General features: G+C 69.0%; 54 protein-coding genes and 1 riboswitch. Of the genes, 41 read left to right on the forward strand and 13 right to left on the reverse strand.

Annotated elements, in window-relative coordinates; translation table 11 throughout:
- Positions 1-94 precede the first annotated feature (94 nt).
- On the reverse strand, positions 95-400 hold the full coding sequence (locus tag FNM00_RS08940) for a nucleotidyltransferase domain-containing protein (protein WP_143913103.1): 306 nt from the start codon (positions 398-400) through the stop codon (positions 95-97).
- Positions 401-511: 111 nt separating this feature from the next.
- Here FNM00_RS08940 and FNM00_RS08945 point away from each other — a divergent pair, with 111 nt between their 5' ends.
- Positions 512-1228, forward strand: a complete 717-nt coding sequence (locus FNM00_RS08945; protein ID WP_143913104.1) for a MerR family transcriptional regulator — start codon at positions 512-514, stop codon at positions 1226-1228.
- Positions 1229-1439: 211 nt separating this feature from the next.
- On the opposite strand, the gene qcrB is transcribed toward FNM00_RS08945, so the two are convergent.
- The 4 genes from qcrB to ctaE form a co-directional block, all read right to left on the reverse strand.
- Positions 1440-3143 (reverse strand): cytochrome bc1 complex cytochrome b subunit, encoded by a 1704-nt coding sequence (gene qcrB, locus FNM00_RS08950; RefSeq protein WP_143913105.1) that lies wholly within the window; start codon positions 3141-3143, stop codon positions 1440-1442.
- Positions 3140-4213: a cytochrome bc1 complex Rieske iron-sulfur subunit gene (gene qcrA / locus FNM00_RS08955; protein ID WP_143913106.1), complete on the reverse strand. Its 1074-nt coding sequence runs from the start codon at positions 4211-4213 to the stop codon at positions 3140-3142. Before qcrA ends, qcrB begins: the two co-directional genes overlap by 4 nt.
- Positions 4210-5052 carry a cytochrome bc1 complex diheme cytochrome c subunit gene (gene qcrC / locus FNM00_RS08960; RefSeq protein WP_246065143.1) on the reverse strand — a complete coding sequence of 281 codons (843 nt, stop codon included), beginning with the start codon at positions 5050-5052 and terminating at the stop codon, positions 4210-4212. The genes qcrA and qcrC overlap by 4 nt, the downstream gene beginning before the upstream one ends.
- Before the next feature lie 77 nt (positions 5053-5129).
- Positions 5130-5768, reverse strand: coding sequence for an aa3-type cytochrome oxidase subunit III (ctaE, locus tag FNM00_RS08965; protein ID WP_143913108.1), 639 nt, complete (start codon positions 5766-5768; stop codon positions 5130-5132).
- 24 nt (positions 5769-5792) lie between these two features.
- Between ctaE and FNM00_RS08970 the strand changes: the two genes are divergently transcribed.
- Both FNM00_RS08970 and trpD read left to right on the forward strand, forming a co-directional pair.
- Positions 5793-6200: a DNA-binding transcriptional response regulator gene (locus FNM00_RS08970; protein ID WP_374190851.1), complete on the forward strand. Its 408-nt coding sequence runs from the start codon at positions 5793-5795 to the stop codon at positions 6198-6200.
- The gene (trpD, locus tag FNM00_RS08975; RefSeq protein ID WP_143913110.1) at positions 6197-7237 is read left to right on the forward strand and encodes an anthranilate phosphoribosyltransferase; all 1041 of its coding nucleotides are present in this window, start codon (positions 6197-6199) and stop codon (positions 7235-7237) included. Before FNM00_RS08970 ends, trpD begins: the two co-directional genes overlap by 4 nt.
- Positions 7238-7350: 113 nt before the next feature.
- On the opposite strand, the gene FNM00_RS08980 is transcribed toward trpD, so the two are convergent.
- The gene (locus tag FNM00_RS08980; protein WP_087624002.1) at positions 7351-7629 is read right to left on the reverse strand and encodes an Lrp/AsnC family transcriptional regulator; all 279 of its coding nucleotides are present in this window, start codon (positions 7627-7629) and stop codon (positions 7351-7353) included.
- On the reverse strand, positions 7626-9302 hold the full coding sequence (locus FNM00_RS08985) for a DEDD exonuclease domain-containing protein (protein ID WP_342778541.1): 1677 nt from the start codon (positions 9300-9302) through the stop codon (positions 7626-7628). Before FNM00_RS08985 ends, FNM00_RS08980 begins: the two co-directional genes overlap by 4 nt.
- Positions 9303-9412: 110 nt before the next feature.
- Here FNM00_RS08985 and FNM00_RS08990 point away from each other — a divergent pair, with 110 nt between their 5' ends.
- The 3 genes from FNM00_RS08990 to FNM00_RS09000 all read left to right on the forward strand — a co-directional run bounded on the left by FNM00_RS08990 (position 9413) and on the right by FNM00_RS09000 (position 12119).
- Positions 9413-9673, forward strand: coding sequence for a hypothetical protein (locus tag FNM00_RS08990; RefSeq protein WP_246065128.1), 261 nt, complete (start codon positions 9413-9415; stop codon positions 9671-9673).
- A gap of 65 nt (positions 9674-9738) precedes the next feature.
- A riboswitch (cyclic di-AMP (ydaO/yuaA leader) is annotated at positions 9739-9882 on the forward strand.
- A gap of 11 nt (positions 9883-9893) precedes the next feature.
- Positions 9894-10874: a C40 family peptidase gene (locus tag FNM00_RS08995; RefSeq protein WP_143913112.1), complete on the forward strand. Its 981-nt coding sequence runs from the start codon at positions 9894-9896 to the stop codon at positions 10872-10874.
- A gap of 12 nt (positions 10875-10886) precedes the next feature.
- On the forward strand, positions 10887-12119 hold the full coding sequence (locus tag FNM00_RS09000; RefSeq protein WP_143913113.1) for a gluzincin family metallopeptidase: 1233 nt from the start codon (positions 10887-10889) through the stop codon (positions 12117-12119).
- A 112-nt stretch (positions 12120-12231) separates the two neighbouring features.
- Here the strand turns inward: FNM00_RS09000 and FNM00_RS09005 are convergent, their stop codons facing one another.
- The gene (locus tag FNM00_RS09005; RefSeq protein ID WP_143913114.1) at positions 12232-13968 is read right to left on the reverse strand and encodes an AMP-dependent synthetase/ligase; all 1737 of its coding nucleotides are present in this window, start codon (positions 13966-13968) and stop codon (positions 12232-12234) included.
- A gap of 104 nt (positions 13969-14072) precedes the next feature.
- On the opposite strand from FNM00_RS09005, the gene FNM00_RS09010 reads away from it, so the two are divergent.
- Both FNM00_RS09010 and FNM00_RS09015 read left to right on the forward strand, forming a co-directional pair.
- The gene (locus FNM00_RS09010; protein ID WP_143913115.1) at positions 14073-14525 is read left to right on the forward strand and encodes an SRPBCC family protein; all 453 of its coding nucleotides are present in this window, start codon (positions 14073-14075) and stop codon (positions 14523-14525) included.
- Positions 14518-15573: an ROK family glucokinase gene (locus FNM00_RS09015; protein ID WP_143913116.1), complete on the forward strand. Its 1056-nt coding sequence runs from the start codon at positions 14518-14520 to the stop codon at positions 15571-15573. Before FNM00_RS09010 ends, FNM00_RS09015 begins: the two co-directional genes overlap by 8 nt.
- Here the strand turns inward: FNM00_RS09015 and FNM00_RS09020 are convergent.
- Positions 15461-15910, reverse strand: coding sequence for a hypothetical protein (locus tag FNM00_RS09020; RefSeq protein ID WP_143913117.1), 450 nt, complete (start codon positions 15908-15910; stop codon positions 15461-15463). The genes FNM00_RS09015 and FNM00_RS09020 overlap by 113 nt on opposite strands.
- Positions 15911-15965: 55 nt before the next feature.
- Between FNM00_RS09020 and FNM00_RS09025 the strand changes: the two genes are divergently transcribed.
- Both FNM00_RS09025 and FNM00_RS09030 read left to right on the forward strand, forming a co-directional pair.
- Positions 15966-16715, forward strand: coding sequence for a lysophospholipid acyltransferase family protein (locus tag FNM00_RS09025; RefSeq protein WP_143913118.1), 750 nt, complete (start codon positions 15966-15968; stop codon positions 16713-16715).
- A gap of 23 nt (positions 16716-16738) precedes the next feature.
- Complete coding sequence (locus tag FNM00_RS09030; RefSeq protein WP_143913119.1) at positions 16739-18097, forward strand: class II 3-deoxy-7-phosphoheptulonate synthase; 1359 nt, start codon at positions 16739-16741, stop codon at positions 18095-18097.
- Between the two features lie 141 nt (positions 18098-18238).
- On the opposite strand, the gene pknB is transcribed toward FNM00_RS09030, so the two are convergent.
- Positions 18239-20209, reverse strand: a complete 1971-nt coding sequence (pknB, locus tag FNM00_RS09035) for a Stk1 family PASTA domain-containing Ser/Thr kinase (protein WP_143913120.1) — start codon at positions 20207-20209, stop codon at positions 18239-18241.
- Positions 20210-20314: 105 nt separating this feature from the next.
- Entirely contained in the window at positions 20315-21358 is a 1044-nt protein-coding gene (locus FNM00_RS09040) for a polyprenyl synthetase family protein (RefSeq protein WP_185973065.1), read from the reverse strand.
- Between the two features lie 23 nt (positions 21359-21381).
- Between FNM00_RS09040 and metF the strand changes: the two genes are divergently transcribed.
- The 23 genes from metF (at position 21382) to FNM00_RS19415 (ending at position 43865) form a co-directional block, all read left to right on the forward strand.
- Positions 21382-22275, forward strand: a complete 894-nt coding sequence (gene metF / locus FNM00_RS09045) for a methylenetetrahydrofolate reductase [NAD(P)H] (RefSeq protein ID WP_143913122.1) — start codon at positions 21382-21384, stop codon at positions 22273-22275.
- Positions 22276-22521: 246 nt separating this feature from the next.
- The gene (locus FNM00_RS09050; RefSeq protein ID WP_143913123.1) at positions 22522-23787 is read left to right on the forward strand and encodes an FAD-dependent oxidoreductase; all 1266 of its coding nucleotides are present in this window, start codon (positions 22522-22524) and stop codon (positions 23785-23787) included.
- Positions 23788-23974: 187 nt separating this feature from the next.
- Positions 23975-24706 carry a class I SAM-dependent methyltransferase gene (locus FNM00_RS09055; RefSeq protein ID WP_143913124.1) on the forward strand — a complete coding sequence of 244 codons (732 nt, stop codon included), beginning with the start codon at positions 23975-23977 and terminating at the stop codon, positions 24704-24706.
- Between the two features lie 21 nt (positions 24707-24727).
- On the forward strand, positions 24728-25117 hold the full coding sequence (locus tag FNM00_RS09060) for a DUF3040 domain-containing protein (protein ID WP_185973067.1): 390 nt from the start codon (positions 24728-24730) through the stop codon (positions 25115-25117).
- Positions 25118-25364: 247 nt separating this feature from the next.
- On the forward strand, positions 25365-25814 hold the full coding sequence (mraZ, locus tag FNM00_RS09065) for a division/cell wall cluster transcriptional repressor MraZ (protein WP_143913126.1): 450 nt from the start codon (positions 25365-25367) through the stop codon (positions 25812-25814).
- 53 nt (positions 25815-25867) lie between these two features.
- Entirely contained in the window at positions 25868-26032 is a 165-nt protein-coding gene (locus tag FNM00_RS18820; protein ID WP_185973068.1) for a hypothetical protein, read from the forward strand.
- Complete coding sequence (gene rsmH / locus FNM00_RS09070) at positions 26029-26988, forward strand: 16S rRNA (cytosine(1402)-N(4))-methyltransferase RsmH (RefSeq protein ID WP_143913261.1); 960 nt, start codon at positions 26029-26031, stop codon at positions 26986-26988. The genes FNM00_RS18820 and rsmH overlap by 4 nt, the downstream gene beginning before the upstream one ends.
- 72 nt (positions 26989-27060) lie before the next feature.
- A complete protein-coding gene (gene ftsL, locus FNM00_RS09075; RefSeq protein ID WP_143913127.1) occupies positions 27061-27477 on the forward strand; it encodes a cell division protein FtsL in 417 nt (138 codons plus the stop codon).
- A complete protein-coding gene (locus tag FNM00_RS09080; protein WP_143913128.1) occupies positions 27477-29219 on the forward strand; it encodes a peptidoglycan D,D-transpeptidase FtsI family protein in 1743 nt (580 codons plus the stop codon). Before ftsL ends, FNM00_RS09080 begins: the two co-directional genes overlap by 1 nt.
- 88 nt (positions 29220-29307) lie before the next feature.
- A complete protein-coding gene (locus FNM00_RS09085; protein ID WP_143913262.1) occupies positions 29308-30789 on the forward strand; it encodes a UDP-N-acetylmuramoyl-L-alanyl-D-glutamate--2,6-diaminopimelate ligase in 1482 nt (493 codons plus the stop codon).
- Positions 30768-32159: a UDP-N-acetylmuramoyl-tripeptide--D-alanyl-D-alanine ligase gene (locus FNM00_RS09090; RefSeq protein ID WP_246065130.1), complete on the forward strand. Its 1392-nt coding sequence runs from the start codon at positions 30768-30770 to the stop codon at positions 32157-32159. The genes FNM00_RS09085 and FNM00_RS09090 overlap by 22 nt, the downstream gene beginning before the upstream one ends.
- Before the next feature lie 31 nt (positions 32160-32190).
- The gene (gene mraY / locus FNM00_RS09095; RefSeq protein ID WP_143913129.1) at positions 32191-33255 is read left to right on the forward strand and encodes a phospho-N-acetylmuramoyl-pentapeptide-transferase; all 1065 of its coding nucleotides are present in this window, start codon (positions 32191-32193) and stop codon (positions 33253-33255) included.
- A complete protein-coding gene (gene murD, locus FNM00_RS09100) occupies positions 33252-34703 on the forward strand; it encodes a UDP-N-acetylmuramoyl-L-alanine--D-glutamate ligase (protein ID WP_246065131.1) in 1452 nt (483 codons plus the stop codon). The genes mraY and murD overlap by 4 nt, the downstream gene beginning before the upstream one ends.
- A 55-nt stretch (positions 34704-34758) precedes the next feature.
- Entirely contained in the window at positions 34759-35970 is a 1212-nt protein-coding gene (gene ftsW / locus FNM00_RS09105) for a putative lipid II flippase FtsW (RefSeq protein WP_143913130.1), read from the forward strand.
- A 2-nt stretch (positions 35971-35972) separates the two neighbouring features.
- The gene (murG, locus tag FNM00_RS09110; protein WP_143913131.1) at positions 35973-37052 is read left to right on the forward strand and encodes an undecaprenyldiphospho-muramoylpentapeptide beta-N-acetylglucosaminyltransferase; all 1080 of its coding nucleotides are present in this window, start codon (positions 35973-35975) and stop codon (positions 37050-37052) included.
- Positions 37049-38449 carry a UDP-N-acetylmuramate--L-alanine ligase gene (gene murC / locus FNM00_RS09115; RefSeq protein ID WP_143913132.1) on the forward strand — a complete coding sequence of 467 codons (1401 nt, stop codon included), beginning with the start codon at positions 37049-37051 and terminating at the stop codon, positions 38447-38449. The genes murG and murC overlap by 4 nt, the downstream gene beginning before the upstream one ends.
- Positions 38446-39162 carry a cell division protein FtsQ/DivIB gene (locus FNM00_RS09120; RefSeq protein WP_143913133.1) on the forward strand — a complete coding sequence of 239 codons (717 nt, stop codon included), beginning with the start codon at positions 38446-38448 and terminating at the stop codon, positions 39160-39162. The genes murC and FNM00_RS09120 overlap by 4 nt, the downstream gene beginning before the upstream one ends.
- A gap of 321 nt (positions 39163-39483) precedes the next feature.
- On the forward strand, positions 39484-40680 hold the full coding sequence (ftsZ, locus tag FNM00_RS09125; protein ID WP_143913134.1) for a cell division protein FtsZ: 1197 nt from the start codon (positions 39484-39486) through the stop codon (positions 40678-40680).
- Between the two features lie 2 nt (positions 40681-40682).
- Positions 40683-41351, forward strand: a complete 669-nt coding sequence (locus FNM00_RS09130) for a purine nucleoside phosphorylase YfiH/LACC1 family protein (RefSeq protein ID WP_246065132.1) — start codon at positions 40683-40685, stop codon at positions 41349-41351.
- Entirely contained in the window at positions 41348-42076 is a 729-nt protein-coding gene (locus FNM00_RS09135) for a YggS family pyridoxal phosphate-dependent enzyme (protein ID WP_143913136.1), read from the forward strand. The genes FNM00_RS09130 and FNM00_RS09135 overlap by 4 nt, the downstream gene beginning before the upstream one ends.
- A 55-nt stretch (positions 42077-42131) precedes the next feature.
- Entirely contained in the window at positions 42132-42635 is a 504-nt protein-coding gene (locus tag FNM00_RS09140) for a cell division protein SepF (RefSeq protein WP_246065133.1), read from the forward strand.
- Between the two features lie 3 nt (positions 42636-42638).
- Positions 42639-42932 carry a YggT family protein gene (locus FNM00_RS09145; RefSeq protein WP_143913138.1) on the forward strand — a complete coding sequence of 98 codons (294 nt, stop codon included), beginning with the start codon at positions 42639-42641 and terminating at the stop codon, positions 42930-42932.
- Positions 42933-43067: 135 nt separating this feature from the next.
- Positions 43068-43865 (forward strand): DivIVA domain-containing protein, encoded by a 798-nt coding sequence (locus FNM00_RS19415; protein ID WP_143913139.1) that lies wholly within the window; start codon positions 43068-43070, stop codon positions 43863-43865.
- Between the two features lie 134 nt (positions 43866-43999).
- Here the strand turns inward: FNM00_RS19415 and ileS are convergent, their stop codons facing one another.
- A complete protein-coding gene (gene ileS, locus FNM00_RS09155) occupies positions 44000-47170 on the reverse strand; it encodes an isoleucine--tRNA ligase (RefSeq protein ID WP_143913140.1) in 3171 nt (1056 codons plus the stop codon).
- Between the two features lie 61 nt (positions 47171-47231).
- Between ileS and FNM00_RS09160 the strand changes: the two genes are divergently transcribed.
- The 8 genes from FNM00_RS09160 (at position 47232) to FNM00_RS09195 (ending at position 56503) form a co-directional block, all read left to right on the forward strand.
- A complete protein-coding gene (locus FNM00_RS09160; RefSeq protein WP_143913141.1) occupies positions 47232-47633 on the forward strand; it encodes a TraR/DksA family transcriptional regulator in 402 nt (133 codons plus the stop codon).
- A 50-nt stretch (positions 47634-47683) separates the two neighbouring features.
- Positions 47684-48157, forward strand: coding sequence for a signal peptidase II (locus FNM00_RS09165; RefSeq protein ID WP_246065134.1), 474 nt, complete (start codon positions 47684-47686; stop codon positions 48155-48157).
- On the forward strand, positions 48154-49086 hold the full coding sequence (locus FNM00_RS09170; RefSeq protein ID WP_143913143.1) for an RluA family pseudouridine synthase: 933 nt from the start codon (positions 48154-48156) through the stop codon (positions 49084-49086). The genes FNM00_RS09165 and FNM00_RS09170 overlap by 4 nt, the downstream gene beginning before the upstream one ends.
- 109 nt (positions 49087-49195) lie before the next feature.
- Positions 49196-50419 (forward strand): pyridoxal phosphate-dependent aminotransferase, encoded by a 1224-nt coding sequence (locus tag FNM00_RS09175; protein WP_143913144.1) that lies wholly within the window; start codon positions 49196-49198, stop codon positions 50417-50419.
- Positions 50420-50515: 96 nt separating this feature from the next.
- A complete protein-coding gene (locus FNM00_RS09180) occupies positions 50516-51499 on the forward strand; it encodes an ATP-binding cassette domain-containing protein (protein WP_143913145.1) in 984 nt (327 codons plus the stop codon).
- On the forward strand, positions 51496-52299 hold the full coding sequence (locus FNM00_RS09185) for an ABC transporter permease (protein ID WP_143913146.1): 804 nt from the start codon (positions 51496-51498) through the stop codon (positions 52297-52299). Before FNM00_RS09180 ends, FNM00_RS09185 begins: the two co-directional genes overlap by 4 nt.
- 128 nt (positions 52300-52427) lie before the next feature.
- On the forward strand, positions 52428-55967 hold the full coding sequence (gene dnaE / locus FNM00_RS09190; RefSeq protein WP_143913147.1) for a DNA polymerase III subunit alpha: 3540 nt from the start codon (positions 52428-52430) through the stop codon (positions 55965-55967).
- On the forward strand, positions 55964-56503 hold the full coding sequence (locus tag FNM00_RS09195) for a hypothetical protein (RefSeq protein WP_143913148.1): 540 nt from the start codon (positions 55964-55966) through the stop codon (positions 56501-56503). Before dnaE ends, FNM00_RS09195 begins: the two co-directional genes overlap by 4 nt.
- On the opposite strand, the gene ybaK is transcribed toward FNM00_RS09195, so the two are convergent.
- Positions 56447-56935: a Cys-tRNA(Pro) deacylase gene (ybaK, locus tag FNM00_RS09200; RefSeq protein ID WP_143913149.1), complete on the reverse strand. Its 489-nt coding sequence runs from the start codon at positions 56933-56935 to the stop codon at positions 56447-56449. The two genes, FNM00_RS09195 and ybaK, sit on opposite strands and share 57 nt — an antisense overlap.
- Positions 56936-57097: the final 162 nt, after the last annotated feature.

Below are 57097 nucleotides of genomic sequence, written 5' to 3' on the forward strand. Positions count from 1 at the left end.
CTTCGGCACTCCCTCGCCGGCAAGCCGACGGATCAACGCCCAGTCCTCCATAGTGATCACTCTCCGATCGTCGTGAGTGTTCACTTTTCAAGCGTCACAACTGTCCAGTTTTCGAGCGTCGTCGACACGCGGCGGCCGTGGTGAGCGGCGTGAGGCTGCCGGCGGCCGCCCAGACATGCAGTCGCCCCTGTAGATGGGCCAGCAGCAGGGGGACATCAGTGCGCGGGATACCGATATCGAGGTCACCGTGGGGGCGGGGCACACCGGTGAACGCCTCGATCGCCCAGCCGCCGGCGATCCACCACGGCCCGGGGTAGTCCTCCAGGAGCGCCGCCGCGTCCTGGGGCCTGCGGCCCTCCCACGGACCATAGAGGCGGACGTTCTCGTCATCAGGCGGCATGGATCGCATGATAGTTCGCTGACCGATCCCATCGAGACTTGAACCCGACGTAACGTGAGGCTCTAGCGTCGGTGCGGTCGCGCCGACCGGCGCGGTACAGGAGGACGAGCAATGAGCAGCGACACGGACCTGCGCGTCGGCGAGGTGGCCACGCGCTCGGGACTGACGGTGCGCACGCTGCACCACTATGACCGTCTCGGGTTGGTCCGGCCGAGCGCCCGCACGGCCGGCGGACACCGGCTGTACGATGCGGCCGATCTCGAACGGCTCTATGTGGTCGTCGGGCTGCGAGAGATGGGTCTCTCCCTCGATCGCATCGGGGAGGTCGTCAGCGGGGCTCTGACGGTGGCTGAGACGCTCGAGCACCAACGGGCTGCCCTCGACGCGCAGATCGTGGCGTTGACCCGTGCGCGGGACCGAGTAGTGCATGCGCAGCGCGCGGGCGGCGAGCTCGATCTCCTGGCACTCATCAAGGAGGTTGTCATGTCCAACACATTCGAGCAGTACTTCGACGCCGACCAGATCGCCCAGCTGCAGCGGAGGCGTGCCGAGATCGGCGAGCAGCGGATCGCGGAGGTCGAGAACGCCTGGCCCGAGCTGATGGCCCGGGTGGATGCCGCGATCGCCCAAGGGACCGACCCGGTGAGCGAGGAGGGCCGTGCCCTGGCGGGGGAGTGGAGCGCTCTGCTGGAGCAGTTCCACGGTGGCGACGAGGGGCTGAAGAACTCCCTGTTCCGCATGTACGAGGAGAACCAGCCGACGATCGAGGCCGAGTGGTCCGGTCCTTCCCAGGCCCAGCTGGACTTCATCACCGCGGCCCAGCGCTGACTGCCACCTGCGGCGGTAGGTCATCAACCTTTCGCCCGCGAGCGACGTTGCCTAGAGGTAGGTCCTCAACGTCATCGTGGGGCCATGGGGTTGATGGTCTACCGCCCCTGCGCTGGTGAGGTCGATGGCCTACCGCCACCCGGGCGGGAACAACGAAGGAGGGCTGCTCCCCACACGGGGGAGCAGCCCTCCTTCGTCGTACGACTGTCGGTCAGTGGACCCGCGGGACGCCCGTCTCCGAGACGCCCTGGAAGTCCTCGCCCAGGTCGACCGGATGCTGATCGGCATCGCGCAGATGCTCCTCGGCGTGCTGCATCTCCTCGACCGTCGGCTTGTCGAACGCACCGGCGTAGTACCAGCGGCGCAGCCGTGCGCGCAGCTTGGCCTTGCGACCGTTCGGCGCGTCCACACCGTTGGCATCGACGAGCTCCGGGGCCTCGAGGGCCGCGGGCGCGGGCTTCGCGCTGGTGAGCGCATACTGCTTGTCCACCGACAGGGGAGCGTGGCGCTCGGAGTACCCGCCGTCGGGCGAGCGATCGATGACGCCCGTCTCGAAGCCGTGGGTCAGCACTTCGTGATCCTTGCGCTGCAGGCTGATGCAGATCCGTCGTGTGACGATGAACGCGATGATCGGACCGAGGAAGAACATCACCCGCAGGAAGTAGGTGATCGAGTTCAGGTCCAGGCCGAAACGCAGCGCGATGACATCGTTGCCGCCGCCGATCCAGAGCAGACCGAAGGCCGTCATGCCGGCGACGCCCAGCGCGGTACGCGTCGGAGCGTTGCGCGGACGGTCGAGCAGGTGATGCTCACGGTCGTCCCCGGTGATCCACCGCTCGACGAAGGGCCAGGCACCGAGCAGCGTGAACAGGATGCCCAGGGCGCCGAGGCCAGGGATCAGCACGCTCAGTGGCCAGGTGCTGCCGAAGATGTCGAACTCCAGCGGCGGGAAGATACGCAACGCACCCTCCGCGAAGCCCATGTACCAGTCCGGCTGAGAGCCCGCGGTGACCTCGGCCGGGTTGTACGGGCCGTAGATCCAGATGCCGTTGACCGTGAAGGTCGCCGACAGGAACGCGATCACACCGAAGACGATGAAGAAGAAGCCACCGGCCTTGGCCGCGTACACGGGGAGCATCGGGTAGCCGACCACGTTCTCGTTGGTGCGTCCGGCGCCCGGGAACTGCGTGTGCTTGTGGTAGACGAGCAGCAGCATGTGCGCCGCGATCAATCCCAACAACAACGCCGGGATCAACAGGATGTGCGCCATATAGAGACGGGGGATGATCTGATCGCCCGGGAACTCGCCGCCGAAGAGGAAGAAGGAGACGTGCGTGCCCACCAGCGGGATCGACTTGATCATGCCGTCGGCGATGCGAAGGCCGGTACCCGACAGCAGGTCGTCGGGCAGCGAGTAGCCGCTGAAGCCGGCCAGGATGCCGAGGGTCAGCAGGCCCAGGCCGATGAGCCAGTTGATCTCACGAGGCTTGCGGTACGCGCCGGTGAAGAACACGCGCAGCATGTGCACCATCATCGCGGCGATGAACAGGTGCGCCGCCCAGTGATGCATCTGGCGCAGCAGCAGGCCGCCGCGGACATCGAAGCTGATGTCCAAGGCCGAGGCATAGGCCACCGACATCTCGACGCCGTTGAGCGGACGGTACGAGCCCGTGTAGACGGTCTCGGCCATGCTGGGGTCGAACCAGAGGGTCAGGAAGACACCCGTGATGAGCAGCACGACGAAGGACCAGAGAGCGATCTCGCCGAGCATGAAGGACCAGTGCTCGGGGAAGACCTTGCGCAGGTTCTTCTTGCCGAGGGCGGCCAGGCCGAGGCGCTCGTCGAGCCAGCCGACCGGACCGGCGAGCTTCTTGCCCGTCTTGGTGTCCTCGACGGGGGTGTAGGTGGAGCTCATGAGGCGTTCTCCTCATCAAGACGCTTCTGATCCCGGTCGAGGAAGGAGTACGAGGGACCGACGATCTCGGGGAAGTCGCTCACCGCGATCAGGTAGCCTTCGTCGTCCACCGCCAGCGGGAGCTGGGGGAGCGGCCGGTATGCCGGGCCGAAGACGACCTTGCCGTTGTCGGCGAGGTCGAAGGTCGACTGGTGGCAGGGGCACAGCAGGTGGTGGGTCTGCTGTTCCCACAGGCTGATCGGGCAGCCGACGTGGGTGCAGATCTTGGAATAGCAGAGGATGCCGTCGATGCCCCAGTTCTCGCGACCCTCGGCCGGCGTGATGTCCTCCGGGCGCATCCGCACCAGGATGACGGCGGCCTTGGCCTTGGCATTGAGGACATCGTGACCGTGCATGACCGCGTGACCGTCGTCATCGGTCTCGTAGAAGATCGCCGGCTGGCCGTTGACCAGCTGCCCGACCTCGATATCGGAAGGCCGCAGGGGCTGTCCCGAGACATCGTTGACGACCCGCATGCCGGGCTCCCACACGGTGTGCGCGAGCGTGTCGCCGGGCAGCGGACCCATGTCGCGCAGCATGACGATCGCCGGGAGGCCCATGGCGCCGAGAGCGCCGAGCAGGCTGTTGCGGATCAGCGGACGGCGACCGATGCCGGACTCCTCGATGCCGTCGTTGACGGCCGTCATGGTCGCGGTGCGATCCTCGACCGAGGAGGCCGCCGGGTGACGCATCTCGATCATCTCGTGATCGCCCATGAGCTTCTTGGCCCACTGGATGATGCCGATGCCGATGAGCAGCAGGGCGCCGGCGAGGGTGATGCCGAGCGTGAAGTTGAGGGCCGACCAGTTGGTGCCCGGGATGACGATCAGCTGGTCCTGGCCGATCGTGAAGTACGCGACGCAGAAGCCGATCAGCAGCAGCGTGGCGATGCCGAACATGCCGGCGATCTGACGCTCCGTGCGCTTCTCCTGCGCCGGATCGACGTCCTGGGGGCGGTACTGGTGCGCCGGCAGGCCCGGATCGGCGATCGGGTCGCCGGCGGGGGTGCGCTCTTCGATATCGCTGCTCATGCCCTCTTCTTCTTCGTTCTCGTGCCGTGCCAGCCGATCCAGGTGGCGAATCCGACCAGACCGCCGATGCCGAGCACCCAGACGAACACGCCGTCGCTGACCGGACCGAAGTTGCCGCCGCTGAATCCGCCGTAGTCGGGCTCGGTGCTCATGGCGCGGACATAGCCGATGACCGCGAGCTTCTCCTCAGGCGTGATGACGTCATCGGAGAAGACGGGCATCTGCTGGGGACCGGTCTGCATGGCCTCGTAGATGTGCTTGGCCTCGACGCCGTGCAGGCTGGGCGCGTAGCGCCCGTTGGGCAGCGCGCCACCGGCACCGACGGAGTTGTGGCAGGCGGTGCAGTTGGTGCGGAAGAACTCGCCGCCCTGGGCGATCTCCTCATCGGAGAGGCTCTCGTAGTCCAAGTAGCGCTCGTCGGGAATCTGCGGCCCGGGGGCCAGTGAGGCGACGTACGCGGCGACCTGCGAGATCTCCTCCTCGGAGTACTCGACCTTCTTGCGGGGGGCCTGCGGCGCGGTCTGTGCCATCGGCATGCGGCCGGTGCCCATCTGGAAGTCGACCGAGGCGGCGCCGACGCCGATCAGCGAGGGGCCGTAGTTGCCCGGGTTGTCACCGGTGCCCTCCGTCGCGACGCCCTGCGCGTTGACGCCGTGGCAGCTCGCGCAACCGACCAGGAAGAGCTGACGCCCCGCCTCGATGTCGTCGATCGACGTCGTCTCGGCCGTCGCCGCCTTGGGGGCCACCGCGGCGTACAGGCCACCCGTGATGAGCAGGCCCACCGCGAGAACTAACAGGCCGGCCAGGGGGTGGCGGCGTCTGGTCGACAATGTGCGCACCGAGAACCTCATTCCTCAACGATTTTCGTCAGCGTATCGGTGATAACGCGGGGATGTGACGGTTAGGTGAGCCTTGCTCACTGGATCAGGTAGATGGCCGCGAACAGCGCGACCCAGACGACATCGACGAAGTGCCAGTAGTACGACACGACGACCGCCGAGACGGCTTGTTCGTGAGTGAACTTGCGGGCCACATAGGTGCGCCCGATCACCAGGAGGAAGGCCAGTAGACCGCCGACGACGTGGATACCGTGGAAGCCGGTCGCCAGGTAGAAGAGGCTGCCGTAGGCCGAGCTCTGGATGGTCACGCCGTGCTCGACGAGCTCGGCGTACTCGAACGCCTGACCGCCGATGAAGATGGCACCCATGATGTAGCTGAGGATGAACCACTCGCGCATGCCCCACTTGCCGATCTGCAGCAGTGAGCCCTCGCGACCGGCGCGGCCACGCACCGCGGCGAAGACGCCGAACTGGCACGTGAACGAGGACAACACCAGGATCGTGGTGTTGGCGGTCGCGAACTGCAGGTTGAGGAGTGCGGTCTCCTGCGCCCAGAGCTCCGGAGCGGCGCTGCGCACGGTGAAGTACGCAGCGAACAGCGCCGCGAAGAACATCAGCTCGCTGGAGAGCCAGACGATCGTTCCGACCGTCACATACGACGGCCGTCCTTCGACGCCGTGGAGCCGGGACGCGGGGATCGCAGAAGTAGTCGCCACACCCTCATTATGTACGATTCGATTGTGACCGGTCACGACACCCTGCGGGTCCTTCTGTACAGCGATGATCGCGACGTTCGGATGGCGGTCAAAACCGCCATCGGGGAGCGTCCGCACCCCGATCTCCCGAGCGTCGAATTCGTCGAGGTCGCCACCGAGCCGGTGGTGCACCAGCGGCTCGACGAAGGGGGCATCGACCTCGTCATCCTCGATGGCGAGTCGGTCCCTGCGGGCGGCATGGGCATCGCCCGCCAGATCAAGGACGAGATCTTCCACGCCCCCCCGGTCATCGTCCTGACCGCCCGCGAACAGGACGCCTGGCTGGCGACCTGGTCGCGAGCGGAGGCGGCCGTGCCTCAGCCGATCGATCCACTGCGCATGGCCGATGTGTTCTGCGAGGTCGCGCGCGGCCTCGCCGCCGCTCCGCGATGAGCCACACCTGGCCGCAGGTGCTGGCATCGCTCGTCGCCGGCACCGACCTGGACGCCGATACCGCGCGGTGGGCGATGGGGCAGATCCTCTCCGGCGAGGCGTCCGCCGCGCAGATCGCCGGCTTCGCGGTCGCGCTGCGCCAGAAGCGGGAGACGCTGCCGGAGGTCGAGGGTCTCGTGGCGGCGATGTACGCCGAGGCCACCACTCTGCGGATCGACGACCGGGTCGTCGACATCGTCGGTACCGGCGGCGACATGGCCAAGACGGTCAACATCTCCTCGATGTCGGCGGTCACCATCGCCGGGGCGGGCGTCGGCGTCGTCAAGCACGGCAACCGCGCCGCGTCGAGCCAGTCGGGGACGGCGGACGTGTTCGAGCGCCTCGGGGTGCGCCTCGATCTGCCTGCCGAGCGGATCGCCGATGTCTATGCCGAGGCGGGCATCACCTTCTGCTTCGCCCCCGTGTTCCACCCCGCACTGCGATTCGCCGGACCTGTGCGCCGGGAGCTGGGCATCCCCACGATCTTCAACTTCCTCGGGCCGTTGACCAACCCCGCCCACGCCTCGGCGGCGGCGATCGGCTGCGCGGACGCCCGGATGGCGCCGCTGATGGCCGGTGTGATGGCGGGTCGCGGCGCCGATGCCTTCGTCTTCCGAGGCGACGATGGGCTCGACGAGATCACCGTGTCCGCCACCACGCAGGTGTGGCTCCCCGGTCACGACGGGCGGATCGTCGTCGAGATCTTCGATCCGCGCGAGCTGGGCTTCGAGCTCGCAGCCCCCGAGGCGCTGCGCGGCGGCGACCCGGAGTTCAACGCCGATGTCTTCGCTCGTGTCATCGACGGGGAGTCTGGTCCGGTGCGCGACGCCGTGCTGCTCAACGCCGGTGCCGGGATCGCCGCGCATGTGGCAGCGCCGGGCACCTTCACCGAGCGACTCGCCGACGGCGTGCGGCGGGCCGCCGAGTCGATCGACTCCGGTGCCGCGCGCGCGACGCTGGACCGCTGGAGCCAGATCACGCAGCGCCTCGCCGGCTGACCCACTTCGGCCCCTGTTCTTCCCCAGATTTGGCCAGTTGTGGCCCGTTTTCCAGGCAGGAAACGGGCCACAACTGGCCAAATCTGGGGTCGGGGTCCGCCCGAGGTCGAGGGTCAGTCCAGGCCGATGGAGAAGGCGTCCTCGAGGTCGTGGCGGCTGAAGGCACGATAGGCGATCTGCGTCTGGGTGCTGAGCACGCCGGGCACCTTGTTGATGCGGTCGGGGACGACGCGGGCGATCTCGTCGTGAGAGCGCACGCGCACCATGGCGATGAGATCCAGCTCGCCGGTCACGGAGTAGACCTCGCTGACCCCGGAGATCTCGGCGATCTGCTGGGCGATCTCGGAGATCTGCGAGACCTCGGCCTCGATGAAGACAATCGCGGTGATCACACAGTGAGCATAGATCGATGGACCTCATAGCGGTCGAGGTGGCGTGCGGTGCTCCACCGTGGAGACGCCCACGTCCCTTCGATGAGCCGCACCCCGGGTTGCTCGAGCCAGCGGAGCACCGCCTCCGTCTCCTCGACGAGGGCTGCCGGCGCCGGCCCGGCCGGGGTGGCCACCGACTCGGCGGTGGCCACGAGGGCCTCGATCCAGGGCCAGGTCGCCGCACGCCGGGGGAGGATTCCCGCAGCCGCCAACCGGCCGTGGCGGACGATGTGGACTTCCCAGCCGTCGGAGTGGGGAGATGCCGCGATCAGCTGCGGAGTCCTGGCGAGCCCGGCGATCCGCTGAGCGCGCCGGCTGCCGCGCAGGAAGGCGGTGAGCCGATCGCGCCAGACGCCGGCTTGCTCGTATCGCTCCCGCTCGGCCTGCTCGCGCATCTTGGCATCGATCCGCTCCACGACGGCGCCGTGTCGGTCTCCACGCAGGGCATCTCGCAGACGCTCCACCTCGACGGCGTACGCCGCGGCGTCGGCCGAGCCGTCACAGGGGGAGAGGCAGCGACCGAGGTCGGCGAGAGCACACGGTGATCGGCGCGGCTCCTTGCCGAATCGCGTGGTGCACTGGCGCACCCGGAAGGTCTCGTGCAAAGCGGCCACAGCCGCCTCCGCGGCGGCTCGACGGAAGGGCCCGATGTAATCGGCGTCATCGCTCACGCGGTTCACGATCGAGAGCCGCGGCCACGGCTCGCGCGTGAGCTTGATCCACGACTGACGCTCGGGGAACTTGGAACGCCGGTTGTAGGGCGGGCGATGCGCGTCGATCAGCCGCAGCTCGCGGACGGCAGCCTCCAGGGCGGTGCTGCACGACACGGTGTCGACGCGCTCGGCGATCGCGAGCATCTCGCCCATGCGCGAGCGGGTCTCGGACCGCGTGAAATAGGAGCGCACCCGTTTGCGGAGGGACCGGGAGGTGCCGACGTAGAGGACCCGGTCGTCGCGATCGCGGAAGAGATAGACGCCCGGACCGTCGGGCAGCCCGTCGGCGAGATGGCGTCGCCGCCGCTGCGCCGGCGCGACGGCGGCCGTGAGATCGCGAACCTCCTCGAGCGTGTCCACGCCGAGGGAGCCGAGCCTTTCGAACAGCGTGTGCAGGACGTCGACCGTGGCCCGGGCATCGGTGAGCGCGCGGTGATCGGGGACGACATCGGAGAAGCGTGCCGCGAGCGTGGCGAGTTTCACATTGGGGACCTCATCGCGTAGGAGCGCACGGCGGGCGATCACCGCGGTGTCTAGGACCTCGAAGCGTGGCCAGGGCAGTTCCAGCTGGGCCGCGGCGTGCTTGAGGAAGCCGGTGTCGAAGGGGGCGTTGTGGGCGACGAGCACGCAACTCTGAGCGAACTCCAGGAAGCTCGGCAGGACCTCGGCGATGCGGGGAGCGTCGATGACCATCTGATCGGTGATACCCGTGAGCACGGTGATGAAGGCGGGGATCGACTCGTCGGGGTTGACGAGCGTCTGGAACTCCCCAAGCACCTCCCCGCCGCGCACCTTGACCGCGCCGACCTCGGTGATCTTGGAGCCCTTGGCGGGGGAGCCGCCGGTGGTCTCCAGGTCGACGACGCAGAACGTGGTGTCGTGCAGGGGGCGGCCGAGGTCCTCGAAGCTGGGTTGGAACACGTCGATCACCCTAGGGACGGCCACTGTCATTTCCGTCCGAGCCGCGCACCGAGCACATCCCACGACACGCCGGACCGAAAGTGTCAGTGGGTCTCCCTAACGTCGAGCACATGAAGGACATGAGCTTTGCCACACCGCTTCCCGGGCCAGACGGAGACCCTCTCGTCGTCGACTGCGACAGCTGTGTCGTGCGTAGCCCCGGGGCCTGCGGCGACTGTGTCGTCAGTGTGCTGCTGGGGCCGCCGCAGGATGTCGTCGCCCTCGATGATGCCGAGCGTTCCGCCCTCGGCGCCCTTGCCGATTCCGGACTCGTCCCCCCACTTCGGCTGATGACCCTCGACGATCCGCCGACGCACCGAGACGCGAGTTGAATCAACCCCGCTCGTTGCCTAGAGTGATGCCTTGTGTCATCGATGAACTCCATCGACCGATGGGGGCGATGACACCGCCGAATCGCCTTCGGGCGGACCGGGGAACCAATCAGTGTGGGGTGAATCCTCGCCGGACCATGTCCGTCGGGGTAGGGCAGCCTTGAGCCCGAATCCGTCAGCTCACCCGGTAGGCGTCGAGGTATCGAGCAGGAGTTGATCCGTGCCACGCACGCATCGCACGACGCGCCTTCGCGCGCTCGCCGTCGGAACGACGTCATTGGGCCTCGCGGCCGTCATGAGTCTGACGTCGGCACAGGCTGACCCGCAGGTCACCGCCGACGACGTCGAGCAGGCCTTCCACGCCGCCGAGGCGGCCAATGAGGAGGTCAACCAACTCACCGAGGATCAAGAGACGCTGCAGCGCCGTATCGACGCGCTCACGCAGGAGATCGAGCAGGTCCAGGCGCAGTACGACTCGCAGCGCACCGAGCTCGAGTCCGCCATCGTGCAGCAGCACCTGGATGCCCCGCTCGGCCCGACGGTGAACCTCATCGCGAGCAAGGACGCCCAGGTCTTCCTGGACGGTCTGAGCGCCGTCGACGCGCTCAACACCTCGCGCTCGGAGGCCCTCGACGCGTTCTCCGACACCAACCGCGACCTTCAGAATCGCCAGAAGCAGCTCGAGCAGCATCGCGCCAAGCTCGAGGCCGCGGTGGCCGAGGCCGAGGAGAAGCAGGCCGAAGTTCAGAGCGCCTACGAGCAGGCCCAGGCCGATCTCGATCGTCTCGATGCCGCGCAGCAGGAGGAGATCAACGCTCCCGGCGAGACCGAGGCGCCCGATGTCGAGATCCCCCCGGGCAGCGGCAATGCACAGGCGGCGATCGAGTTCGCCCTCGCCCAGCTCGGCGACCCCTATGTCTACGGCGGCACCGGACCCGACAGCTGGGACTGCTCGGGCCTGACCCAGGCCGCCTGGGCGGCTGCGGGCGTCTCGCTGCCGCGCGTCGTGGGCCCGCAGATCGATGCCGGCACGCGGATCCCGCTCAGCGAGGTCCAGCCGGGCGACCTCGTGGCGTACTCGAGCATGTCGCACATCGGCATGTACATCGGCAACGGCCAGGTCATCCACGCTCCGCGTCCGGGTAAGACCGTCGAGATCGTCGGCCTCGGCGGGTTCGACGTCGCCGCCCGCGTCGGCTGATCGACCGACACCATGCCTGAGGGGCCCACGGCGGGCCCTTCGCGGGTGGTGCGAGCCAATCTGCTCGCCCTCGCCGCGCTGATCGTGATGGGCGCCGGGGTGCTGCTATGGCAGCAGCCCTGGCGCCCATCGTCGTCGGTGGACGACGTGTCCTATCCCGATGACCCCGCGCGCGTCATCGATCAGCAACTGCGGGCGATGAGCGACGCGACCGGAGAGGAGCTCGTCACCGCGGCCGGTGGCACCGAGACCGCCCGGACCGCTGCGGCTGCGCTCGATCTCCTCGGCGGCCAGAAGGTTCGCTTCGGCTATGTCGACGGGGGACAGGCCCCCACCCGCGACGACGGCTCGACGACCGTCACCGTCCGCGTCACCTGGCAGACGGACGGCTCTGTGCTTCCCGCAGCGGAACGTGCCAGCGAGGTCCAGCTGGTGATGCGTCCGGACGGGGATCGATTCGCCTGGGCCGGCACGGATCACCGCGGGGGCGAGCCCCTTCCGCTGTGGCTGGCCGGCGAGATCGCTGTCGACGCCGACGCCGACGCCGTGGTCGTCGCCCTCGGGGATGCGAGTGACGACCTGGCCGAGCTCGCGCCCATCGCCACCGCGGCTGCCCAGCGAGCGCGTGAGGAGCTGGGCGAGACGGCCGCCGACCGATTGGTCCTGGTCGTGCCGCCGACCGACGCCGCGCTCGGACGGCTCGCCGGCCGTGCTCCCGATGAGGCTGCCGCCATCGCCGCGGTCACCACTCGTCTGGACGCGACATCGGATGCGGGGGCGGTCGTCGCACTGAATCCGGCGGTCTTCGCCGAGATGGACGAGCGGGGTCGTCGCATCGTCCTGGTCCATGAAGCGGTGCACCAGCTGACCCGGGTCGTCGGGTCGCGGGTCGAGATGTGGGTGGCCGAGGGCTACGCCGATGAGATCGCTTTGCGCGGGGACGCCGCGGGGCTGGAGACGAGCGCGGGGCGCATCCTGGCGGAGGTGCGTCGCGAGGGTCCGCCGGCGGCGCTACCCGGGCCTCAGGACTTCGGCGATGCCGAACGCGTCACCGCGGTGTACGAGTCGGCCTGGCTCGCGATCCGGATGCTCGTCGAGGAGTACGGCGACGAGCGGGTGCGGGAGTTCTATGATGCCGTCGTCGCCGGAGCTGAGGTGGACGTGGCCCTGCGCGAGATGCTCGGCACCGATCTGGCGTCCGTGACGGCGCGATGGCAGGACTACCTGGTCGCGCTCGCGTCCTGAGGGACCGGCTGGTAGCGGTACGCCATTACCCCAACCGGTCCCGCATACGGTTGATGCTCTACCTCTGCCGGCAGGGTGAGGTTGATGGCCTACCGCCACCGGGTGAGGGCGCTCAGCGGACGTAGAGGGACTCGACCAGGTCGTGGAAGTCGCGCAGCACGACGGGTCGCTTCACCTTGAACGAGGGGGTCAGATAGCCGTTGTCCTCGGTCCAGTCCTCGTCGAGGATCACGAACTTGCGGATCGACTCCGCCCGGGACACCTGGGTGTTGGCCTCGTCGATGGCGCCCTGGACCGCCTCGCGCAGCTCCTCGTCGTCGAGCGAACCCTCCCAGTGCTCCTGGTCGATCGTCACGAGTGCGCCGATGAACGGCTTGCCATCGCCCACCACGAGGCACTGGCTCACATACGGGTGGGCCCGCACGCGGTCTTCCAGCACGCTGGGCGAGACGTTCTTGCCGCCCGCCGTGACGATGATCTCCTTCTTGCGCCCGGTGATCCGAATGAAGCCGTCGTCATCGATCTCACCCAGGTCGCCGGTGTGGAACCAGCCGTCCTCCGTGAGCACCTGCGCGGTCGCCTCCGGGTTGTTCCAGTAGCCGCCGAAGACCTGCGGACCACGAAAGAGCAGCTCGCCGTCCTCGGCGACCCGTACCTCGGTGTCGGGGAAGGGCAGACCGACCGTGCCCATGCGCTGCCGCTCGACCCGATTGGCCGCGAGGGCCGCGGTGGTCTCGGTGAGGCCGTAGCCCTCCAGCACGATGACGCCGATGCCGCGGTAGAAGTGGCCGAGGCGATCGCCCAGGGGAGCGCCTCCCGAGATCGCATACCGTGCCTTGCCGCCGAGCGCGTCGCGCAGCTTGCCGTACACGAGCCGGTCGAAGAGCGAGTGCCGAAGGCGCAGTCCGAGGCCCGCTCGACCACCGTCCTCGGTGGCGCGGCTGTAGGCGATCGCCGCCTGAGCGGCGCGGTCGAAGATCTTGCCCTTGCCCTCCGCGTAGGCCTTGGCGCTGGCGGAGTTGAAGACCTTCTCGAACACGCGTGGCACGCCGAGCACGAAGGTGGGCTGGAACTCGCCGAGATGCTCCACGAGATCGGGGATGTCGGCGGTGTGCCCGAGCACGGCGCCCGAGCGGATCGCGCCGATCTGGATGATCCGCGCGAAGACATGGGCGAGGGGGAGGAAGAGGAGCGTCGAGGCTTCGGGCTCGGCGAACATCTCCGGCAGCACGTCGATGGCGCCACCCAGCTCGGCGCGGAAGTTCCCGTGGGTCAGCTCACAGCCCTTGGGCCGTCCGGTGGTCCCTGAGGTGTAGATGAGCGTGGCGATCGACTCCGAGGACAGCGTCGCGAGACGCTCGTCGATGGTGGCGTCGTCGACATCCTCGCCCGCGGCGGGCAGCGCGGTCAGGACGTCCTCGATGGCCCGGATCCTGCCGACTGCCGGGGCCTCGGACCGCGCGTCTTCGACGCGGTCACGATGCTCCTCGGTCTCGACGAAGACGTGGGTGGCCCCCGAGTCGGAGAGGATCCAGGCGATCTGCGAGGCCGAGGAGGTCTCGTAGACCGGCACGCTGACGGCACCCGCCCACCAGATCGCGTAGTCGAGCACCGTCCACTCGTAGCGGGTCTTGGCGACGATCGCGACCCGGTCGCCGGCCTGCACGCCCTCAGCCACCAGGCCCTTCGCGGCGGCCACCACCTGGGCATGGAACTCGCGTGTGGTGACCTCGCCCCAGGCACCGTCGACCCGCCGGCGCAGTGCGACCTCGTCGGGCGCCTCGACGACGCGGTCGAGCAGGTCGTGCGAGAGGTTGCCGAGATCACTGGCAGGCGCTGCGGTACTCACAGTCCGCCACCCTACCTCCGGTGCCCGCTGCGCACCGCCGCCCCTCGCTAGGCTGTACGGGGAGCGATGTTCCCGGCCGTTCACCACTGACCCAGGAGATTTCGATGGCGCGCACCGAGAGCAGCATCGTCGTGACCGCGCCGGCGGCCGATGTCATGGCGGTGATCGCCGACTTCGAGCGCTATCCGCAATGGGCCACCGGCATGCAGGAGGCTGAGATCCTCGCCGAGGGGTCGGACGGTCGCGCCCTCGACGTACGATTCGTGCTCGCCGCGGCGCCGATCAGCGACGAGTTCACCTTGCGTTACGACTGGGACGGCGACCGTGGAGTCTCCTGGAGCCTCCACGGCGATGCCTCGATGCTCACCGCGATGGACGGCGCCTATCTGCTGCGTCCGGTCGACACCGGCACCGAGGTGACCTATCAACTGCGCGTCGACGTCAAGGTGCCGCTGCTGGGCATGCTGAAGCGCAAGGCGGAGAAGGTCATCATCGACACGGCGCTCAAGGGATTGAAGAAGCGTGTCGAGGCGATCGCCGGGGCGAGCGATGGCTGACCGGCTCGCGATCGGCATCGACATCGGCGGGACCAAGATCGCCGCGGGAGTCGTTGACGAGGACGGGCGCCTGCTGGCGCAGAGCCGGCGCGAGACGCCCACCACCGATCCCGTCGCGATGGTCGACGCGATCGCCGAGATCACCGCGGAGTTCCGCGAGGACTGGCCCGTGCGGGCCCTCGGCGTCGGGGCAGCCGGCTATGTCGACGCCTCGCAGTCCACGGTCGTGTTCTCTCCGCACCTGGCGTGGCGCCACGAGCCGCTGCGCGATGCCATCGCCCGGCGGACGCGGCTACCGGTGCTCGTCGACAACGATGCGAACGCGAGCGGCTGGGCCGAGTGGCGGTTCGGCGCGGCGCAGAACGAGGCCGATCTGGTGATGGTGACCCTCGGGACCGGCATCGGCGGGGCGATCGTCATCGACGGGCAGCCCTATCGAGGCCACTTCGGCATCGCCGGGGAGTTCGGTCACATGCAGGTCGTCCCCGACGGCCGGCCCTGCGAGTGCGGCAACAGCGGCTGCTGGGAGCAGTACGCCAGCGGCCGTGTGCTCCAGCGGCGAGCACAGGCGGCGGTCGAGGAGGGGACGTCGTTCGGAGCCGCGCTGCTCGCCGCGGCGGACGGGAACCGCGCGCGGGTCGACGGCACGCTGGTCGGCCGCTTCGCCGCACAGGGCGAGGAGGAGGCGGTCGCCTGGCTGACGGAGGTCGGCGACTGGCTCGGCGTCGGTCTGGCCAATGTCGCGGCCGCCCTCGATCCGGGGGTGTTCGTCGTGGGCGGAGGGGTGAGCGCGAACGGCGATCTGCTGCTGGGGCCGGCGCGGGCGGCCTTCGGGCGGAGCCTGACCGGTCGCGGCTATCGCGCTGAGGCGCGCATCGTCGGAGCGCACCTGGGCCCCGAGGCCGGCCTGATCGGCGCCGCCGACATGGCCAGGATCACAGCTCGGCGCCGTCGTCTGGCCAGTCCCGGTGCGAGGGTCCGCGTTCGGGGAGCCGCCAGAACAGCCAGGCCACCGAGACGATCGAGGCGACCGTCAGCAGAGCAATGAGCCAGCTGGCGACCCAGAAGTCGAACAGGAACGACGCGATCAGCACGACGGGTGCCGCGAGCACGCCGACCCAGGCCAGCCCGGTGCCCGGAGCCGGGCGGACGCGTGCCGGAGGGACCTGGCGGTAGAACGGCACCTCGTCGTCGCCATCGTCATCGCGCAGCTCCGGCGGTAGATCATCGTCGAGGTCGGCCGGACCGGCGGGCACGACATCCTCCGACTCACGTTCGCGGGCATGACGTTCGGCGGCCTCGTCGAGGTCGGGCAGATCGCTGAGATCCAGATCCAGCCCCTCGACGATCCGATCGAATGCGTCGCGCTCGTCGCGCTCGTCCATGGCGACATCCTCGCACCAGTGGGGCCGCGCGGGCCAGGGGAGGTATGGTTCCGTCGTGCTCTACTGGTTCTTGAAGTACCTGGCGTTGGGCCCGCTGCTGCGCGTCATCTTCCGTCCGTTCGCCGAGGGGCTCGAGAACGTGCCGTCCGAGGGCCCGGTCATCCTGGCCGTCAATCACCTCTCTTACAGCGACTGGCTGTTCATGCCGCTGGTGATGCCGCGTCGAGTGACCTTCGTGGCGAAGGCCGAGTACTTCGAGGCGCCGGGCGTCAAGGGCTGGCTGCAGAAGAAGTTCTTCGGCGGCACCGGCCAGGTTCCCATCGATCGCACGAGTGGATCCTCCGCCGCCGGGGCGCTCAAGACGCAGCTGCGGCTGTTGTCCGAGGGAGAGGTGTGCGGCATCTTCCCCGAGGGCACGCGCTCCCACGACGGCAGGCTCTATCGCGGGCGCACGGGCGTCGCCCGGGTCGTGCTGGAGGCCAAGGTGCCGGTCATCCCGGTAGCGGTCATCAATACCGACGTGATCGCCCCTCCCGGCAAGGTCTTCGGACGCTTCGCCAAGCCCGGTGTCCGCTTCGGTGAGCCCCTCGATTTCAGCCGCTACGAAGGGCTCGAGGGCGATCGCTTCATCCTGCGCGCGGTGACCGACGAGATCATGTACGAGATCATGAACCTCTCCGGACAGGAGTACGTCGACCTCTACGCGCAGGATGCCAAGAAGCGTGACAAGGAGCGCGCCGATGCCGAGCGCAAGGCCGAGGAGAAGGCGGCGGCCGACGAGGTCTGGGACGAGATCGCCGAGTAGGCGAAACCACGATCCGGCCGCCGATGGCGACCGCGTATCCTAGTGCGGTGAGCATTCCCAGCCTTGACGACCTGCGCGCGATCGGCGCCGCACAGCAGCCGACCTACGCCGATTCGATCGACCGTGACCGCACGGTCGACACGCTGCGGAAGATGCCGCCGCTGGTCTTCGCGGGCGAGTGCGATGCCCTGCGCGACAAGATGGCCGCCGTCGCCCGCGGCGAGGCCTTCCTGCTGCAGGGCGGGGATTGCGCCGAGACCTTCGAGGGCGTGACGGCCGAGAACACCCGTAACAAGCTGCGGGTGCTGCTGTCGATGGCCGTCGTCCTCACCTACGCCGCGAGCGTGCCGGTGGTGAAGGTCGGACGCCTGGCCGGACAGTTCGCCAAGCCGCGCTCGAGCGATGCCGAGACGCGCGACGGTGTCACGCTGCCCGCGTACCGCGGTGATGCCGTGAACGGCTTCGAGTTCACCCCCGAGGCCCGCCGCCACGACCCCCAGCGTCTGCTGGACGTCTACCACGCATCGAGCTCCACGCTGAACCTCATCCGCGCCTTCACCACCGGCGGCTACGCCGACCTGCGCCAGATGCACGAGTGGAACACCGACTTCGTGCGCAGCAGCCCCGTCGGCGAGCGCTACGAGCGCGTCGGCGCGGAGATCGACCGCGCCCTGGCCTTCATGTCCGCGATCGGGTCCGACCCAGCCGAGCTGCACACGGTCGACTTCTACTCCTCGCACGAGGCGCTGGTGCTGGAGTACGAGCACGCCCTCACGCGTATCGATTCGCGCACGGAGCGCCCGTACGATGTCTCGGGCCATTTCGTGTGGATCGGGGAGCGCACCCGCCAGCTCGACGGCGCGCACGTGGAGCTCCTCAGCCACATCGCCAATCCGATCGGCGTCAAGCTCGGCCCCACGTCGACCGCCGATGACGCGATCGCGCTGTACGAGAAGCTCAATCCCGAGCGCACCCCCGGCAAGGTCACTTTCATCACCCGCTTCGGCGCGGAGAAGATCCGTGACCTGCTGCCGCAGCTCATCGAGAAGGTCGGCGCGGCCGGTGTCGAGGTCGCGTGGGTGACCGATCCGATGCACGGCAACACCTTCGCCACCGACAACGGCTACAAGACCCGCGACTTCGACGCGGTCATCGACGAGGTCCGTGGGTTCTTCGAGGTGCACCGTTCGCTCGGCACCTGGCCCGGAGGCCTGCACGTCGAACTGACCGGCGACGACGTCACCGAGTGCGTCGGCGGCGGCTCGCGGCTCTCGGCCGCCGACCTGGAGACCCGCTACGAGACATTGTGCGATCCGCGCCTCAACCGGGCGCAGTCGCTCGAGCTGGCCTTCCTCGTCGCGGAGATGCTCGGCCACAACTGACCCCTCCTGCCGCTGGGCGGTGACCTACGCACCCCTCACGGGCGGGGAGCGGTGATCTACGCACCTCTCGCCAGCCGCGAGACGTGCGTACGTCACCGCCCTTCCACGGGAGGGGTGCGTAGGTCACCGCTGGGCGGGCGGCTAGCTGAAGAAGACGGTGACGGTGTCACCGCGCTCGCGCTCGGATCCTGCGCTGGGGCTCTGGAAGCGCACCTTCGGATCGTCGCCGGCGAGCGGATTGCGCGTCGCGTTGATCTCCAGGCCGAGATCCTCCAAGGCCTTGCGGGCCTCGTCCTCGGTCATGCCCGACAGGTCCGGCACCTCGATGATCTCCGGGCCCTGCGAGACCACGATGGTCACCGTGTCGCCGCGGAAGGCGCTGCCGCCCTGCGGGTTCTGCGAGATCACGACGCCCTCGTCGACCTCGTCGCTGAACTGCTCCTCGACATTGACGAGGAATCCGGCCTCCTGCAGACCGGCCTGTGCCTCGTCGGCCGTCTTGCCGGTGAAGTCGGTGATGGCGATCGGTTCGCGACCCTTGCTGATGACGAGGTCGAGCGAGGTGTCGCGCTTGACCTGCTCGCCGACCTCGTGATTGGCGATGCGGATGACGCTGCCCTCGGGAATCTCCTCGTGGAACTCCTCGGAGGTCTCGCCGATCTGCAGATTGAGCGAGCCGACGACCGTGCGGGCCTCGTCGAGGGTCTTGCCGGCGAGGTCGGGGATCTCATAGCGTTCCTGGCCCTTGGAGATCGTGATCGAGATGAGCGTCCCGGGCAGCACCCGCTCTCCGGGCTCGGGATCGGTCGAGATCACGTGGTCGGCCGGGATCTCCTCGTCGAAGGCGTCCGGGGCGAACTCCACCTCGAAGCCTGCCGACTCCGCTGCCGAGACGGCTTCCTCGCGGCTCATGCTGGTGAGATCGGGGGCGTCGGTGTAGCGGCCGTCCGCGAGATACCAGCCGGCGAACGCGACCACGGCGAGGGCGACCAGAGCGGCCAGCAGCAGGACCGCACCGCGCCGCGGCCGCCGGCGTGACGCGGGTGCCTCCTCGGCCGGTTCCTCCTCGACCACGCCCGCCGCGGCCGGGGCCCAGGCCATGGTGTGCTCGGGGAGGGCGGCACGCGTGGCCACCGTCGCGTGCTCGTCGGCATCGAGGGGAAAGCCGGTGAGATCGACCTGCTGCGTGGGCTCGTCGGCGGCATCGGGACGACGGGAGGGGCGCAGGTCGGCGGCCAGCTCCGGGTCATCGGGCAGACCGGCGGCGAGGGCGTGCCGGACCTGGCGCACCTGGTGCAGGAGAGCGCGGGCATCGGGCGATCGCCGTTCAGGATCGCGGGCGGTGGCCCGCGCGACCAGCGCGTCGACATAGTCGGGGAGCTCGGGTACGAGGGTCGAAGGCGGAGCGACATCCTCGTTGACGTGCAGATAAGCGACCTGGATCGGGGTGTCGGCCGCGTGCGGCTTGTCGCCCGTGAGCATCTCGAAGAGCATCGCCCCGCAGGCGTAGACATCGGCGCGCGGATCGGCGCCGCGGTGCAGGACGACCTCGGGCGCCAGATAGGAGACCGTGCCAATCAGGGCGCCGCCGCCGGAGTGCGTGGTGGAGGTGTTGACCGCGCGGGCGAGGCCGAAGTCGGCGACCTTCACATCGCCGGCCGGCGTGATGAGGACGTTCTCGGGCTTGACGTCGCGGTGGATCAGTCGGGCGGCATGGGCCTCGGACAGGGCCTGCAGGATCGGATCGAGGAAGGCGAGCGCCTGCTGCGGAGACATCGGTGCGGTGTCGCGAACGACATCGCGCAGCGTGCGTCCCGGCACGTACTCCATGACCAGATAGGTGATGTCGCCGTCGGTGCCCTGATCGAACACTGCCACGACGTGGCGATGGTTCAGCTTGGCCGCGGCCTTGGCCTCGGCGACGAAGCGCTGCCGGAAGTCGTCCGCGTCCCCGAGATCGGCGTGCATGATCTTGACTGCCACGACGCGATCGAGCCGTAGATCCGTGGCCCGGAAGACGCTGGCCATGCCTCCGCGAGCGATGCGCTCATGGATCACGTAACGCCCGTCGAGCGTATGCCCGACGAGCGCCTGATCTCCGGCGACGCTCACGTCAGTCCTCCTGAACCTGGGAAAGGGGCTCGTCCAGAGCCCCTTCGAGTGTAGAGAACCGCACGGAGAGGACGGCTGATCTGCCCCGTGATGGCGTGCCCGGGGTCAGCGTACGCGGCGTGTCGTGGCCCGGGCGAGCGGGCCGAGTATTGCGACGGCGTGGTCGCCGAGGGCCGCCAGCGCCGCATCGGACCGTGCCTCCAGCCGGCCGATCTCCGCCTCGACATCGGCGCGCGCTCCGCTCTCGTCGATGAGCGCGGTCAGCTCCTCGACCGTGTCGTCGCGCCCCAGTAGCGAGAAGAGCCGGCGGGCGTCGCTCCGCTCGGCCGCACGAGCGATGAGCACGGTGCGCTTGCCCTCGCGGAGATCGTCGCCGGTCGGCTTGCCCGTGGTCGCCGGGTCGCCGAACACGCCGAGGACGTCGTCACGCAGCTGGAACGCCTCGCCGAGGGGGAGGGCGACGGCCGACAATCCCTCGATGAGCTCGGGCGACGCGCCGGCCAGCGCGGCGCCGATGTGCAGGGGGCGTTCCACGGTGTACTTCGCAGACTTGAACCGGACGACCCGCAGCGCGTCGTCCGCGTCGAGCCGATCACGGGTCTGCGCCACGATGTCGAGGTATTGTCCCGCGATGACCTCGGATTTCGCCAGATTCCAGTACGCGAGAGCGCCGGTGAGGTGCCAGTCCGCGTCCTGCGGCACCGAGCGGATCACGTCATCGGCCCAGCTGAGCAGGAGATCGCCGAGCAGGACCGCGACCTGTTCGCCGAAGCGTTCGGGATCGCCCACGCGGCCTTCGTTTCGATGGGTCTGCTCGAAGGCGCGATGGACGCTGGGGCGTCCGCGGCGGGTGTCCGAGCCGTCCATCAGGTCGTCGTGCACCAGGGCGCTGCCCTGGAGCCACTCGAAGGCCGAGGCCGCGCGGGCGATCCGGGCGTCATCGGGGGCGCCGCCACCGATGAGCCAGCCGGCGTAGCAGAACAGCGGGCGCAGGAGCTTGCCACCGCCGACGAAGTCCGCCGCGGCGTCCACGAGCCCGGCGACCTCGTCGTCGACCTCGGCGAGACGACGGCGCTGCAGGTCCGCGAAGCGCACGAGCTCGCGGCCCACGCTCTCTCGGAATGTGGGATCGTCGAGGGGGCTCGTCACGCCGACGACGATACCGTGGTGCCGTGCCCGCATCCGACCGCTCTCTCGTCGACGCCCTCCGCAGCGACCGCCCGACCACGTCCTTCGAGTTCTTTCCCCCGAAGGACGATGAAGGCGAGGCGCAGCTGTGGCAGACGATCGCCGAGCTCGAACCCCTCGATCCGACCTTCGTCTCCGTGACCTACGGCGCGGGTGGTACGCATCAGGACCGCACGATCCGGGTCACGGAGCGGATCGCCCGGGAGTCCTCGATGAAGCCGGTGGGTCACCTGACCCTCGTGGGGCAGAGCACCGCCGAGATCGAGAACGTGCTCAAGCAGTACCTCGCCGCCGGTGTCGACCACGTCCTGGTGCTGCGCGGCGATCCGCAGGGCGGGCCCCGTGCGCCGTGGGAGCGGCATCCCGAGGGCATGGACCACGCGCTGGAGCTGGTCGAGCTCGCCGCGCGCCTCGGCGGCCTCACCGTCGGCGTCGCGGCCTTTCCCGAGGGACATCCCGATGCCGCGGACCGCGATGCGTGCGCCGACGTGCTGGTCTCGAAGGCCGAGGCCGGCGCGGAGTTCGCGATCACCCAGCTGTTCTTCCGCGCGAGCGACTATGTCGACCTCGTGCGACGACTCGACGCTCGCGGATGCGATCTCCCCGTCATCCCCGGGATCATGCCGATCCTCAACTTCGCGCAGGTCTCGCGCATGGCCGAGCTGTCCGGTGCCGCGCTGCCGCCTGAGGTACTCGAGCAGATCGAGCCGCTCGCCGATGACCGCGCGGCCGTGCGGGCGAAGGGGATCGAGCTCGCGACCCAGCTGTGTCGCGACGTGCTCGCCGCGGGTGCGCCCGGTCTGCACTTCATGACGCTGAACCGCTCGAAGGCCACCCGTGAGATCTTCCAGTCGCTGCGCGACGAAAGCCTCATCTGACCTCTCGCCTCCAGGGCGGTGAGCAGTCAACCATCGCGGGGCTGGTTGTTCGGGGCTTGTGGTTGATGGCGCACCGTTGTCTGCTTCGGCTGGATGGCGGCGGGTGGTCAACGACGATCGACGAGGCGGTGGTTGCTGGTGCACCGCCCGGCGCGAGGGCCGATCGCGGTGACTGGTCAACCATGCGGCGACCACCATGCGCAGCTGGCTGCCAGCGGCGCATGGTGACGCCGTAGGCTGCGGCCCATGGCGCGCGTCGTGGTCGTCGGTGGAGGCTTCGCCGGTCTGAGTGCGGCCGCGAGACTCGCCAAGCTCCGTCACGAGGTCACGCTGGTCGAACGGACCGACGAGCTCGGGGGACGGCTGCGCGGCTTCTGGTGGGACGACCATGCCTGGCAGCTGTATCCGGAGACCGTGACGCTCCCGGGGGTCTTCCGCGATCTCTTCCGCAAGTCCGGGCGTCAGCTGGACCGGGTGCTCGATCTGGTGCCCGCGCCCCCGCGGCGGCATGTCTTCGTGCGCGGACGCCGGCGCGAGGTGCTCGATCTGCCCTTCGGCATGCGCGGCGACCAGAGCGCCGCCGTCGAACAGGTCCTCGGCACCGACCAGTGGTCGCCCTGGGTGGACTCGCTCGCCCCGCGGTGGGATGCCCTGCGAAGGCGGGTCCTCGACGAGGTCTACGACGGCATCCTCGAACCGGGATACCGGCGGCAGATCCGGCCGAGGCGGTCCTTGCGGCGGGTCGCCCGGCGTGAGCTGCGCGATCGTCGACTGCGATCGATGGTGCTCGATGCCGCCCGGCTCGAGGGCGACGATCCGATGCACACCCCGGGCGTCACGGCCGTCTGGCACTACGTCGAACGGAACTTCGGCCGGTGGAGCTTCGACGGAGGCATGCCCGCCCTCGCCGATGCGCTGACCCGGCGGATGGGGGAGCGGAAGGCCGATGTGCGGCCGGCGACGACGGCGACGGACGTGTGTCGCAGCCCAGACGGCCGGATCACGGGCGTCGAGACCGATGCCGGGCCGGTGGAGGCCGATGTCGTGGTCTGGTGTGCGCCGGATCTTCCGGCCTCCATGCCCGAACCGGCCCTGGTGCGGCGCATCCCGGCGCCGCGGACGCTGCTGCGGCTCTCCGACGACCCCGGTGTCCCGGACGATGTCGTGCTCCACGCTGAGCGCCCGTTGCGGGTGTGGAGGTCGGGGCCGTCGCACTGGGTCATCGAGAACCGGGCGGGCGGTGACGCGCTCGACGCGCTCGCCGAAGGAGGGCTCCGCTGGCACGATCTGGTCGAGTCCCGCCGCGACCTGGCCCCGCGGGAGCTGGTCTTGCTCGGGCACGACGGGTGGGCCTGGCGTGGATGGCATGCCGCGGTGGAGCGTCCTGGAGCGAATGCCCGCGACGGTCTCTTCTTCGGCGGGGCGCACGCGCACCCCGGGGCGTCGCTGGAGCTGATCGGCCTGGCGACGGCCGCGATCGCGAGCCACCTCGGCGAGGTCCCGCGCGGTTGACATCTCTCTCGTGGTGAGCCATCCCGCACTTGTGCCGCGTGCGGTGAGCTGTCCCGCACTTTCCACGTCGAACTGCGTGATGACTCACCGCTCGTGGCGGGGTGCGGGGCAGGTGCGTGATGACTCACCGCCCACGGCACCGCGGGCGACGGGGCGCGGGGGCCGGGGGAACCTCTAGGGTGGTCCTATGGGACCGGTGCGTGCGGAGGTCATGTGGCAGGCAGTGCGCGATGCGCTCGAGGCAGCAGCCCCCGACGAGGCCCGGCCGCTGCGGGTCCTCGATATCGGGGGAGGCACGGGCGGCGACGCCGTCCGGGTGGCCGCCGAAGGACATGAGGTCGTCGTGGTCGATCCGAGTCCGGACGCCCTGGCCGCTCTGGCCCGCCGCGCCGACGACGCGGGCGTCGCCATCTCCCAGGCGCTCGGGGACACCGGGGATCTCGCCGATCACCTCGAGCCGGCCTCGATCGATCTCGTGCTGTGCCACGGCGTGGTCGAGCACGTCGACGACCCCGTCACCGCTCTCCGCGAGGTGGCTCGCACCCTCGCTCCGTCCGGACGCTTGAGCATCGTGGTGCCCGGCCGGGTGAGCGCGGCGATCGCGCGTGCCGTCGCGGGTGACTTCGCGGCGGCCCAGGCGCTGGTGGAGCGTCCGGTCGCTCACTGGACTCCTGATGAGCACGGGCCGAGGCGCTACTTCAGCGAGGAGCTCGACGCCCTGCTCGCCGCGGCGGGGTTCCGTCCGGCGGAGACCCGCGGGCTGCGGGTTTTCGCCGATCTCGTTCCGAGTGCGGTCGTCGACGTGGAGCCTGGTGCGCGCGAATCGCTGTTCGCGCTCGAGAGCGCCGCGCGGGAGCGTCACGAATTCGCAGCCTGCTCGGGTGGTCTCCAGCAGATCGCCTGCCTAGAATTGTCCTAACCACCGAGCAAGGAGTCCATCGTGCCGCTTTCAGACGAAGAGGCCCGCCTGCTGGCCCAGCTGGAGCAGTCGCTGGCTGAGGAAGATCCCGACTTCGCCTCGACCCTGCGGGGATCGAAGCTGGCCGCCCGCCACCGCAAGATCGTCGCGCTCGCGGCCGTGGCCTTCGTCATCGGCATGGGTCTGCTGCTGGGCGGCGCCGTGACCGCGTCCACCTGGCTCGGCGCAGCCGGCTTCGTGGTGATGGTGGGTGCGTCGTACGCCTTCATCCGCACATGGCGCCAGGGCATGATCGGCGGCGACGAGGCTCCCGCCGGATCCGGTGGTCCTCGCGGCGGCAAGCCGCAGTCCGGTTCCTTCGTCGATCGGATGGAGGAGCGCTGGAACCGTCGACAGGACGACGGACGATGATGTCGCTCCACTGACGCACCACTCTCCACCACCAGCCGCCCCACCGTGAGGTGAGGGCGGCTTTTTCATTGGCCCCACAGGCATTTTGCCGGTGGGGCCTTTGTCATGTCATGGGGGCGACACGGTGCGTATCGTCCCACGCTGAGGAGAAAGGTGGTGCATAGTGGGTTAGAGTGGTGCAAAATGGAGGAGCTAGTGAAGGAGCAGCCGCCCATGTGGCTCGAGACGCGAGGTGAGGAGGGCCGTGGTGAATCCCGACGTCACCAACTTCTTCGGCACCTACACCCCGCGGCTGGACGACAAGGGGAGGCTCTTCCTGCCGGCGAAGTTCCGGCCACGGCTGGAGCAGGGCGTGATCCTCACGCGCGGCCAGGAGCACTGCATCTACGGCTGGACGACCGAGTCGTTCAACGAGTTCACCGATCGGGTGCGCAACACGCCCTTCACCAATCGGCAGGCACGCAACTTCCTGCGCATGCTCTTCTCCGGCGCCTCCTCGGAGACTCCGGACAAGCAGGGGCGGATCTCGGTTCCTCCGGTGCTGCGCGAATGGGCGAGCCTCGAGCGCGAGTGCACGGTCGTCGGCGCGATGGATCGCATCGAGATCTGGGACTCGCGGCGCTGGGAGGAGTTCTCCTCCGAGCAGGAGGACGAGTTCGCGGACATGTCCGACGAGGTGATGCCGGGCATCTTCTGACCGGTCTCGCGGGTGGCGATGCCCGCCTGGGTGGATCTGACATCCCTTCCCCGGTGTCAGAACCATGCGGGCGGGGATCGGCGCTCGCGAGCACCGATCCGAAGCCTGATCCGCGTATCCGCGTGCAGGTCGCCGAGCGCCTCGCCGTCATGGCGGTGTCGCTCGGTGCGAGCACCGTGGTGGTGTTCGTCCTCTCCGCCGTCCTGGGGGCGTGGTGACGGCGCCGCGGCACGTCCCGGTGGTCGCCGACCGTGTACTGGACCTGCTGGAGCCCGCCGTGCTCGCCGCCGCTGCCCCGGTCCTGGTCGACACGACCCTCGGCCTCGGTGGACACAGCGAGGCGATGCTGGAGCGTTTCGGCGAGGCGAGGGTGATCGGCATCGACCGCGACGGAGACGCCCTGCGCCGCGCGAACGCGCGCCTGGAGCCCTTCGGTGACCGCTTCACGCCGGTCCATGCCGTCTACGACGAGATCGTCGATGCCGTCCGCGGTGCCGGCGCCGATCGGGTGACCGGCGTGCTCTTCGACCTCGGCGTGTCCTCGATGCAGCTCGACCAGGCCGAACGCGGGTTCGCCTACGCCCAGGACGCTCCGCTGGACATGCGCATGAACCCCGACGACCCGCTCACGGCGGCCGAGGTGCTCAACAGCTACGACGAGAACGCGCTCACCCATGTGCTGCGCGACTACGGCGAGGAGAAGTTCGCGCGCAAGATCGCCCGCACCATCGTGCGCGAGCGCGAGCGCGAGCCCTTCGAGCGCAGCGCGCGGCTGGTCGAGCTGGTCCGCGACACGATCCCCGCGCCCGCGCGCCGCACCGGCGGCAATCCGGCGAAGCGCACGTTCCAGGCCCTGCGGATCGAGGTCAACGACGAGCTCGGCGCCTACGGACGCGCTCTTCCGGCGGCTCTCGACCTCACGGAGCTCGGCGGTCGCGTCGTGGTGTTGTCCTATCACTCTCTGGAGGATCGGATCACCAAGCGGACCTTCGCTGCTGCCACCACGAGCACCGCTCCGCCCGGTCTCCCGGTCGTGCTCCCCGAACACGAGCCACGGTTCCGGCTCCTCACCCGGGGTGCGGAACGCGCCTCGGAGTCCGAGATCGCTGAGAACCCCCGTGCCACCCCCGTCCGCTTGCGTGCCGTCGAAAGGATCGCTCATGACCAGCCCTAGCGCGCGCCGATCGCTGGCGATCGAACGTCCGTTGCCGCGTCCGTCCGGCACGCGTCCCTCCGGGCGGTGCCGGTGAGCCGGGGGAGCGCGGTCGCCAGTCAGGCCGGCCGCGCGCTCGTCGCGCGGGGACACGAGGTCCGCTCGGCCGGTCTGCGGCTCGTCGCGCCGGTGCGGCAGCGGGCCAAGCGCGCGCCCTTCGTCGTCGTGCTGCTCACGGTGCTCGGAGTGGGCCTCGTCGGCCTCATCATCATGAGCACGATCATGCAGAGCCAGTCCTTCGTACTGTCCGACCTGACCCGCGAGAACGAGAGCCTGGGCATCGAGCGTGAGGGACTTGCCCGCGAGCTGCAGGACCTGCAGTCGCCGCAGTCGCTCGCGGACAAGGCGACCAATGCCGGCATGGTGCCTCCGGCCAATCCCGTGTTCCTGCGGCTGGCCGACGGCACGGTGATCGGCCAGCCGATTCCCGCCGGAGAGGGAGGTCAGTGATGATCACCGCGATGACCCGGCGCCGGGTGCGGGTGTGTCTCGTGCTCGCGCTGGCGGTCTTCCTCGTGTTCGGCCTGCGCCTGTTCCAGATCCAGGGCGTCGATGCCAAGGCCTATGCGGCGATGGCGGTGCAGAACGGCACCGCGACGACCACGGTGCCCGCACCGCGCGGCGCGATCGTCGACCGTAACGGCGTGGAGCTCGCCTCCAATACCGATGGACTCACCGTCACGGCCGATCCGAGCATGACGTCCGAGCACGCCCCGCAGATCGCCCGCATCCTCTATGAGCAGCTGCCCGGCGAGATCGACTACTTCGACACGATCGAGAAGCTCCGGACCCCGGACTCGCGCTTCGTCTACGTCGTCCGCGACATCCCCGCCTCCGAGGCCTCCGATGCGGTCAAGGCCGTGCGCGACGCGAAGTACACCGGTGTCTTCACCGAGAAGGAGAATCTACGCAGCTACCCGGGCGGGTCGCTCGCGGCGAATCTCCTCGGCTTCACTGACAACTCCGGCAAGGGCGTCCAGGGCATCGAGCAGATGTTCGACGACCAGCTGACCGGCACCGACGGGTCGAGCACCTATGAGGTCTCCTCGACCGGACAGCGCATCCCGATGGCCGACAACACCGTCGAGGAGATGGTGCCCGGCACCGCGGTAAAGACCACGATCGACCGGGACCTGCAGTGGTTCGCCGACCAGCGGCTCTCCGAGGTCGTGTCGTCGACCGGCTCGGCCTGGGGGCTCGCGATCACGATGGACGTCAAGACCTGCCAGATCCTCCAGATGTCGCAGGCACCGACCTTCAATCCCGACACCCGCCAGGGCATCACCGACCAGAACACGGTCTCGCGTGCCACACAGACGGTGTACGAGCCGGGATCGGTCATGAAGCCCGTGACGATGGCGGCGCTGGCCGATCAGGGGCTCATCAACGCCGATTCCAAGGTGCGGGTGCCCGAGAGCATGACCATCGACGGCTTCCGGATCGGCGACCACTGGGACCACGGCGTGCTGCAGATGACCGCGGCCGGGGTCATCGCCCAGTCCTCGAACCTCGGCACGATCGTCGCGGCTCAGCAGATGGACGACCAGACCTTCTACGACTACCTGCGCAAGTTCGGCTTCGGCGAGCAGACCGGTGTCGGCCTGCCGGGCGAGTCCGGGGGCATCGTCGAGGATGCCGACAGCTGGACCCGGGCCAAGCACGCCACGACCGCCTTCGGGCAGGGCATCTCGGTGACCGGCGTGCAGATGCTGCGCGCGATCGGCGTCATCGCCAATGACGGCATGGGCTGCGATCCGACGGTGGTCGAGTCGACGATCGCGCCGGACGGCACCGAGAAGAAGATCGAGCAGGACGAGCCGGAGCGTGTGGTGTCACCCGAGGCGGCCGCACAGGTCACCCGGATGATGGAGGCGGTCACCGCCGACGACGGAACGGCGCCGCTGGCCCAGGTCGACGGCTACCGCGTGGCGGGCAAGACCGGTACGGCGTGGCGCGTCGATCCAGACACGGGACGCTATCTGCGGGGTCAGAACCTGGTGTCCTTCGTCGGCTTCGCTCCCGCGGACAAGCCGCGTTTCGTGACCTACATCGTCATCGACAAGGCGCCGGGCGGCGCCGGTGGTGGCTCGCTGGCCGCCCCGATCTTCCACGACATCATGTCGATGGCACTCGAGCGATTCGGCGTCATGCCCACGGGCTCGCCGTCGCCCGAGGTCGCGCAGTACTGGTGAGGACGATGACACGTGACGAGGCCGCTCGTCGCCCTCGCACGGGGGACTAGTGCGGGGCACTAGTGTCGGAGGCGTGGTTGAGGAGTCCATGCGGGTACGGCCGACCGAGCCCCCGCATCGTTCGCTGCGTTCGCTGGCGCATCGGCTCGGTGTCCGTCCGCACGGCGAGGCCGAGGTAACGGGCTTGAGCTTGAACACCGCGGAGGTGCGGGCCGGAGATCTCTACGCGGCGCTGCCGGGCGCGAGCACGCATGGTGCGCGCTTCGCCGATCGGGCCGCGGCCTCGGGCGCGGTGGCGGTACTGACCGACGCGCGGGGATTGCAGTGCGTCCCCGACGGACTGCCGTATCTCGTGGTGGAGGACCCGCGCCGGGTCCTCGCCGATCTCGCGGCGGACGTGTACGACCATCCCAGTGAGGCGTTCATCACGATCGGCATCACCGGCACCCAGGGCAAGACCACCAGCACCTATCTGGCGGAGGCGGCGCTCAGCGGCGAGCGGCCCGCGGTCATCGGCACGATCGGCACCCGGATCGCCGGTGTGCCGGCGGCGTCGACGCTGACGACCCCCGAGGCGCCCGCGTTGCAAGCGCTCTTCGCGGTCATGCGCGAGGAGGAGGTCACCGCCTGTGCGATGGAGGTCTCGAGCCACGCCCTCGTCAAGGGCAGGGTCGACGGTTTCGCCTTCGATGTCGGCGTCTTCTTGAACCTCGGTCGCGACCACCTGGACTTCCATGCCGACATGGAGGACTACTTCCAGGCCAAGGCGCGACTGTTCGCGCCCGAGCACGCCCGGGCCGGGGTCGTCCTGGTCGACGACCACTACGGCCGCCGCCTCGCCGGCGAGGCCGAGATCCCTATCACCACGGTCTCGACGGGAGAGGAGCCCGCCGACTGGCGGATCGCCGAGCTCGAGGCACAGCCGCTCGGGTCGCGTGCCGTGCTCCGGACCCCCGACGGCGATGAGATCGAGCTCGTGGTGCCGCTGCCCGGGGCGTTCAATGTGGCCAATGCGGCCGCCGTCGTGGCCGCCCTCGCCGTCTCCGGACGCGATCCGCGCGCAGCCGCGGCAGGAATCGCGCGGAGCCCCGGCGTACCCGGCCGGATGGAGCGGATCGACTCCGGGCGAGACGTGACCGTGGTGGTCGACTACGCGCACAAGCCGGACGCGATCGTGGCCGTGCTGGAGGCCCTGCGACCGGTGACGGAAGGGCGACTCATCATCGTGCTCGGCGCCGGGGGCGACCGTGACCGCGGCAAGCGCTCCGTCATGGGCGCCGCCGCGGCCGAGCGTGCGGACATCCTCGTGGTCACCGATGACAATCCGCGCTCGGAGAACCCGGCGCACATTCGGGCCGCGGTGATCGAGGGGGCGCGCGATGCCCGAGCCGAGGTCGTCGAGGTCGCCGGTCGGCGGGCGGCGATCGCCGAGGCCCTCTCGATGGCGCGGGCCGGGGACACGATCGTCATCGCGGGCAAGGGGCACGAGCGCGGGCAGGAGATCGACGGCGTCGTCCACCCCTTCGACGATCGCGATGTCGTCCGCGAGTGTCTGGAGTCGCTGCGATGATCGCCGGACTCACCGCGGCCGATATCGCCGAGATCACCGGCGGCGCTCTGCGTGCCGATCCTGGCCTCGCGGTGCCCGGACCGGTCGTCATCGACTCGCGGGAGACGGCACCGGGGGCGATCTTCGCCGCGATGGCCGGCGATCACGCCGACGGACATCGCTTCGTGCCGGGAGCGCTCGCCGACGGTGCCGCACTGGCCCTCGTCACCGCAGAGGTCGAAGGACCGGCGGTGGTGGTCGACGACGTTCCCGCCGCCATGGCGGCGCTCGCCCGGCGCAGTCTGGAGGTACTACGCGAGCGGGGTGAGATCACCGTGATCGCGATCACCGGTTCGCAAGGCAAGACGAGCGTCAAGGACATGCTGGCGGGCGTCCTCGGCGACCAGGCCCCGACGGTCGCCCCGCGCGGCTCGTTCAACAACGAGCTGGGTGTGCCCCTCACCGTCCTGCGAGCCGATGCGGACACCAGGTACCTGGTCGTGGAGATGGGGGCTCGTGGCATCGGCCACATCGCGTATCTGTGCGGGATCGCGCCGCCGGACATCGGCGTGGTCCTCAATGTCGGCTCCGCCCACCTCGGAGAGTTCGGCACGCCGGAGATCACGGCGCTGGCCAAGGGCGAACTGGTCGAGGCCGTCGGCAGTGGGGGAGTCGCCGTCCTCAATGCCGACGATCACCGCGTCGCCGCCATGGCCTCGCGCACCGCGGCACGTGTCGCCACCTTCGGCTTCGCCGGCGAGGACGTCCGATTGACCGGAGAGGTGACCACGGACGCCGCGGGCCATCCGCATGTCCTGGCCCGCGTCGAGGGAGCCGATCGCGATCTGACGGTCGCGCAGCTGGGACCGCACCAGGTGCTCAACGCGGCAGCGGCGCTCGCCGCCGCCCGGGCCGCGGGGATCGCGACCGAGGCGGCCGTCGCCTCGCTGGCGACCGCCGGGCCGCGGTCGCCCATGCGGATGGAACGCCACGAGCGCGCCGACGGGGTCATCGTCGTCAACGACGCCTACAACGCGAATCCGGAGTCGATGGAGGCCGCGCTGCGCGCCCTGGCCGGCCTTGCCGATACCGCCCACTCAGTCGCGGTCCTGGGCAGCATGCTGGAGCTCGGAGAGCGGGCGCGCGAGGACCACGAGGCGGTCGGCGCCCTGGCGGCGAGCCTGGGCATCGGACGTGTGATCGCGGTCGGCGACCACGCCGAGGACATCGCGCGCGGGGCGGGAGCGATCGCCGAGGTCGCCGCGACGCCCGCGGACGCCATCCGTACACTCGACAGGAGCCTGCGGCCCGGTCACGTGGTGCTCGTGAAAGCATCGAGGGGCGAACGGCTCGAGCGTGTCGCCGACGCGTTGCTCGCCGCTGACCGATGACGACGACCTGTCTTCGAAAGGAAACCGCCCCGTGCTTGCTGTCCTGATCGCCGGTGCCCTCGGACTCCTGGGCACGCTCGTCGGGACCAAGTGGGCGATCTCCGTGCTCGTCGCCAAGGGATACGGTCAGCTCATCCGCGACGACGGTCCGACCTCGCACCACATCAAGCGCGGCACGCCCACGATGGGCGGCATCGTCATCATCTTCTCGGTGGTGCTCGCCTACGCGGTGGCCAAGCTGGCCACCGGTTTCTGGCCGAGCCCCTCGGGGTGGCTGCTGCTGTTCCTGTTCGTCGGTCTCGGCCTGATCGGCTTCCTCGACGACTACATCAAGATCTCCAAGCAACGTTCCCTCGGTCTGCGCAGCAAGGCCAAGATGATCGGGCAGGTCTCCGTCGGCCTCATCTTCGCCGTGCTCGCCATCGGCTGGGAGGACGACCGCGGGCAGACGCCGATCACCCATGCGATCTCCTTCGCGCGTGACATCCCGGGGTGGACACTGCCGACGGTGGCGCTCATCGTGTGGGTGCTGCTGCTCATCGCGGCCACGTCCAATGGCGTCAACCTCACCGACGGTCTCGACGGTCTCGCGACCGGGGCCTCGGTCATGGTGTTCGGGGCCTATGTCGTCATCAACGTCTGGCAGTACAACCAGAACTGCGCCTACGACCTGGCGGCCGGCTGTTACGAGGTCCGCGATCCGATGGATCTCGCCACGATCGCCGCGGCGCTCACCGGTGCCTGCTTCGGATTCCTGTGGTGGAACACGTCGCCGGCCAAGATCTTCATGGGCGACACCGGCTCGCTCTCCCTCGGCGGCGCGATCGCCGGACTCGCGTTGATGACGCGCACCGAGCTGCTCCTCGTGCTGCTGGGCGGACTGTTCGTCATCATCACGCTCTCGGTGATCATCCAGGTGGGCTACTTCAAGATCTCCGGCGGCAAGCGGGTCTTCCGCATGGCGCCGTTGCAGCACCACTTCGAGCTCAAGGGCTGGGCCGAGATCACCATCGTGGTCCGGTTCTGGATCATCTGCGGGCTGTGCGTCCTCGCCGGAGTCGCGGTCTTCTACTGGGATTGGATCAGCCGCCAGTGAGCGGGATCGACGTGGACGCGCTCGGACGGGACGACTCCTGGGAGGGCGTGCGCGCCCTCGTCACGGGATTCGGTGTGAGTGGTTTCGCCGCGGCCGACACCCTCACACATCTCGGTGCCTCGGTCATCGCGGTCGACTCCTCGGAGGGCGACGCCGCGCGGCGGGAGCAGGCCACGCTCCTGCGGATCCTGGGAGCCGATGTCCGTCTGGGCCCTGGGGCCACCGACACCCTGCCCGACGGCATCGACATCGTCGTGACCTCGCCGGGTTGGCGCCCCGACACCCCGCTGCTGGCGGAGGCAGCGGAGCGCGACATCCCGATCTGGGGCGAGGTCGAACTCGCCTGGCGGCTGCGAGGTCCCGACGCCGCACCGTGGCTCGTCGTGACCGGCACCAACGGCAAGACCACCACGGTCCAGATGCTGGAGCAGATCCTGCTCGCGGGGGGACTGCGAGCACGGGCCGTCGGCAATGTCGGCACGCCCGTCCTCGAGGCCGTCATGGATCCCGAGGGGTACGACGTGCTCGCGGTCGAGCTCTCCAGCTTCCAGCTGCACTGGACCTCCTCGATGTCCGCCGAGGCGGCGGCCGTCCTCAACATCGCTCCCGACCACTACGACTGGCACGGGGGAGCGGACGCCTACGCGGCTGCCAAGGGCCGCGTGTACGAGAACGTGCAGCGTGCCTGCATCTACAACGTGGCCGATCCGGTGACGCGACGGCTCGTGGAGGAGGCGGACGTGATCGAGGGCGCGCGGGCGATCGGCTTCACCCGCGGTGTCCCCGGACTCAGCGAGCTCGGGGTCGTCGACGATCTGCTGGCCGACCGCGCCTTCGTGGAGAACCGTGCCGAGCAGGCGGCCGAGCTGGGATCGCTCGACGATCTCTATGCCGACGCGCCCCATGTGATCGAGAACGCCCTCGCCGCCGCCGCGCTCGCTCGGGCCCACGGCGTCGAGCCCGCCGCCGTCCGTGCGGGACTGCGTGCCTTCCGCCCGGGGCCGCACCGGGTCGCGGAGGTCGGCCGGATCGGCGGCATCCGCTATGTCGACGACTCCAAGGCCACCAACCCGCACGCGGCCGGCGCTGCGCTGTCCGCGGTCGAGAGCGCGGTCTGGATCGCCGGTGGGCTCGCCAAGGGCGCGACCTTCGACGGGGTGGTCGAGGGTGCCCGCGACCGCCTGCGGGCGGTCGTCCTGATCGGCCGGGACCGGTCCCTGATCGCCGAAGCGCTGGCGCGACACGCGCCCGAGGTGCCGGTGGTCGAGGTCGAGACGGGCGAGGATGACCTCATGGATCGTGTGGTCGAGGTCGCGTCGTCGTTCGCCGTCGACGGTGACACGGTGCTCCTTGCACCCGCCTGCGCCTCCATGGACCAGTTCACCGACTACGCGCAACGTGGCGAGTTGTTCGCCGAGGCGGTCCGACGTCTCGCCGAGCGCACGTAGTCCCGACCAGCTTTCTCCTTCCCCGATCTTCCCCGCCTCGTTGAAGGATTTACCCATGAGTGAGTCTCGTACGAGCACTCGACCCCGCCGCGCGTCCGCGGCGATGGAATCGGTGCGCCAGGTGCTGGCACGCCCGCTCGCCTCCTATCAGCTCGTCCTCGGCCTCACCGCGATCCTGCTGGGGCTCGGCCTCATCATGGTGCTGAGCGCCAGCTCGGTGTTCGCGCTGCGCACCTACGGAGACTCCTTCTACATCGTGACGCGCCAGGTGATCTTCGCCGGGCTCGGGGTGGTGGGCTTCCTGACCGTGCTGCGGATGCCGATGGACAAGCTGCGGATGCTGATCCGCCCCGTGCTGCTGGTCGTCGTCGTGCTCATCGTCTTGACGTTCACGCCTCTCGGCCTGGAGGTCAACGGCAACCGCAACTGGCTGCCGCTGTTCGGCGGGTTCAACCTGCAGCCGTCCGAGCTCGCCAAGCTCGTGCTGGTGCTGTGGATCGCGGACCTGTACGACCGGCGGCACAAGTACCTCGGCACACCGCGCTACATCCTCACGCCGATGCTCCCCGTGGCCGGCGCGGTCTCGGCGATGGTCGTCGCCCAGGACGACCTCGGCACCGCGCTCGTGCTCTTCGCGGTGATCGTGGGGATGCTATGGGTGGCCGGCCTGCCTGCCCGGTACATGTGGTTCCTGGGGCTGGCGATCGGTGTCGTCTCGGTGTTCTTCGTCGCGACGGCTCCGCACCGTGTGACGCGCATGCTGAGCTTCCTGGACCCGACCGCGGACCCCGAGGGAGCCGGTCACCAGTCGATCAAGGCGATGATGGCCTTCGCGCGAGGCGGCTTCGGCGGGGTCGGGCTCGGGCAGAGCCGGCAGAAGTGGGGCGCGCTCCCCGAGGCGCACAATGACTTCATCCTCGCCGTCATCGGCGAGGAGCTCGGCCTGGCCGGCACCCTCGTGCTCTTGGCGCTTTTCGTCATGCTGGGCTTCGTCGGCTTCCGGATCGCCATGCGCGCCCGCGACCGCTTCGCGCGGTACACGGCGGCGGGCATCACGATCTGGCTGTTGTCGCAGGCGATCATCAACGTCGGCATGGTGGTCGGTCTGCTGCCGGTCATCGGCATCCCGTTGCCGCTCATCTCGTACGGAGGGTCCAGCCTGCTTGCCACACTCGTCGGACTCGGCTTCCTCGCCAAGTGCGCCACCACCGAACCCGGGGCCGCGCGTGCGCTGGCCACCAGTCGTCGTCGTAAGGCGGCGGTGTGACGATGCGTGTGCTGCTCGCCGGCGGGGGGACCGCCGGACACACCTCACCGCTGCTCGCGACCGCGGCCGTCCTGAGTGCCGCCGGCGACGGCCTGGTGTGCCTCGGCACTCCGCGTGGTCTCGAGGTCGAGCTCGTTCCGGCCGCCGGCTACGAGCTCGAGCTGGTGCCGCCGGTGCCGCTTCCACGCCGCCCGGGTCCGGATCTCGTCAAGGTGCCCGTCCGGCTACGGCGCACGGTCAAGGCGACGCTCGACGTGATGGATCGGTTCTCCCCGGACGTCGTGGTGGGCTTCGGGGGCTATGTCTCGGTGCCGGCCTATCTCGCGGCGCGCCGCCGCAAACTCCCGATCGTCGTCCACGAGGGCAACGCGCTGCCGGGGATCGCCAACAAGCTGGGCGCCCGGTTCACCCAGCACGTGGCCACGAGCTTCCCCGACACGATGCTGCCGCACGCCCAGTACCTCGGTTTGCCGATCCGTCGCGAGATCGCGTCCCTTGACCGGTATGCCGAGCGCGCCGAGGCGCGGCGATTCTTCGAGCTCGACCCCGACCGCCCGACCATCCTGGTGACGGGCGGATCCCAGGGCGCGCGTCGTATCAATCAGGCGATGGCGGGGGCCGCTCCCGCGCTCGCCGCGGCAGGCGTGCAGGTGCTGCACGCCGCCGGTCGTCCCGACGAGGTGCCGGTCGAGGCCGCGCCTGGCGCCCCGCCCTATCGGGTCATCCCGTTCATCGAGCGCATGGACCTCGCCTACGCCGCCGCCGACTTCACGGTGTGCCGGTCGGGTGCCAACACGGTCACGGAGGTCGCCGCCGTGGGGCTTCCCGCGGCCTTCGTGCCGCTGCCGATCGGCAACGGGGAGCAGGCCTTGAATGCCCATCCCGTCGTCGAGGCCGGAGGCGGCGTGCTCATCGACGATGCCGCGTTCACCTCGGCCTGGGTCGAGCAGGCCGTCATCCCGCTGGTGACCGATCCGTCCGCACTCGATCAGATGTCGAGGGCGGCATCGGACATCGTTCGCGCGGATGCCGCGGAGCGGCTCGCCGAGCTGATCCACCTGGCCGGAGGGGAGCGCCGGTGAGGATCCCGGTCCCCGAGCACGTCCTGCCGGCCGCCGAGCTCGGCACCGTGCACTTCATCGGCATCGGCGGTGCCGGATTGTCCGCCATCGCCCGGATCATGGCGCAGCGGGGCCTGCGGGTGCAGGGATCGGACGCGCGTGACTCGGATGTCCTGGCGTCGTTGCGGGCCGAGGGCATCGAGTGCTTCGTCGGCCAGAACGGCGAGCACCTCGCCGGTGTCGACACGGTCATCGCGAGCACGGCGGTCCGCGAGGACAATCCCGAGATCCTCGAAGCTCAGCGGGCCGGCGTGCGGCTCTGGCCGCGCTCGGCCGGCCTCGCCTCGCTGATGGCCCCACCCGCGGTCACCGTGGCTGTGGCCGGCACGCACGGCAAGACCACCACCACGGCGATGCTGACCTGCGCGCTGCAGGGCGCAGGCGCCGATCCCTCGTTCGCGATCGGGGCCGAGATCCCCTCCCTCGGCACCAATGCGCGCGCAGGTGCTGACGACATCTTCGTGGTCGAGGCGGATGAGAGCGACGGCGCGTTCCTGCACTACCACCCGCAGGTGGCACTGGTCACGAATGTCGACGCCGACCACCTCGACGTGTGGGGGAGCGTCGAGGCGTACGAGCGGGCTTTCGCCGACTTCATCGCGACGGTCGAGACCGCGGTGGTGCTGGTGATCGACGATCCAGGAGCCGAACGGCTCGCCGAGGTGGCCCGTTCAGCCGGGCTGCGGGTCGTGACGGTCGGCCTCGACACCCCGGCCGATGTCACCGCGCACGGCCTGCGGGTCGAGGGAGGCAGCACGCTGCTGACCGCCGTGGTCGATGGTGTCTCGGAGCCGCTCGAGCTCGCGGTGCCGGGACGCCACTATGCCCAGGACGCGCTGCTGGCCCTGGCCGCCGGCTCGGTGCTCGGCCACGAGCCGGCCGCGCTGGCCCGCGGTCTCGGCGCCTATGCCGGGGCCGCGCGACGGATGGAGTACAAGGGCGAGGCCGGGGGAGTGCGGGTGTACGACTCGTACGCGCATCACCCGACCGAGCTCGTGGCGGACCTGGCCGCGGCGCGGCAGGTGGCCGATGGCGCGCGTCTGGTGGCGGTGTTCCAGCCCCACCTGGTGAGCCGGACCCGGATCTTCGGCTCGCTGATGGGACAGGCCCTCTCCGCAGCGGACGAGGTCGCGGTGGTCGACATCTATCTGGCCCGCGAGGATCCGGACCCGGAGGTCACGGCTCAACTCGTGGCCGATGCGGTGACCGGTGTGCCCGCGCACGCGATCGGGCCGGTTGGCGAAGCGGCCGATCGGCTCATGACACTCGTGCGCCCCGGCGACGTCGTGGTCACCCTCGGCGCCGGTGACATCACGGAGGTCGGGCCGCGGTTGCTGGCGTCGCTGGAGAGCCGGTGACGAGGACAGCCTTCGAGGAGCGGATGCGCCAGCGGCGCCGCCGCCGTTGGAAGCGTGGACTCCTGGCCGCGCTGGTGGTCGCCCTCGTAGGAGCGGCCGTGTGGGCGATCTGGTTCTCGGATCTGCTGGTGGCGCAGAAGGTCCGGGTCAGCGGTGTGGAGCAACTCACCGAGGAGCAGGTGGTCCAGGCGGCCGAGGTGCCGCTCGGCACGCCGCTGGCCCGGCTGGACACCGAGGCGATCGAGGAGCGCGTGACCGATGCGCTGCCTCCGGCCCTGGCAGTGGATGCCTCCCGGGGATGGCCCGATGCCGTGAGCGTCTCGGTGACCGAGCGCGAGGCGGTCGCCTGGGTCCAGCAGGGTGCCGGTCCATGGCTCGTCGACGGCGAGGGCGTGGTCTTCCTGCCCGCCGATCCGCCGCCCGAGGGATTGCTGGAGCTCCAGGTCGATACCGATGACGAGGATGTCCTCGCCGCCGCGGCTCAGGTCGCCGACGAAGTGCGGAGCATCGACCCGGCACTCGCGAACGGCGTGGCCCAGGTGCGGGCCGAGACGGTGGATTCGGTGGAGCTGGCCCTGGCCGACGGCCGGATGATCATGTGGGGGAGCGCCGGCGAGGCGAAGGCCAAGCTGCGGGTGCTGAAGGTGCTGCTGAATCTCCCCGCGAGCGAGTACGACGTGAGCGTCCCCACCCGCCCCACCACTCGCGAGTGAGTCTCGCCGTCACCCGCGTCGTCCCCGTTCCGCGAGTGGTGCAAATTCGCCCCTTCACTCGCCGATCGAGGGCGAGTTTGCACCACTCGCGGTCGAGATTGCACTCGGCGTGACGTGACCCGCCGCCGCGCGTGACGCGAGACACGTCCGGACCCGACCTGATCGCAGATGTCGCCGATCGTCCGGCGTGTTGGCGGGATCGACCGCGGGGCGACACCTAGAGTTTCATCATCGAGAGGTTGACATAACTATAAACCTCGACCTGAGGGTTAAGGTTCACAGTCTCACTCCAGGGCAGTCAGCGAACGAAGGGCAAGGCAGATGGCGGTTCAGAACTACCTCGCGGTGATCAAGGTGGTCGGCATCGGCGGCGGCGGCGTCAACGCCGTCAACCGCATGATCGAGGTCGGTCTCAAGGGTGTCGAGTTCATCGCCATCAACACCGACGCCCAGGCACTGCTCATGAGCGATGCCGATGTCAAGCTCGATGTCGGACGCGACTCCACGCGCGGCCTCGGCGCCGGCGCCAATCCGGAGATCGGCCAGAAGGCCGCCGAGGACCACGCCGACGAGATCGAGGCGGCGCTCAAGGGCGCCGACATGGTCTTCGTCACCGCGGGCGAGGGCGGCGGCACCGGCACCGGTGGCGCACCCGTCGTCGCGCGGATCGCCCGCTCGCTCGGCGCCCTGACGATCGGCGTCGTCACGCGTCCCTTCAAGTTCGAGGGACGCAACCGTTCCAATCAGGCCGACAACGGGATCCAGCGGCTGCGCGAGGAGGTCGACACCCTCATCGTGATCCCGAACGACCGCCTGCTCTCGATCAGCGACCCCAATGTCAGCCTGCTCGACTCCTTCCGCCAAGCCGACCAGGTGCTCTACCAGGGCGTCTCGGGCATCACCGACCTCATCACCACGCCGGGTCTGATCAACCTCGACTTCGCCGACGTCAAGTCGGTCATGAGCGATGCCGGCTCCGCGCTGATGGGCATCGGCTCGGCTCGCGGCGAGCAGCGCGCGGCCGTCGCGGCCGAGATGGCCGTGTCGAGTCCGTTGCTGGAAGCCTCCATCGAGGGTGCCCGGGGCGTGCTGCTGTCCATCGCGGGCGGTTCGGATCTCGGCCTGTTCGAGATCAACGAGGCTGCCGGCCTGGTCAGCGATGCGGTGCATCCCGAGGCCAACATCATCTTCGGCGCCGTCATCGACGATTCGCTCGGGGACGAGGTGCGCGTCACCGTCATCGCGGCTGGCTTCGACGGCGGAGAGCCCAAGGCCCGCGATGCCTCGCAGCCCGCGCTCCTGCGGGGGGAGCCCACGCAGCCCGCCCCCGCGGAGCAGCCGCGCCAGGCACCCGCCGCGCCGTCCTCGCAGCCCGGCGGCTCGGCGCCGCGTCAGGAGCCGGCCCGCCATCAGGCACCCCCGGCGGCCTCCCCGGAGCCTGCTCCACGACCGGAGCCGGAGCCGGCCTCGCAGAGCGACTTCAACGACGGCCTGGACGTCCCGGACTTCCTGCGCTGACGGTGTTCTGGCATCGCGAGCGTCACGGTCTGGCCGAGTTCGCCGTCACGGACGCCCGCAGCGACCTGCGTGTGGGCGAGCCGAGTGTCCTCGAACGCGTCTCCGAGGCCTTCGCCGGCGTCCCGGTGGCGCTCATGCGCCAGGTACATGGTGTCGGTATCGCCGTCGCGGACCCGGCCTCGGCGCCGACCGCCGACGCATTGCTCGTCGAGGGTCCGGGTGTGGTGGCCGCCGTCCGCGTCGCCGACTGCGTGCCGATCGTGTTGGCCGACGATCACCTCCCGCTGGGGGCCGTCGTCCACGCCGGTCGAGCCGGCACCGCCGAGGGCATCGTCCCGGCCGCCGTCGCCCGGTTGCGGGCAGACGGCGCCACATCGCTGCACGCATGGATCGGCCCGCACGTCTGCGGCCGTTGTTACGAGGTGCCCGCAGCGTTGGCGGCAGAGGTCGATGAGCGGGTGCCTGGAGCGTCCTCGACGACGTCGTGGGGCACCCCGTCGATCGACCTCGGCGCGGCAGTCGCCTCGCAGCTCACGGCCGAGGGCGTCGCGATCACCGATCTCGATGTCTGCACGCTCGAAGACGAGCGATTCCACTCCTACCGACGCGACGGCGAGCGGGCGGGACGATTCGCCATGCTCCTGACGATGCACGACGAGGAGGCCCGGTGACCGATCGATCCGCGACGCGAGACGAGCAGCTGCGTCGGCAGCTCGGTGTCGTCGAGGACGAGATCGCGGCCGCCTGTGCGGCCGCGGGGCGCTCCCGCGAGGACCTCACCCTTGTGGCGATCACCAAGACCTATCCGGCCTCGGACGTGGCGTCGCTCGCCGCGCTCGGGATCACCGACGTAGGGGAGAACCGGCATCCCGAGGCGAGGGACAAGCGCGAAGAGCTCGAGACGATCCTCCCGGAGGGCGTGACCATGCCCCGGCTCCACTTCGTGGGCGGGCTGCAGACCAACAAGGCCGGCCAGGTCGCCCGGTACGCCGATGTCGTGCAAAGCGTCGACCGGGTCAAACTCGCCCGATCGCTCTCGCGAGGGGCCGAGTCCGCCGAGCGGGAGATCGAGCTGCTCGTGCAGGTCGATTTCGGCGGCGACGACGCCGGGCGAGCCGGTGCCGAGCCCGCCGACGTGCCTGGGCTCGCCGACGCCATCGCCGACCTGCCCGGACTCCGGCTCCGCGGTGTGATGACCGTCGCACCGCTCGGGGCGGACCCTGCCCCGAGCTTCGAGCACCTGGCGCGGATCGCCGATCGGCTGCGTCAGGACCATCCGGCGGCCGACATCGTGTCGGCCGGCATGAGCGGTGACTTCGCCGCGGCGATCGCCCACGGCGCGACACACCTGCGGATCGGTCGTTCGATCCTCGGGGAACGCCGTTCATTGCAGTAACCTCGCACTAGACCACCCAACGCACGACACTGACGGAGAAGCCATGGCAGGCGCAATGCGGAAAGTCGGAGAGTACCTCGGCCTCGTCGAGCAGGCCGACTACGACGACGTCGACTTCGAGGAGTCGGGGCCCGTCCGGAACGCTCCCGCCCGCACCTCGCGTGCCCAGGCGCCGCGTGCGCAGGTCGCCGAGCCTGAGCAGCAGACCTTCCGGCCCTCGGTACGCCCGGTCGCCGATCTCGACGAGCGACGCGCCGCCAACTTCGTCGGCCCGACGGACCTCTCCCGGATCGAGACGGTCACCCCGCACACCTACAACGATGCCCGCACGGTCGGCGAGCACTTCCGTTCCGGTGTGCCGGTGATCATGAACCTGTCGGATATCAGCGACGAAGACGCCAAGCGTCTCGTCGACTTCGCCGCCGGGCTGGTCTTCGCCTCGCACGGCTCCCTGAACCGCATCACCGCCAAGGTCTTCCTGCTCTCCCCGGAGAGCATCGTGGTGTCCGAGGAGGACAAGCAGGCCATCGTGGCCGGCGGCTTCTACAACCAGAGCTGATCGATGGGCTCGACGATCGCACAGATCATCTGGATCATCCTGCAGGTCGCCATCTGGCTGGTCATCGCCCGCTTCGTGGTCGACTGGATCCAGGTGTTGGCGCGCCAGTGGCGACCGAGTGGCTTCGTGGCAGTGATCTGCGAGGTGATCTACACCGTGACGGACCCGCCGCTGCGGGCCCTGCGCAAGGTCATTCCCCCGATCCGACTGGGGCAGGTGATGCTGGACCTCTCGCCGATGATCCTCATCATCGTCCTGGTCATCGCTCAGGGCGTGGCGCGCGGCCTCATGTACTAGGCTGGATCGCGCTGACTGGACGCCGATGCGGTAGGTGCGTAGCAGCCCTGCACTGCCACAGAGTACGGTGGAGGGTGACACCGCCGGTCCCGTCCGGTGAGCCCCAGAGATGGATACATACCTAGAGGTGAATCGATGCCCTTGACGCCGGAAGACGTGCGCGAGAAGCGCTTCACAGCCGTGAGGCTGCGTGAAGGCTATGACATGGGCGAGGTCGACCAGTTCCTCGACGAGGTGGAGGCCGAGCTCGAGCGTCTCCTCGCCGAGAACGCCGAGCTGCGCTCGAAGCTGGAGGCCGGTGGCGGTGCCGCTCCCGCACCCGCCGAGCAGACCCGTCTGCAGGTGGCGCAGCCGGCCGAGCCGGTCAAGGAGCCCGAGCCCGCCAAGCCCGAGCCGGTCAAGGAGCCCGAGCCCGAGCCGGAGCCCACCCCGGAGCCGGTCAAGGCGGAGCCCACGCCGGAGCCGCAGAAGGTCGCCACGGTCAGCGAGGCGTCCGTCGCCGCCGCCCGACTGCTGGAGATCGCGTCCACCAATGCCGATCAGCTCATGGACTCGGCCAAGGAAGAGGCCGACCAGCTGCTCGGCAATGCCCGCAGCGAGGCCGAGCGGCTCGAGACCGAGTCCAAGGAGAAGGCCGAGCGCGTCGAGGCCGTCGCCCGCATGCGCGCGCACAAGCTCGACGAAGAGACCAACCAGCGTCGTCAGCAGATCCTGGCCGATATCGAGCGTCAGCGGCAGGAGCTGCAGACCGAGGTCGACCACCTGCGCGCCTACGAGCGCGAGTACCGCGCGCGTCTGAAGGCCTACTTCGAGAACCAGCTCAAGCAGCTCTCGGAGCAGGAGAATGTCGAGCCCACCTCGCAAGTGCGTCGTGGCGGCAACCGCATCCTCGCTGCCGACGACATCGCCTCGACACCCGTCGACAAGGGCTGACACCAGGTATCACGCAGCAGGCCCCGCACCGATCGGTGCGGGGCCTGCTGCGTCGTGTCCTCCGGGCCGACTTTCGCCGGGTCGTGGCCCTTTTCCACGTCGGTTGAGGGCCACAACCCGGCACGAGTCGGGCTTCAGGCGCGGATGACGGTGAAGGTGAGGGAGAGGTCGGCGTCGCGCACGGCCGAGTCCTGATCGTCCACCGCCGGGTCCTGGACGAAGGACGAGGCCAACACCTCCTCGGCGATGGAGTCCGCGTGCGCGTCGATCGCGGCGGACGCCGTCTCGCCGGCATTCCAGCGCACCTGGATACGATCGGTGATCTCCAGACCCGAGTTCTTGCGCGCCTCCTGGATCACGCGCACGATCTCGCGGGCCAGCCCGGCCCGCCGGAGCTCGTCGTCGAGTTCGAGATCGAGCGCGACGGTCTCACCCTGCTCGTTGACCACGGCCCAGCCCTCGCGAGGACGTTCGGTGATGATCACGTCGTCGGCACCGATCTCGACCTTCTCGCCCTCCACCTCGACCATCACCGTGCCGTCACCGAGTCCGGCGAATGAGGCGGGATCGGCGCTCGCCACTGCCGCGGCGACTGCTGGGGTGCCCTTGCCGAAACGCTTGCCGAGGGCGCGGAAGTTCGCCTTCACGCTGTAGTCGACGAGATCGCCGCCCACGCTCGCGAGGGACTCGATGGCACGGATGTTGAGCTCCTCGCACACCTCGGCGCGCAGATCCGGGCTCAGGGCCTCGTACGGCGCCGAGCCGATCAGCGCGCGGCGCAGCGGCTGGCGTGTGCGGACCTTGGCCTCTGCGCGCGCGGCGCGGCCCAGCTCGGTGACCCGACGGGCGAGGTCGACGCGCTCGGCCAGTCCCTCCTCGATCAGCGTGGTGTCGGCGACCGGCCAGTCGGCCAGGTGAACCGACGCGGGCGCGTCCGGCGTCACCGGGACGATGACATCACGCCACACCCGCTCCGCGATGAACGGCACCAACGGCGCGAGCAGCCGCGTGACGATGTCGATCACCTCGTGCAGGGTGGACAGCGCGGCCGTGTCCCCACGCCAGAAGCGCTTGCGTGAGCGTCGCACGTACCAGTTCGACAGATCGTCGACGAAGGCCGCGAGCCGCTGTCCGGCGGTCTGGGTGTCGAAGTCCTCCAGCGCCTCGGTGACATCGCCGATGAGCCGGTGCGTCTGCGACAGCAGCCAGCGATCCAGCACCGGTCGCTCGGACACCGGCGGCGCCTCCGACGCCCCTGGGGCCCAGCCTTCGGCGCGGGCGTACAGCACGTGGAAGGCGACGGTGTTCCAGTAGGTGAGCAGCACCTTGCGCACGATCTCGGTCAGCGCCGCGTTGCCGATCCGGCGAGCGGACCAGGGCGACCCGGAACAGGCCATGAACCAACGCACGGCATCGGCGCCGTGCTCGTCCATGAGCGGCATGGGCAGCAGGATGTTGCCCAGGTGCTTGCTCATCTTCTTGCCGTCCTCGGCCAGGATGTGCCCCAGGCAGACGACGTTCTCGTAGCTGTTCTGGCCGAACACGAGCGTGCTGACCGCCATGAGCGAGTAGAACCAGCCGCGAGTCTGGTCGATCGCCTCGCAGATGTACTGCGCGGGGAAGGCCCGCTCGAAGCGCTCCTTCGACCCCTCGGCGTGCGGGTAGCCCCACTGAGCGAAGGGCATCGACCCCGAGTCGAACCAGGCATCGATGACCTCGGGCACACGCCGGTAGGTGCCCGGCTCGCCGTCGACGGTGAAGGTGACCTCGTCGATGAAGGGACGGTGCGGGTCGAGCTCGGACAGGTCTCGGCCGGTCAGCTCGGACAGCTCGGCGAGGGACTCGACGCACACGAGCTTGCTGGGATCCTCGTCATTGCGCCAGATCGGCAGGGGGGTGCCCCAGAAGCGATTGCGTGAGAGCGCCCAGTCGATGTTGTTCTCGAGCCAGTCGCCGTAGCGGCCGTGCTTGACCCGCTCGGGATACCAGGTGGTGGACTCGTTGGCGGCGAGGAGATCGTCCTTGCGCTGCGTGGTGCGGATGTACCAGGAGGGCAGCCCGTAGTACATGAGCGGCGTGTGGCAGCGCCAGCAGTGCGGGTAGGAGTGCTCGTAGTCGAGGTAGCGGAACAGCCGACCGCGCTCGCGCAGGTCGGCGATGATGACCTGATCGGCGTCCTTGAAGAACATGCCGCCGACGAGATCGAGTCCGTCCTCGAACCGGCCCTCCGTGGTGATCGGGTTGACGAGCGCGACGGCGTGACGGCGCACCGAGGCGAAGTCGTCCTCGCCGAAGACGGTGGCCTGGTGGACCAGCCCGGTGCCGTCATCGGTGGTGACGTAGTCCTCGGTCACGACGAAATGCGCCTCGCCCGGCCACTCGACGATGCCGAAGGGACGCTCGTAGGTCCAGCCGGCCATATCGGCGCCGGTGAAGGTATCGGTGACCTCCCAGCCCTCGCCGAGCACGGCCTCCAGCAGTTCACGTGCGACGACGACCGTCTCGGTGCCGTCGGTCGCGGTGACGTACTCGACATCGGCCCGCGCCGCCACCAGCGCGTTGCTCGGCAGCGTCCACGGTGTGGTGGTCCAGATCAGCAGTGAGGCGTCTCCGGCGTGCGGGCCCGAGGTCAACGGCAGCCGCACGTAGACGGATGGATCGGTGACGGTCTCGTAGCCCTGCGCGATCTCGTGGTCGCTCAGGGCCGTCCCGCAGCGAGGGCAGTAGGGGGCGATCCGGTAGTCCTCGACGAGCAGGCCCTGGTCGAAGATCCGCTTGAGCCCCCACCAGACGCTCTGGACGTACTCGGGATCCATCGTGCGGTACGGGTCGCTCATATCGACCCAGTAGCCCATCCGGTCGGTCATCTCCTCGAACTGGTCCACGTTCCGCAGGACCGCCTCGCGGCAGCGGGCGTTGAACTCGGCGATGCCGAAGGCCTCGATATCGGGCTTGCCGTTGAAGCCCAGTTCCTTCTCCACGGCGATCTCGACCGGGAGACCATGGCAGTCCCATCCGGCCTTGCGGTCGACGTGATAGCCCTGCATCGTCTTGAACCGCGGGAAGACGTCCTTGAAGACGCGCGCCTCGACATGGTGGGTGCCCGGCGTGCCGTTGGCCGTGGGGGGGCCCTCGTAGAAGGTCCAGCGCGGGGCATCTGGGGGAGTGTCGAGGGACGCGGCGAAGGTGCCGTTCTGGCGCCAGAAGTCGAGGATCTCGCGCTCGGCCCCCGGCAGGTCGATCTGGGCCGGAACGGGCTGGTAGCTCCGGGCGGAATCGGGCGGGGTCGCGGCGTTCGAAGTCACACGGTCGATTCTACGGACCCTTGGACTTGCCTCGGTGGCGGCTCCGGTCTACTGTCCCCGCATGCCCAGTACGTCATTGACGGTTCGTGCCGACGAGGATCCGTGGACCGATGAGGAGATCGAGCAGGTCCGCGCCGAGCTTCTCGGTGGCCTGGATCGACTCGCCGCCGAGCTGAAGACCTCCGCGGCGGAATTGCGCGATCTGCTCGCCTCCGGAGTCGACGGTGCCGGTAACGATCAGGCCGATGTGGGCTCCACCAGCCTCGAACGCGATGCGGAGATGTCCCTCGCCGCCAACCAGCAGGAACTGCTGAGCCAGACCGAGAAGGCGCTCGAGCGACTCGATGACGGCACCTACGGCATCTGCGAGAACTGCGGCCAGCCGATCGGCAAGTTGCGGCTCCTCGCCTTCCCACGGGCTACGCTGTGCATGGAATGCAAGAGGAAAGAAGAGCGCCGCTGAGTAACGCAGCCAGCGCCACGCCCCCGAGTCCCCGCCGATCGCGCATCGGCTTGTTCGCTATCGTCGCCGCCGTCGTCTGGGGCATCGACCAGATCTCCAAGATCCTCGCGGTCGCCTATCTCGAGGGTGCCGACAGCATCACCGTCGTGCCCGGAGTGCTGTGGCTGTCCTTCTTGCGGAACCCCGGTGCCGCCTTCGGCACCGGAGCGCAGTTCACCATCGTCATCAGCGTGATCGCGATCATCGCCACCGTGGTGCTGTTGTTCATGGCCCGCCGCCTGCGGGACCGGTGGTGGGCGGTGGCCTTCGGCTTCTTCCTCGCCGGAGCGCTGGGCAACCTGACTGATCGGATCTTCCGGGCCCCCGGGGCCCTGCACGGGCACGTGGTGGACTTCCTGAAGCTGTTCGACTGGTTCGTGTTCAATATCGCCGACCTCTCCCTCAATATCGCCGCGGTGATGATCGTCATCCGCGCCTTCCAGGGCATCGGTCTGGATGGCACCCGGGAGGAGGTGAAGCGATGAGCGAGCACGAGAGCAGGTCGGTCTATGTGCCCGAGGGGCTGGCGGGGGAGCGTGTCGATGTCGCGCTCTCGCGGCTGTTCGGGTTGTCGCGCACTCGTGGGGGTGAGCTGATCGCGGAGGGTCTCGTGCTCCTCGACGGGGTGGCCCCGGTCAAGTCCGAACGTGTCGACGCCGGCGTGCTGCTGGAGGCGCAGATCCCCTCGGCACGTGTCGCCGAGGTGGTGGCCGAGGTCGTCGAGGGCATGGACATCGTCTTCCAGGACGACGACATCGTGGTGGTCGACAAGCCCATCGGGGTCGCTGCCCATCCGAGTGTCGGCTGGGAGGGTCCGACCGTCTCTGGGCATCTCGCCGGGGCAGGGGTGCGGATCTCTACCTCCGGCGCGCCGGAGCGCCAGGGCATCGTGCAGCGTCTCGATGTCGGCACCAGTGGGCTCATGGTCGTCGCGAAGTCCGAGCAGGCCTACTCGGTGCTGAAGCAGGCCTTCCGCGATCGGACGGTCGACAAGACCTATCACTCGCTCGTGCAGGGCCATCCGGATCCTCATACGGGAACGATCGACGCGCCGATCGCCCGCCATCCCAAGCACGATTTCAAGTTCACGGTCCGCGGCGACGGGCGTCCGAGTATCACGCACTACGACACTCTCGAAGCGCATCGTTATGCCTCGCTGCTGACGATCAAGCTCGAGACGGGGCGTACGCATCAGATTCGCGTGCACATGAGCGCCTTGAAGCATCCGTGCGTCGGTGATCTGCAGTACGGTGCCGATCCGACCCTCGCCGCGAAGGTCGGTCTGGAGCGGCAGTGGCTGCACGCGGTGCGGCTGGGCTTCGATCATCCCCGCTCGGGCGAGTACGTGCAGTTCGAGTCTCCGTACCCCGCCGACCTCCAGCACGCCCTCGACATCGTCCGCGACCTCTCCTGATCCCGAACCCGTTGCGTGTGGGGGCACCTCCCACGAGCGCAGCGAGTAGGGGGAACGTCCACACTCGACGGGTTCCCGGGCCTGGTGGGGGAGGTGACAGAATGTGGTCATGAGTCCTGTGGTGCGTCAGTCCGAGAAGTTGCGCGATGTCCTCTACGACATCCGAGGGCCCGTCAGCGCCCGCGCCGCGGCCTTGGAGGCCGAGGGCCACCGCATCCTCAAACTCAACATCGGCAACCCACAGCCCTTCGGATTCGACGCTCCGAGCGAGATCCTCCAGGACGTCATCGCCGCGCTGCCTACCTCCGCCGGCTACTCCGACTCCCGTGGCATTCAGCCCGCCCGCCGAGCCGTCGTGCACCACTATCAGCTGCAGGAGGGCTTCCCGGCGATCGACATCGACGATGTCTGGCTCGGCAACGGCGTGTCCGAGCTGATTCAGATCGCCCTGCAGGCGCTGCTCAACAACGGCGACGAGGTGCTGATCCCGGCCCCGGACTATCCGTTGTGGACCGCGGTCACCAATCTCGCCGGCGGCGTACCGGTCCATTACCTCTGCGATGAGGACAACGACTGGAACCCCGACCTCGATGATCTGGAGTCCAAGATCACCGACCGCACTCGGGCGATCGTGGTCATCAACCCCAACAATCCGACCGGAGCGGTCTACAGCCGCGAGACCCTCACGCGGATCGCCGACCTGGCCCGGCGGCACGATCTCGTGCTGATGGCCGATGAGATCTACGACAAGATCCTCTACGACGATGCCGCGCACATTCCTATGGCGAGCATCGCCTCGGATGTCCTCACGCTGACCTTCAACGGCCTCTCGAAGGCCTACCGCGTGTGCGGATACCGCTCGGCCTGGCTGGTCGTCACCGGTCCGCTCGAACGCGCTCACGACTATCTGGAGGGCATCACGCTGCTGGCCTCGATGCGGCTGTGCCCCAATGTCCCGGCCCAGAACGCGATCCAGGTCGCGCTCGGCGGCTACCAGTCCATCAAGGAGCTGATTCTGCCCGGCGGACGGCTGCTGGAGCAGCGCGACACCGCCGTCAACGAGCTGGAGAAGATCCCCGGTGTGAGCGTCGTGCGCCCCCGCGGCGCCCTGTACGCCTTCCCGCGCCTGGACCCCGAGATCTATCCGATCGAGGATGACCAGCAGCTGGCCTTCGACCTGTTGGTCAGCGAGAAGATCCTCATCACGCAGGGGACCGGGTTCAACTGGCCGCAGCCGGACCATCTGCGCATCGTGACGCTGCCGTGGGCGCGCGACCTGGCCGAGGCCATCCAACGTCTGGGCAACTTCCTGTCGAGCTACCAGCCGCGCTGATTCTCGTGCCGACCGATTCTGTCGGCGGCCGGGTCTAGCGTGTGCAGAGCGAGGCGTCGTCGGTCGGCGGTGCCGTGGTCACGATGAGGAGACCCGATGGGTGAGATGATCCAGGCTCGGGGCCTGGTCAAGAGATATGGCGAGGTCGAGGCACTGTCCGGTCTCGATCTCACGGTGCCGCAGGGCACCGTGTTGGGGTTGCTGGGCCCGAACGGAGCGGGCAAGACGACCGCCGTCCGGATCCTGACCACCTTGCTCAAACCCGATGACGGGGAGGCCGAGGTCGCCGGAGTCGATGTCATCGCGGACCCGAACGGTGTGCGCCGCCGGATCGGCCTGTCGGGGCAGTACGCCGCCGTCGACGAGTACCTCACCGGCTTCGAGAACCTGCAGATGGTGGGGCGCCTCTACGGCATGAGCGCCAAACGCGCCGGAGCGCGGGCCAAGGAGCTGCTCGAGCGCTTCGGACTGACCGACGCGGCCGATCGCCCCTCCAAGACCTACTCGGGAGGCATGCGCCGCCGGCTCGACCTGGCCGGTGCCCTGGTCGCCGAGCCTCCGGTGCTGGTACTGGACGAGCCCACCACCGGTCTGGACCCTCGCAGCCGACAGCAGATGTGGGACGTCATCAGGGATCTCGTCGGCTCGGGAGCGACCCTCCTGTTGACGACGCAGTATCTCGAGGAGGCCGACCTCCTCGCCGACAACATCATCGTCATCGACCAGGGCCGCGCCATCGCCGAGGGCACGGCCGATGAGCTCAAGTCGCAGACCGGCGGAGAGCGGATCGAGCTGGTCGTCGCCGATGGGGCCCGGACCGATGATGCCGCCCGGCTGCTGGCCGAGATCGCCGCGGGAGACGTCATCCGACGTGATCGCGGTCTCTCGGCCGCGGCGAGCGGGGACGGCGCGGGTCAGCTGCGTGCATTGCTCGACCGTCTCGCGGAGGCCGATATCGCCCTGCTGGACATCGGCCTGCGCCGACCCACTCTCGATGATGTCTTCCTGGAGCTCACCGGCCACGTGGCCGAGGCGGACGACACCCAGACCGATGACGCGACCGAGGAGGTCTCCCGATGAGCCCGCTGCGGGTCGCCACCGACGGCTGGGTCGTCGCCAAGCGCAATCTGATCAAGATCAAGCGTGTGCCGGAGATCATGGTCTTCGTCCTCATGTCGCCGATCATGTTCGTGCTGCTATTCGCCTATGTCTTCGGCGGGGCGATCGACGCCGGGCCCGGACTGGACTACAAGGAGTTCCTCATCGGCGGCATCTTCGCGCAGACCGTCGTCTTCGGCGCGACCTATTCCGGCGCGGCCCTCGCCGAGGACATGCAGAAGGGCTTCATCGACCGGTTCCGCTCCCTGCCGATGTCCCGTTCGGCGGTGCTCGTGGGGCGTACGACCTCCGATGTCGTCTACAACATCGTGTCGCTCGCCGTGATGGCGATCACCGGACTGTTCGTGGGCTGGCGGGCGCACGGATCGATCGCCGAGACGATCGCCGCCTTCGCCCTGCTGCTGGTGTTCGCCTATGCGATCAGCTGGGTGATGGCCTTCATCGGCCTGATCGTGCCGAGTGTCGATGTGATCAACAACGCCTCCTTCCTGGTCATCATGCCGCTGACCTTCGTATCGAACGCCTTCGTGCCGTTGGAGTCCTTCCCGTCGGGCCTGCGCCATGTCGTGGAGTGGAACCCGGTCTCGGCCATCACCCAGGGAGTCCGCGAGCTCTTCGGCAATGTTCCCGAGGGCATGGAGGTCCCCGATGTCTGGTCCATGCAGCATCCGGTGCTCTACACGCTGCTCTGGATCGCCCTCATCCTGCTGGTCTTCGTGCCGCTCTCGGTGCGTCAATACCAGCGCAGCACCAGCAAGTGAGCGTTCCGCGCCGCCCGCGCCCGGAGCGCCTCGCCGATCCACCGAGTCCGTGGGCGTAGGCTGAAGTCCTTCCCCGACGCCGCCCCCGTGGGCACCGAGCCACGTCATGTCTGGAGGCCACCACCGCGATGCCGAGCAACTCGAGCTTTGTGCACCTGCACGTCCATACCGAGTACTCGATGCTCGACGGGCACGCGTTGCTCGACGGGCTGTTCGAACGGACCGCCGAGCTGGGGATGCCGGCCATCGCGATGACCGACCACGGCAATGTCCACGGCGCCTATGACTTCTGGTCCAAGGCCCGCGATCACGGGGTCAAGCCGATCATCGGCATGGAGGCCTACCTCACACCGGGCACGCATCGCGGCGAGCGCCGCCGGGTCCGGTGGGGCAAGGGAGACACCGCCGAGGAGAACGGCAATGACGTCGCCGGTGGCGGTGCGTACACGCACATGACCATGCTCGCGACGAGCACCGAGGGCATGCACAACCTGTTCCGCATCTCCTCGCGGTCGAGCCAGGAAGGCTTCTACTACAAGCCGCGCGCCGACCGCGAGCTGCTGCAGGAGTACGCCTCGGGCATCGTCGCCACGACGGGCTGCCCGTCCGGCGAGGTCCAGACCCGATTGCGGCTCGGGCAGTACGAGGAGGCCCGCCGCGCCGCGGGGGAGTACCAGGAGATCTTCGGCAAGGAGAACTTCTTCCTGGAGCTGATGGATCACGGCCTCGGGATCGAGAAGGTGGTCCGCGACGATCTCCTCCGCCTGGGCCGTGAGCTCGGCATCCCACCGGTGGCCACCAATGACTCGCATTACACCCAGCCCGACGATGCCCAGGCCCACGATGCGCTGATCTGCATCGCCTCGGGCAAGACGCTCAGCGATCCCAAGCGCCTCAAGTTCGACGGCGGCGGCTACTACATCAAGTCGGCCGCCGAGATGCGCGAGATCTGGGAGGACACCTACGACATGAAGGAGGCGTGCGACAACACCCTCCTGATCGCCGAGCGTTGCGATATCGACTTCACCGAGTCCACCGGCGGCTACATGGCGCGCGCCAAGATCCCCGAGGGCGAGACCGAGGAGTCCTGGTTCGTCAAGGAGGTCTGGAACGGCATCCGGGCGCGCTACGGAGACGACTTCTCCGATGACGTACGCGAGCGCACCGAGAAGGAGCTCGAGGTCATCCGCACCAAGGGCTACTGCGGGTACTACCTGGTGGTCGCCGACTTCATCCAGTGGGCCAAGGACAACGGCATCCGCGTGGGGCCGGGTCGTGGCTCGGGTGCCGGATCGATCGCCGCCTACGCGCTGCGCATCACCGATCTGTGCCCTTTGCAGCATGGGTTGATCTTCGAGCGCTTCCTGAACCCTGAACGTCCCTCGATGCCCGACTTCGACATCGACTTCGACGAGCGTCGGCGCGGCGAGGTCATCCAGTACGTCACCGACGCGTACGGCTCCGATCGCGTCGCGCAGATCGCCACCTTCGGCCGGCTCAAGGCCAAGGCCGCGATCAAGGACGCCTCGCGGGTGCTCGACTATCCCTTCGCGATGGGCGAGAAGATCACCAAGGCGCTGCCGGCCGATGTCATGGGCAAGGGTGTGCCCCTGTCGGAGCTGTTCAACGAGAAGCACAGCCGATACGGCGACGGCAAGGACTTCCGCGAGCTGCACCAGAACGACCCCGATGTCCGCAAGGTCTTCGAGGTCGCGCTCGGGTTGGAGGGCCAGATCCGCCAGTGGGGCGTGCACGCGGCCGGCGTCATCATGAGCAGCGAGCCGCTGCTCGACATCGTGCCGATCATGAAGCGCGAGCAGGACGGCGCGATCATCACCCAGTTCGACTACCCGATGTGCGAGTCGCTCGGGCTGGTCAAGATGGACTTCCTGGGTCTGCGCAACCTGACCGTCCTCGACGACGCGGTCGAGAACATCAAGGCCAACCGCGAGCACGATCTGGTGCTCGAGGACATCCCCTTCGACGATCCCGAGACCTACAAGCTGCTCGGCCGCGGCGACACCCTCGGCGTCTTCCAGCTCGACGGCGGTCCCATGCGCCAGCTGCTGCGCATGATGCAGCCGGACAACTTCGAGGACATCTCGGCCGTCATCGCGTTGTACCGTCCCGGCCCGATGGGCGCGGACAGCCACACCAACTACGCCAAGCGCAAGACCGGCCGGCAGAAGATCGACTACATCCACCCCGAGCTCACCGAGGCGCTCAAGCCCATCCTTGGCACCACCTACGGCCTGATCGTGTATCAGGAGCAGGTCATGAGTATCGCTCAGGAGCTGGCCGGTTACACGCTCGGACAAGCCGACAACCTGCGCCGCGCGATGGGCAAGAAGAAGCGCGAGGTCCTGCAGAAGGAGTTCGTGGGCTTCGAAGGCGGCATGATGGAGAAGGGCTTCTCCAAGGAGGCCATCAAGACGCTCTGGGACATCCTCGTCCCCTTCGCCGACTACGCCTTCAACAAGGCCCACTCGGCCGCCTACGGTGTGGTGTCCTACTGGACCGCCTACCTCAAGGCGCACTATCCGGCCGAGTACATGGCCGCGCTACTCACCAGCGTCAAGGGCGATAAGGACAAGTCGGCCATCTATCTCGGCGAGTGCCGTCGGCTCGGCATCAAGGTGCTGCCCCCCGATGTCAACGAGTCCTTCCAGAACTTCACCACCGTCGGCACCGATATCCGCTTCGGTCTGACGGCGGTCCGCAATGTCGGCACCAATGTCGTCAACGAGATGGTGCGCACGCGCGAGGAGAAGGGGCACTACACGAGCTTCACGGACTTCCTGGACAAGGTGCCCGGACAGGTCTGCAACAAGAGACTCGTCGACTCGCTGATCAAGGCCGGGGCGTTCGACTCGCTGAACCACCGGCGAAGGGCGCTCAACGCGGTCGCCGAGGAGGCGGTCGACAGCTACGCCGCGCTCAAGAAGGGCTCGGAGTTCCAGGACTCGCTGTTCGGTGGAGGGGAGGACGATCAGAAGGTCGTCAGCATCGTCCTGCCCGATGTCGGCGAGTGGGACAAGACCCAGCTGTTGAGCTTCGAGCGCGACATGCTCGGGCTGTATGTGTCCGATCACCCGCTGGCGGGGCTCGAGCACATCCTGCGGGCCAGCAGCGATGTCTCGGTCGGCGATCTGATCGAGGACACCGAGCGCCCCGACGGCACCTCGGTCAAGATCTGCGGTCTCATCACCAATGTGCAGCGCCGCTTGTCCAAGAAGGGCGATACGTGGGCATCGGTCACGATCGAGGACCTCGAGGGCTCGGTCGATGTCATGGTGTTCCCGGCCGCCTACAATCTCGCGGCCCCGGTCCTCGTTCCGGACTCGGTCGTGGTGGTCAAGGCACGGCTGCGACGCGGCGACGACGGCATCGACCTCTCGGCCCAGGAGATCACCCGTCCCTCCATGACCCAGGGCCGGACGGATGCTCCGCTGACGGTGACGATGCCGGTCGGGCTGTGCACACCGGAGACGGTGTCCTCGTTCAAGAGTGTGCTCGCCTCGCATCCGGGCGTGACGGAGGTGCATCTGCGCTTGGCCGGCCGTGACACCGTCAAGACCATGCGATTGGACACCTCGTTACGCGTGTCGACCAGCTCGGCGCTGTTCGCGGATCTCAAGGAGCTGCTCGGCCCCGGATGCCTCGGATGACCAGGACCCGGCTCAGTGCTGCCTTGCTGGTCGTCGTCCTCGCGGCGTTGGCGGGGATCGCCTGCGGATTCTTGTGGCTGCTGGTCGCCCAGCCGGCGCAGTGGCTGTACACCGAACAAGGACTGGTGCTCGATGAGGCCGCGGCGGGTCACCAGTTCGGGATCGTCGCCTGGTTCGTGGTGATCGGGGGAGTCGCAGGTCTGATCGGCGGCTGGGCGGTCGAGCGGTGGCGCACGCAGGACGGCTGGATCCTCGTGCCGCTCGTGGTGGTCGCGGGTCTCGTGGCCGGGCTGCTCTGCTCGCGCGTCGGGCTGGCCTTCGGGCCGCCGGACCCGGCCGGTGTCACGGGCATCGAGGTCGGTGACCGTGTCCCGCTGCGCTTCACCCTCGATGCCTTCTCGCCGATGTTGTCGTGGGTCATCGGCGGGCTATTGGGGCTGGCCGCCTCGGTCTACGTGCGTCCCGCCGCCCCGCGCGACTCAGCGGGCGATAGCAGCGACGACGGCGTCGGTGACGCCGATCAGATCGTTCGGTGACACCTCGGCCTCGAGCCCGCGGCGTCCGCCGGACACGAAGACGGTCGGCCAGCCGGTGACGCTCTCGTCGACCACGGTCCGCAGCCGCGTGCGCTGGCCGAAGGGCGAGATTCCGCCGACGACGTAGCCGGTCGCTCGCTGTGCGGCCTCCGGGTCGGCCATCGTCGCGCGCTTCGCTTCCAGTGCCGCCGCAGTCGCTTTGAGGTCCAGTCGAGCAGACACGGGGACCACCGCCACCGCGAGACTCCCGCCGAGGTCGATCACCAGGGTCTTGAACACGCGGGCCGGGTCGAGTCCGAGCGCTTGGGCCCCCTCGAGACCGAAGGATTCCGACCGCGGATCGTGCTCATAGGAGTGCGCGGTGGCGCGCACTCCGGCGCGTCGCAGCGCGAGGAAACCAGGTGTGCTCTCCGGGCTCGTCTTCTTGGCCATCCGCCCACCGTAGACGTCGCCGCTGACTTCGTCCGCGAGTGGTGCAATCGTGCCCGCGAGTGGTGGGGGGGGGGGGGGGGGGGGGGGGGGGGGGGGGGGGGCCGGGGGGGGGGGGGGGGGGCGGGGGGGGGGGGGGGGGGGGGGGTGGGGGGGGGGGGGGGG

Source organism: Aeromicrobium piscarium (assembly GCF_007421815.1).
Taxonomy (GTDB): Bacteria; Actinomycetota; Actinomycetes; order Propionibacteriales; family Nocardioidaceae; genus Aeromicrobium; species Aeromicrobium piscarium.

What these genes read in the sequence shown, in the direction of transcription:
- FNM00_RS08940 (WP_143913103.1), bottom strand. Translation starts at nt 400, where the DNA reads ATGCCGCCTGATGACGAGAACGTCCGCCTCTATGGTCCGTGGGAGGGC.
- FNM00_RS08945 (WP_143913104.1), top strand. Translation starts at nt 512, where the DNA reads ATGAGCAGCGACACGGACCTGCGCGTCGGCGAGGTGGCCACGCGCTCG.
- qcrB (WP_143913105.1), bottom strand. Translation starts at nt 3,143, where the DNA reads ATGAGCTCCACCTACACCCCCGTCGAGGACACCAAGACGGGCAAGAAG.
- qcrA (WP_143913106.1), bottom strand. Translation starts at nt 4,213, where the DNA reads ATGAGCAGCGATATCGAAGAGCGCACCCCCGCCGGCGACCCGATCGCC.
- trpD (WP_143913110.1), top strand. Translation starts at nt 6,197, where the DNA reads ATGAGCCACACCTGGCCGCAGGTGCTGGCATCGCTCGTCGCCGGCACC.
- FNM00_RS08990 (WP_246065128.1), top strand. Translation starts at nt 9,413, where the DNA reads ATGAAGGACATGAGCTTTGCCACACCGCTTCCCGGGCCAGACGGAGAC.
- FNM00_RS09000 (WP_143913113.1), top strand. Translation starts at nt 10,887, where the DNA reads ATGCCTGAGGGGCCCACGGCGGGCCCTTCGCGGGTGGTGCGAGCCAAT.
- FNM00_RS09010 (WP_143913115.1), top strand. Translation starts at nt 14,073, where the DNA reads ATGGCGCGCACCGAGAGCAGCATCGTCGTGACCGCGCCGGCGGCCGAT.
- FNM00_RS09015 (WP_143913116.1), top strand. Translation starts at nt 14,518, where the DNA reads ATGGCTGACCGGCTCGCGATCGGCATCGACATCGGCGGGACCAAGATC.
- FNM00_RS09020 (WP_143913117.1), bottom strand. Translation starts at nt 15,910, where the DNA reads ATGGACGAGCGCGACGAGCGCGACGCATTCGATCGGATCGTCGAGGGG.
- FNM00_RS09030 (WP_143913119.1), top strand. Translation starts at nt 16,739, where the DNA reads ATGGCGACCGCGTATCCTAGTGCGGTGAGCATTCCCAGCCTTGACGAC.
- FNM00_RS09050 (WP_143913123.1), top strand. Translation starts at nt 22,522, where the DNA reads ATGGCGCGCGTCGTGGTCGTCGGTGGAGGCTTCGCCGGTCTGAGTGCG.
- FNM00_RS09055 (WP_143913124.1), top strand. Translation starts at nt 23,975, where the DNA reads ATGGGACCGGTGCGTGCGGAGGTCATGTGGCAGGCAGTGCGCGATGCG.
- FNM00_RS09080 (WP_143913128.1), top strand. Translation starts at nt 27,477, where the DNA reads ATGATCACCGCGATGACCCGGCGCCGGGTGCGGGTGTGTCTCGTGCTC.
- FNM00_RS09085 (WP_143913262.1), top strand. Translation starts at nt 29,308, where the DNA reads ATGCGGGTACGGCCGACCGAGCCCCCGCATCGTTCGCTGCGTTCGCTG.
- ftsW (WP_143913130.1), top strand. Translation starts at nt 34,759, where the DNA reads ATGAGTGAGTCTCGTACGAGCACTCGACCCCGCCGCGCGTCCGCGGCG.
- murG (WP_143913131.1), top strand. Translation starts at nt 35,973, where the DNA reads ATGCGTGTGCTGCTCGCCGGCGGGGGGACCGCCGGACACACCTCACCG.
- ftsZ (WP_143913134.1), top strand. Translation starts at nt 39,484, where the DNA reads ATGGCGGTTCAGAACTACCTCGCGGTGATCAAGGTGGTCGGCATCGGC.
- FNM00_RS09140 (WP_246065133.1), top strand. Translation starts at nt 42,132, where the DNA reads ATGCGGAAAGTCGGAGAGTACCTCGGCCTCGTCGAGCAGGCCGACTAC.
- FNM00_RS09145 (WP_143913138.1), top strand. Translation starts at nt 42,639, where the DNA reads ATGGGCTCGACGATCGCACAGATCATCTGGATCATCCTGCAGGTCGCC.
- FNM00_RS19415 (WP_143913139.1), top strand. Translation starts at nt 43,068, where the DNA reads ATGCCCTTGACGCCGGAAGACGTGCGCGAGAAGCGCTTCACAGCCGTG.
- FNM00_RS09160 (WP_143913141.1), top strand. Translation starts at nt 47,232, where the DNA reads ATGCCCAGTACGTCATTGACGGTTCGTGCCGACGAGGATCCGTGGACC.
- FNM00_RS09170 (WP_143913143.1), top strand. Translation starts at nt 48,154, where the DNA reads ATGAGCGAGCACGAGAGCAGGTCGGTCTATGTGCCCGAGGGGCTGGCG.
- FNM00_RS09175 (WP_143913144.1), top strand. Translation starts at nt 49,196, where the DNA reads ATGAGTCCTGTGGTGCGTCAGTCCGAGAAGTTGCGCGATGTCCTCTAC.
- FNM00_RS09180 (WP_143913145.1), top strand. Translation starts at nt 50,516, where the DNA reads ATGGGTGAGATGATCCAGGCTCGGGGCCTGGTCAAGAGATATGGCGAG.
- FNM00_RS09185 (WP_143913146.1), top strand. Translation starts at nt 51,496, where the DNA reads ATGAGCCCGCTGCGGGTCGCCACCGACGGCTGGGTCGTCGCCAAGCGC.
- dnaE (WP_143913147.1), top strand. Translation starts at nt 52,428, where the DNA reads ATGCCGAGCAACTCGAGCTTTGTGCACCTGCACGTCCATACCGAGTAC.
- FNM00_RS09195 (WP_143913148.1), top strand. Translation starts at nt 55,964, where the DNA reads ATGACCAGGACCCGGCTCAGTGCTGCCTTGCTGGTCGTCGTCCTCGCG.
- ybaK (WP_143913149.1), bottom strand. Translation starts at nt 56,935, where the DNA reads ATGGCCAAGAAGACGAGCCCGGAGAGCACACCTGGTTTCCTCGCGCTG.